Source organism: Pseudomonas sp. NPDC089534, assembly GCF_044749305.1.
GTDB lineage: Bacteria > Pseudomonadota > Gammaproteobacteria > Pseudomonadales > Pseudomonadaceae > Aquipseudomonas > Aquipseudomonas ekonensis.
Genome location: NZ_JBIVHR010000025.1, coordinates 20,272 through 66,640, shown reverse-complemented (window position 1 = coordinate 66,640; position 46,369 = coordinate 20,272). Strand labels below are relative to the sequence as shown.

The window sequence follows — 46,369 nt, the reverse complement described above, 5'->3', positions numbered from 1 at the left end:
CGTCAGCGGGAGGCGAATTCTACAGCGTTGCACGCTGCTGTCAACACCTCTTTATTCCGCTTTCGACCGGAAGGATCGAAACGCCGAAAGGGCCAAACAACACCACCCTCTTCGACTCCCTCCAGGCTTCGGTGAACTGAAGCGATCCGCTGCCGAAAACCTCTTAACTCATTGAATCTCAAGGAGTTTTCCGTTTCGACTGCGCCGGAAGTGGGGCGAATTATAGAGACCTGAGATCTGCCGTCAACACCTTTTTCATATTTCTGTCACATCAGTCAAAAACGCCCCGAAAAACAAGAAGGCCGGCCTCTTCGAGGCCGGCCTTCCTTTCCCTCTATTTACAAGCTAGGGAACGCAAACTGCGAGGCTTCATGGCTCGAGCGCTGCGGCCAGCGCTGGGTGATCGCCTTGCGCCGGGTGTAGAAGCGCACGCCATCCGGACCGTAGGCATGCAGGTCGCCGAACAGAGAACGCTTCCAGCCGCCGAAGCTGTGGTAAGCCACCGGCACCGGCAGCGGCACGTTGACGCCGACCATGCCGACTTCGATCTCGTCGCAGAACAGCCGCGCCGCTTCCCCGTCGCGGGTGAAGATGCAGGTGCCGTTGCCGTACTCATGATCGTTGATCAGTTGCATGGCTTCTTCCAGGCTGTTCACCCGGACGATGCACAGCACCGGGCCGAAGATCTCTTCTTTATAGATACGCATCTCGGGAGTGACGTTGTCGAACAGGCAGCCACCGAGGAAGAAGCCTTCTTCGTGCCCCGGTACGCTCAAGCCGCGACCGTCGACCACCAGGGTCGCCCCTGCCGCGACGCCGTCGTCGACATAACCGCTGACCTTGTCGCGGGCCTGGCCGGTCACCAACGGCCCCATGTCCAGGCCGCAGGAAGTGCCGGCGCCGATCTTCAGTGCCTTGATCTGCGGCACCAGTTTGGCCACCAGGGCATCCGCCACTTGGTCGCCGACGCACACCGCCACCGAAATCGCCATGCAGCGCTCGCCGCACGAACCGTAGGCCGCGCCCATCAGTGCGCTGACCGCGTTGTCCAGGTCGGCGTCCGGCATCAGCACCGCGTGGTTCTTCGCCCCGCCCAGGGCCTGGACGCGCTTGCCGCGCTTGGTGCCTTCGGCATAGATGTATTCGGCGATCGGGGTCGAACCCACGAAGCTCAGCGCCTTGACCTCCGGCGCCTCGATCAGCGCATCCACGGCCGCTTTGTCGCCATGCACGACGCTCAGCACGCCTTTAGGCAGGCCCGCCTCCAGCAGCAGCTGGGCGATCAGCAGGGTCGAGCTCGGGTCACGCTCGGAAGGCTTGAGGATGAAGCAGTTGCCGCAGACGATCGCCAGCGGATACATCCACAGCGGCACCATGGCCGGGAAGTTGAACGGCGTGATGCCGGCCACCACGCCCAGCGGCTGGAAGTCGGACCAGGCGTCGATGTTCGGGCCGACGTTGCGGCTGTACTCGCCCTTGAGGATTTCCGGGGCGGCGCAGGCGAACTCGACGTTCTCGATGCCGCGCTTGAGCTCGCCCACGGCGTCTTCCAGGGTCTTGCCGTGCTCTTCGCTGATCAGCTGGGCGATGCGCGATTCGTTCTGCTCCAACAGTTGCTTGAAGCGGAACATCACTTGGGCGCGCTTGGCCGGCGGCGTGTTGCGCCAGGCCGGGAACGCTGCCTTGGCCGCGTCGATGGCGTGCTGGATGGTTTCGCGGCTGGCCAGCGGCAGCTTGTGGATCGCCTGGCCGGTGGACGGGTTGAACACATCGACCGCGCGACCGTTCTCGGTCACCAGTTCGCCATTGATCAAATGCGGGATAACGCTCATCGGGAACTCCTGAATTTGTCCGCAGGCACCCGCATCGGGGCGCCTGTCGTTTGTAGGTATATAAAGAGGGAAAAGTCAGTCGAGCTTGTTCAGCACGTCGCCGACCGCGTCGAACAGGCGATCGAGGTCTTGCGGCTTGCTGTTGAAGGTTGGGCCGAACTGCAGGGTGTCGCCGCCGAAGCGCACGTAGAACCCGGCTTTCCACAGCGCCATGCCCGCCTCGAACGGACGCACGATGGCGTCGCCGTCACGGGCGGCGATCTGGATCGCGCCGGCCAGGCCGTAGTTGCGGATGTCGATGACGTTCTTCGAACCCTTCAGGCCGTGCAGCGCGTTCTCGAAGTGCGGCGCGACTTCGGCCACGCTCTGCACCAGGTTTTCCTTCTGCAGCAGGTCGAGGGCCGCGATGCCGGCCGCGCAGGCCACGGGGTGCGCCGAGTAGGTGTAGCCGTGGGGGAATTCCACCGCGTATTCCGGGGTCGGCTGGTTCATGAAGGTCTGGTAGATCTCGGAGCTGGCGATCACCGCGCCCATCGGGATGGCGCCGTTGGTGACTTGCTTGGCGATGCACATCAGGTCCGGGGTCACGCCGAACGTGGTGGCGCCGAACATGGTGCCGGTGCGGCCGAAGCCGGTGATCACTTCGTCGAACACCAGCAGGATGCCGTGCTGGTCGCAGATCTCGCGCAGGCGCTTGAGGTAACCCTGCGGCGGCACCAGCACGCCGGCGGAGCCGGCCAGCGGTTCAACGAAGACCGCCGCGATGTTCGAAGCATCGTGCAGTTCGATCAGCTTCAGCAGCTCATCGGCCAGGGCGATGCCGCCCTGCTCCGGCATGCCGCGGGAGAACGCATTGCCCGCCAGCAGGGTGTGCGGCAGATGGTCGACGTCCATCATCGCCTGGCCGAACAGTTTGCGGTTGCCGTTGACGCCGCCCAGGCTGGTGCCGGCGATGTTCACGCCATGATAGCCACGGGCGCGGCCGATCATTTTGGTCTTGGTCGGCTGGCCTTTCAGGCGCCAGTAGGCGCGCACCATTTTCACCGCGGTGTCGGCGCACTCGGAGCCGGAGTCGGTGAAGAACACGTGGTTCAGGTTGCCCGGGGTCAGCGCGGTGATTTTCTCCGCCAGCTGGAACGACAACGGATGGCCGTACTGGAAGCCCGGCGAATAGTCGAGGGTGCCCAACTGCTTGGTGACCGCCTCCTGGATTTCCTTGCGGGTGTGCCCGGCGCCGCAGGTCCACAGGCCGGACAGCGAGTCGTACACCTTGCGGCCCTTGTCGTCGATCAGCCAGCTGCCCTCGGCACCGACGATCAGGCGCGGATCGCGCTGAAAGTTACGGTTCGCGGTGTACGGCATCCAGTGCGCGTCCAGCTTCAGTTGGCTGGCCAGTGGCGACGACGCGTTTTCAGGCATGTTCATGGGCAAAACCTCGCAGGGCGATAAGCGGCAGGGAGATGAAAGTCGTTGTTGCAGCTACGTTGCCACGCCGATAAAGTCGGTGAAATTCAACTTTTCTAACCTTCAGTTAGATCGCCGCTAAACATTGAGCACTGAACATGAGCAGCCGCCGTCCCGATCCGCTGGCCCAGGTCAGCGACTTTGATATCCGCCTGCTGCGCATCTTTCGCAGCGTGGTCGAGTCCGGCGGATTTTCCGCGGCGGAGACCGTGCTCGGCATCGGCCGCTCGGCGATCAGCCAACAGATGAGCGACCTTGAGCAGCGCCTGGGCCTGCGTCTGTGCCAGCGCGGACGCGCCGGCTTTTCCCTGACCGAAGAAGGCCGGGAGGTCTATCAGTCGGCGTTGCAGCTGCTGAGTGCGCTGGAGAGTTTCCGCACCGAGGTCAACGGCCTGCACCAGCACTTGCGCGGCGAGCTGATCATCGGCCTGACCGACAACCTCGTCACCCTGCCCCACATGCGCATCACCCATGCCCTGGCGCAGTTGAAGGAACGCGGGCCGGACGTGCAGATCCAGATCCGCATGATCGCCCCCAACGAAGTGGAGCAAGGCGTGCTCGACGGCCGCCTGCACGTCGGCGTGGTGCCCCAGGCCAGCGCACTGTCGGGGCTGGAGTACCAGCCGCTGTACAGCGAACGTTCGTTGCTCTATTGCGCGGTCGGGCACCCGCTGTTCTATGTGGATGACAAACAACTGGACGACGAGCGCCTCAACAGCCAGGACGCCATCGCCCCGACCTTCCGTCTGCCGGCGGAGATCCAGGCGCACTACCAGGCGCTCAACTGCACCGCCAGCGCTTCGGACCGCGAAGGCATGGCGTTCCTGATCCTCACCGGGCGCTACATCGGTTACCTGCCGGATCACTACGCCAGCCTCTGGGTGCAGCAGGGGCGCCTGCGGGCGCTCAAGGCCGGCAGCCGCTTCTACGATTTGAGCCTGGCCTCGGTCACGCGCAAGGGCCGGCGACCGCACCTGGTGCTGGAGAGCTTTCTCGACAGCCTGGCCGCCACGCGCTGAGATCGGTGCGTCCCGGCGCCATCGCCAGCAGGGGCCGGGGTTTTATCGCGGCAGGTCTTGTCTGGGGCGTGCGGGTGCGCTATCAACGCAACTGGCTGCACCCCATCACCGACCCGGAAGCGCCCATGACCTTTGAAGTCCCAGCCCATGGCGGCAAGCCCGCCAGCCGCATTCGTCAGAAGAACGAGGAGACCATCATCAAAGCCGCCGAAGACGAGTTCGCCCGTCACGGGTACAAGGGCACCAGCATGAACACCATCGCCACCAAGGCCGGGTTGCCCAAGGCGAACCTGCACTATTACTTCACCAACAAGCTGGGGCTGTACGTGGCGGTGCTGAGCAACATCCTCCAGTTGTGGGACAGCACCTTCAACACCCTCACCGCCGAGGACGACCCGGCCGAAGCGCTGACCCGCTACATCCGCGCCAAGATGGAGTTCTCCCGGCGCCAGCCGCAGGCCTCGCGGATCTTTGCCATGGAAGTGATCAGCGGCGGCGAATGCCTGACCGAGTATTTCAACCAGGACTACCGCGCCTGGTTCCAGGGCCGGGCGGCGGTGTTCCAGGCGTGGATCGACGCCGGCAAGATGGATCCGGTGGATCCGGTGCACCTGATCTTCCTGCTGTGGGGCAGCACCCAGCATTACGCCGATTTCGCCACGCAGATCTGCCGGGTCAGCGGTCGCGCCAAGCTGACCAAGCAGGACATGGAAGACGCCGGCGACAACCTGATCCGCATCATCCTCAAGGGCTGCGGCCTCACTCCTTCCGTATAAGACGTTTATGCCATTCACCCTCAGCGGCCTTTGCGAATACCGCGAAGAGATTCGCAAAAGCCGTTTCATCACGTTCGCCGCCCCGATCGACAGCCCCGCCGAAGCGCAGGCGTTCATCGAGCGGCACAGCGACCTGAACGCCTCGCACAATTGCTGGGCCTGGAAACTGGGCGACCAGTACCGCAGCAACGACGACGGCGAACCCGGCGGCACCGCCGGACGGCCGATCCTGGCGGCCATCGAGGCGCAGGGCTGCGACCGGGTCGCGGTGCTGGTGATCCGCTGGTACGGCGGCATCCAGTTGGGCACCGGCGGCCTGGCCCGGGCCTACGGCGGCGGGGCCAACAAGTGCCTGCAGGCGGCGGCGAAAACCGAGCTGGTCAGCCGCGTGCCGTTGCGGTGCGCCTGTGCCTTCGGCGAACTGGCCCTTGTGAAACTGCGGGTGGCGGAACTCGGCGGACTGGTGGAGGAAGAACACTTCACCGCCAACGGCGTCGAACTGCGACTGGCCGTCGGCCCGGCGCAGATCGAGGCGCTGCAGACGCAGTTGGCCGACTTGAGCCGCGGGCGGATCGTGCTCCAGCGCTGAGCCCCGCCAGGGTGTCGCGCACCCTGACCGCTTATTCCGCACAGTTGCCCACATCGGCTGTGGGCCCGGCTGTGGATAACCTGAGCACATCCCGCTGTAACCCTTCTGTCATGGGGCTTTGCGGGTTTTGTTCACTTTTCGCCCAATTCGCCGATCGAAAAACAAATTCCACAATAAAACAATCAGTTAGCTCGGTTTATCACCTTTGGAAGAAAGCCGGGCAGCGCTTATGCCCGACGCTTGCGCTTGCGCACAAATACTGTGGAGCAACCTGTGGATAAGCCGTTCATGGCTGGCGCAGCCGCCGATTCCGCAAGGTTCCCACCGAGCTGATCGTTTTTTGATCAACCGACAATGCGCAAAACCTGTGCCCGATCAACGGCCTCGGCGCCAAGCGGTGTCTGTTTGCACAGCCTTTTGGGTTCGGGCGCTCTGCATCAATGGCCACCGGCACCTGCCGCGGCACGGCTCTGACCGGATGGCCAGGAAACAGCTTTATCCACAGGCAACGCCTGGGCGATGCCCCACGCCAGCTCAAACAGCAGGAATCCCACCAGCAACGCGCTGGCGCCGTGCAGCAAGGCATAGGCCTGCCAGGTCGCGAAGAGAAACCTGGCCACAGCGTCGTACCGTCCGTACACCGGCTGCGGATCACGGATCCGCAGCACCGCCCACACGCAAACCACCGAGCCCAACAGATTCGCCATGAGCACATGCTCAGGCGCAAACGCCGGCAGTCCGCCCGGCAGCCCCAGCGCCCGGCTGAGCGCCGCCAAGCCCCCGTGCAGCAGCGCGAAACTCCACGGCGTGGCAAACGCCGCCGTCACGATCAAGTCATACCAGGCACTGCCGCGCACCAGGCGCCGATACTGCGTTGAGGTCCACATCGTCCATGCTCCGAAAATTCAGGGAGCGCTCACGCTAAAGCCTGGAGTATGCTCCAGGGTCAAACACTTTCGGGACGCCCCAGATGCGCATCGGTGAGTTAGCCCAGGCCAGCGCCGTCAGCCGCGACACCTTGCGCTTCTACGAGCAGCGCGGGCTGATCGCCGCACAGCGCACCGCCAACGGTTACCGCGACTATCCGCCGGAGACGGTGCAACTGGTGCTCTACATCAAGACCGCCCAGCGCCTGGGGTTCACCCTCAACGAAATCGGCGGCAGCGTCGCCGCACTGTGGCAAGCGCCGGACCCGGACAGCGCCGTCGCCCAACTGCTGCGCGACAAGCTGCAACTGATCGAAACCCGCATCAACGAACTGGGTGCCCTGCGCACCGAGCTGCAGCAGCGGCTCGGCCAGGCGTGCCCGCTGAACCCACGAGCCTGAACATTCAAGGAAGCCCTTCATGTCCGCAAAAACCGCACTGATCATCGGCGCCTCCCGTGGCCTGGGCCTGGGCCTGGTGAAGACCCTGCTGGCCGACGGCTGGCAGGTCACCGCGACCGTCCGCGATCCGCACCTTGCCCAGGCGCTGAAAGCGCTGGGCAAGGTGCGGATCGAGAAACTCGACATGGACGACCAGCAAGCCGTGATCGCCCTCAGCCAGCAGCTCAAGGGCGAGACCTTCGACCTGCTGTTCGTCAACGCCGGGGTCAAGGGCCCCGAGGTGCAGACGCCCGGCGGCGCGACGCTGGCGGAAGTCGGCCAGCTGTTCTTCACCAACGCCGTGGCGCCGATCAACCTGGCCCAGCGCTTCGTCGGGCAGATCCGCGACGGCAGCGGCGTGCTGGCCTTCATGAGTTCGGTGCTGGGCAGCGTGACCATGCCCGACGCACCGGAACTGGCCCTCTACAAGGCCAGCAAGGCGGCGCTCAACTCGATGACCAACAGCTTCGTCACCCAGTTGGGCGAGCAGAAGCTCACCGTGCTGTCGCTGCACCCGGGTTGGGTGAAGACCGACATGGGCGGCGAAGGCGCCGACATCGACGTGGACACCAGCACCCGTGGCCTGGTGGATCAGGTGGACGCGTTCGCCGGCAAGGGCGGGCATCATTTCGTCAACTACAAGGGCGAGACCATTCCCTGGTGATCCCCTGCCTGCGATAGCGGCTTTGAAGGCACATTCCTGTCGAATGTGCCGCCGTCTTCGCGGGCAGCCCGCTCCCGCAGGGTTCTGCAGTCACCGCATTGGCGGCTGTCCGGTCGGATCCGGCTTGCCCGCGGCACGGTTTTGTCTGACACTGCGCACCTCGCCCCCGCGGCGACCCTGGATCAGCAGACAGGGCAACACTGAGCTGGCAACCCTGAACCCTACTTTCAGAGGAGCCGGCCACCATGCCTGCGACCCGTATCTGGCTACAGAATCCCCTCGCGATCTTCACCGCCAACCACCTCGACGCCCGTGGCGGCCTGGTGCTGCAGGACGGCCTGATCGCCGAAACGCTCGCCGCCGGCCAGCGACCGTCCGCGCCGTGCGATCAAGTGTTCGACGCCCGTGAGCACGTCATCCTGCCGGGCCTGATCAATACCCATCACCACTTCTACCAGACCCTGACCCGCGCCTGGGCGCCGGTGGTCAACCAGCCGTTGTTCCCTTGGCTGAAGACCCTGTACCCGGTGTGGGCGCGCCTGACCCCGGAGAAGCTCGCCCTGGCCACCAAGGTCGCCCTGGCCGAACTGCTGCTGTCGGGCTGCACCACCGCCGCCGATCACCATTACCTGTTTCCGGACGGCCTGGAAAACGCCATCGACGTGCAGGTGCAGAGCGTCCGCGAGCTGGGCATGCGGGCGATGCTCACCCGGGGCTCGATGAGCCTGGGCGAGAAGGACGGCGGCCTGCCGCCGCAGCAGACCGTGCAGGAAGGCCAGGTGATCCTCGACGACAGCCAGCGCCTGATCCGCGAATACCACGAGCGCGGCGCCGGCGCGCAGATCCAGATCGCCCTGGCGCCGTGCTCGCCGTTCTCGGTGACCCCGCAAATCATGTCCGCCAGCGCCGAACTCGCCGACAAGCTCGACGTGCGCCTGCACACCCACCTGGCCGAAACCCTCGACGAGGAAGACTTCTGCCTGCAACGCTTCGGCCTGCGCACCGTGGACTACCTGGACAGCGTCGGCTGGCTCGGTCCGCGCACCTGGCTGGCCCACGGCATCCATTTCAACCCGGACGAAATCGCCCGCCTCGGCGCCGCCGGCACCGGCATCTGCCATTGCCCGAGCTCGAACATGCGCCTGGCGTCCGGCATCTGCCCGAGCATCGAACTGACCGACGCCGGCGCGCCGCTGGGCCTGGGCGTGGACGGTTCGGCGTCCAACGACGCGTCGAACATGATCCTCGAAGCCCGCCAGGCCCTGTACATCCAGCGCCTGCGCTACGGCGCCGAAAAGATCACCCCGGAACGGGTGCTGGGCTGGGCGACCAAGGGCTCGGCGAGCCTTTTGGGGCGCACCGACATCGGCGAGCTGGCGGTGGGCAAGCAGGCCGACCTGGCGCTGTTCAAGCTCGATGAGCTGCGGTTCTCCGGCAGTCACGACCCGGTGTCGGCGCTGCTGCTGTGCGGCGCGGACCGGGCCGACCGGGTGATGGTCGGCGGCAAGTGGCGGGTGATCGACGGCCAGGTCGAAGGGCTGGACCTCAAAGGCCTGATCGCCGACCACAGCCAGGCGGCGCGGCAACTGATCGCCGGCGCCTGATCCGAGGGCATCCAGGGCGGGGGCGACTGTATTGCTCCTGCCTTGCGGTGCCTTGACCGACGCCATCGCCAGCAGGCGGGCTCCCACCGTTTTGTCCGAGCCGCGCGATGATCGCCCGGTCAGGTTTTGCCATCTGTTGCGGCGCACATCTGTAGAATGCCCGCCAACCGCACCTGATGAGAAAAGACCATGTACGACTGGCTGAACGCCCTGCCCAAGGCCGAGCTGCACCTGCACCTCGAAGGCTCGCTGGAGCCCGAGCTGCTGTTCGCCCTGGCCGAACGCAACAAGATCGCCCTGCCGTGGAGCGACGTCGACACCCTGCGCAAGGCCTACGCCTTCAACAACCTGCAGGAATTCCTCGACCTGTATTACCAGGGCGCCGATGTGCTGCGCACCTCCCAGGACTTCTACGACCTGACCTGGGCCTACCTCCTGCGCTGCAAGGCACAGAACGTGATCCATACCGAACCGTTCTTCGACCCGCAGACCCACACCGACCGGGGCATCCCGTTCGAGACCGTGCTCAACGGCATCGCCGCCGCCCTGAAGGACGGCGAACAGCAACTGGGCATCACCAGCGGCCTGATCCTGAGCTTCCTGCGCCACTTGAGCGAAGACGAAGCGCAGAAGACCCTCGACCAGGCGCTGCCGTTTCGCGATGCGTTCGTGGCCGTGGGCCTGGACAGCTCCGAGATGGGCCATCCGCCGAGCAAGTTCCGGCGGGTGTTCGACCGCGCCCGCAGCGAAGGCTTCCTGACCGTCGCCCACGCCGGCGAGGAAGGCCCGCCGGAGTACATCTGGGAAGCCATCGACCTGCTGAAGATCCAGCGCATCGACCACGGCGTGCGCGCCATCGAAGACGAGCGCCTGATGCAGCGGATCATCGACGAGCAGATCCCGCTGACCGTGTGCCCGCTGTCGAACACCAAACTCTGCGTGTTCGACCACATGTCCCAGCACAACATCCTCGACATGCTCGAACGCGGCGTGAAGGTCACGGTGAACTCGGACGACCCGGCGTACTTCGGCGGTTACGTCACCGAAAACTTCCACGCGCTGCACACCCACCTGGGCATGACCCAGGACCAGGCCAAACGCCTGGCGCAGAACAGCCTGGATGCACGGTTGGTCAAACCGTAACGTCCCTTTCGCCAGCAGGCCCGTTCCCACCCTGCGGGAGCCAGCCTGCTGGCGATGAGGCGTCGGTGTTCAGCCGACGCTCTGCGCCCCGCTCAGCTCCTCGAGCGTCCTGCCCCGGGTCTCCATCCCGAACAGCCAGACCACCCCCGCCGCCATGGCGAAGCACAGCGCCCCCAGCGCAAACACCCCGCCTTGCCCGGTGACCGGGAACACCAGGCCGGTGATCAACGGCCCGAGCAGCGAGCCGATGCGGCCGACCGCGGAGGCGAACCCCGATCCGGTGGCGCGCGCCGACGTCGGGTACAGCTCCGGGGTGTAGGTGTAAAGCACCGCCCACATGCCGAACAGGAAAAACTGCATCAACAGTCCCGTGCCGATCAGCAGCGTGACATTGCCGCCGAACACGGCGCTCTGCCCATAGAGAAACGCCATCACCCCGCCGCCGAGCAGCGTGACGATGCACACCGGCTTGCGTCCCCAGCGCTCCACCAGCCACGCCGCCATGAGGAATCCGGGAATCCCGCCGAGGGAGATCAGCACCGTGTAGTACACCGACTGGGTCACGGCGAAGCCCGACTGTTGCAGCAGCGCACTGAGCCAGGACGTCAGTCCGTAGAACCCGAGCAGGGCGAAGAACCACAGGCTCCAGATCATGGCCGTGCGCCGGCGGTACAAAGGCGACCAGATCTGCGCCAGGGCCGAAAAGAAATGCCCCGGTGCCGAGTCGGTGCGTGGCAGGCGCACCGGCGACGGCAGTTGCGCAACGCCCAGCGATGCCCGCACCCGGTCTTCGATGCCGCACAGCACCCGGTCGGCCGCCGCATGCCGGCCCGCCTGCTCCAGCCAGCGCGGCGACTCGGGTATCCAGAAGCGGATCGCCAGGACGAACACCGCCGGCACCGCCAGCACCAGGAAAATGTCGCGCCAGCCGATCAGCGGCAACAGGCAGTAGGACAGCACCCCGGCCGCAACGAACCCCAACGGCCAGAAACCATCCATCAAGGCGATGTAGCGCCCGCGGCTGCGGGCCGGGATCAGTTCGGAAAGCATCGACTGGGCAATCGGAAACTCCATGCCCATGCCGATCCCCAGGAGGATGCGGAACAGCGTCAGCGTCTCGACCGTCTGCGCCGTTGAGCACAGGTAGCTGGCCACTCCCCAGAGCACGATGCTCCACTGGAACACCGGTTTGCGCCCGAAGCGGTCGGCGAGCATGCCGGACAGCGACGCCCCCAGCACCATGCCGAAGAAGCTCGAACTGGCGAGCAACCCCGCCTCGGCGCTGCTCAGGCCGAATTCGGTTTTGATCGAGCCGAGCAGGAAGGTCATCATCGCCAGGTCCATGGAGTCGAAGAAGAACGCCAGGGCGATGATGATGAAAATGAGCCGGTGATAACCGCTCAGCGGCAACCGTTCCAACCGTTCTGCCGCACTGAAGCCTTGTGTGTCCATGCCGCTTCCCCTCTCCGGATATCCCCGGATCGAGTGTGCGCGATAGCGCACCGGCCTTAGTGCTGGATGCGACCTGCCGGCAGCCGTCAGCGACGCCGTGCCCGGCGACATGGGCGCCGGAACGCTCCGCTAGGCCATTTCCAGTTCGGTCTCCCGGGCGAAGCGATGGATTTCCCGCTGCCCCGCCGCCGTCAGCTGCAGCGCACGGGACTCGTTGAGCAGCGTCAGCCAGCCCGACTGCATGAACAGCTGCAGCAAGGCGGCGCCGAGCGATCCGCCCATGTGCGGACGGCGCTCGCTCCAGTCGGGGCAGGCGCAGGCCACCTGCACGTTGCGGTGGGCCAGGGCCTGGATGAACACGCCGCGTGCCGCCAGTTGCGTCGCGCCCTTGTGGGTGACCGCCACCCGCTGCTCGATCTGCTCGATCCAGCCGGCATCGAGCAGGCGCTGGTAGAGGTCGGCGGCCAGCGTGCCGCCCAAGTGGTCGTCGCAGAAGCGCGCACGCAAGAGCGGCGAAGGCGCAGGCTGCGGCCGCAGGATCGGCGCGGTGCGGGTGAGCGCCGCCGGGATGTTCCGTGGGGCGCTGGCGATCGAGGCGCTGGCCAATGCCTCGATCGCCGCACCGACCTCCGGGGCCGCCAGGCGGAAAAAGCGCTTGCGTCCGCGGTTCTCGACCTTCAACAGACCACCGGAGGACAACCGCGTCAGGTGCGCGCTGGCCGACGACGGCGAAAGCCCTGCCAGCAGTGCCAGCTCCTCGGTCTGGCGGGCCGAACCGTCCATCAGCGCCCACATCATCGCGCTGCGCTTGGGATCGGCCAGCAACGCGGCGATCTGGCTGATGCAAGGTGCATGTTCCATGTATTCACTCCCTGTTGAATCGTTTCGTCCACTGCCCGCGGGCATCTTGATCGGTCATGGGCCGACGGCCAAGTCGCGGCGACGGCCGCGGGCCGGGCAAGGCACGCACCGTGCCCGGCTGCGCCCGTGCAGGCTAGAGGCGAGCGCTAGTATAAGCGCGATGTCCGTCGCGTCCTGCGTCGGGACGGGCCTGAGAGGTGATTGATCCTGAGGGAAATTTCTCTTTTTGCCTGCGACTAATGATCAGACCCGCGCAAAGAGGGAAACCGGCCACTCAATTCAGCGCATCGGCTGGCAAGCATCGCCCGCAGAAGGTTCACCGGCTTACTCAACTGAGCGCGATGGGCGCACAGCAGATTCAGCGGAGCGCGCTCACACAGCAGCTCGGGCAGCAGCACCTTGAGACGTCCGGCCTCGACATCCGCCGCCACATCCAGCCAGGACTTGTAGGCAATGCCGGCCCCCGCCACCGCCCACAGGCGCACCACGTCGGCATCGTCGCTGAAGCGGTCGCCGCTGACGGTCAGGCCTATTTCCCGCTTGCCGTCATGAAAGGTCCAGTGGTCGTGAACACGGCCGCCAAGCATGTACAGCAGGCAGTTGTGCTGCGCCAGCTGCTCCAGCTGGCGCGGTTCCCCGCACCGCTTCAGGTAGGCCGGCGCTGCGCAGAGTACGCGCCGGTTGTCGGCGGCGACGGGCAGCGCCACCAGGCTTGAGTCTTCCGGTTCGCCGTAGCGCAGGGCGATGTCCACCGGTTGCCGGAACAGGTCGGCGATGCGGTCGCCCAGCAACAGGCGCACGGTGAGCCTGGGGTGTTCGCGCTGGAACTCGTCGAGCCACGGCAGCAGGAGGTTGCGGCCGAAGTCCGAGGGCGCGGACAACTGCAGGACACCGCTGACCTGATCCTGCCCGCTGGCCAGCAGGCGCCGGCCCTCGTCCAGGCTGCCCAGCGCCGCCCGGGCGTATTCGAGAAACCCTTCGCCCTCGGCGGTCAGGCGCAGGCTGCGGGTGGAGCGCGCCAGCAGACGCGCGCCCAACTGCCGTTCGATGCGCTTGAGCGCTGCGCTGGCCACTGCGGCGGACATGTCCATCACCCGCGCCGCCGCCGACAGGCTGCCCAGGTCCGCCGCCCGCACAAACAGCTGCAAGTCATCGAAACGCAGCATTCCGACCTCTATTATCAAAAAACCATTGAAAGAGACTGTTCTTTTAGCCGGTTTTATCGCGCACCGAAATAGCCAATGATCCACCCCACCGAAAACATCACGCTTGCGGAGCCGAACATGTCCCAGCCCTTCACCGCCATCGCCACCCTGATCGCTAAACCCGGACGGCAAGAGGCCCTCGAACAGCACCTGCGCGCCCTGATCGAGCCGACCCGCGCCGAGGCCGGCTGCAGCCAGTACGACCTGCACCAGGATCTGGCCAATCCATCGGCCTTCTACATGATCGAGCGCTGGGCCAGCGACGAAGCCCTCCAGGCCCACGACGCCAGCGCCCACATCCAGCATTTCCGGGCGCAGGCCGGCGAGTTCCTCGAACACTTCGAACTCAAGCGCCTGCGCGCCATCGCCTGATCCCCTACCCTTTTCCCGGAGTCCCTCATGAAAGCCATCGCCTATTACGCGTCCCTGCCGATCAGCGACGAAAAATCCCTGCAAGACATCGAGCTGCCGGAACCGGTCCCCGGCCCCCGCGACCTGCTGGTGGAGGTCAAGGCCATCTCGGTCAACCCGGTGGACACCAAGGTCCGCCAGAACGTGGCGCCGGAAGGCGGCGCGGCGAAAGTGCTGGGCTGGGACGTGGCCGGCACGGTCAAGGCGGTCGGCAACGAGGTGACCCTGTTCAAGGCCGGCGACAAGGTGTTCTACGCCGGTTCCATCGCCCGGGCCGGGGGCAACAGCGAACTGCATGTGGTGGATGAGCGGATCGTCGGCCACATGCCCAAGTCCCTGGGGTTTGCCGAAGCCGCCGCCCTGCCGCTGACGGCCATCACCGCCTGGGAACTGCTGTTCGAACGCCTGCAGATCCGCGAAGGCCAACAGGATGAAGGCCAGAGCCTGCTGATCGTCGGCGCGGCCGGCGGCGTCGGTTCGATCCTGACCCAACTGGCCAGCCGCCTGACCGGCCTGACGGTGATCGGCACCGCCTCCCGCCCGCAGACCCGCGACTGGGTGAGCGCACTGGGCGCCGACCACGTGATCGACCACAGCCAGCCGCTGAGCGAAGCGCTCAAGCGCGCCGGCATCGGCCACGTGACCCATGTCGCGAGCCTGACCCAGACCGACCAGCATCTGGACCAACTGGTCGAGGCCCTGGCGCCGCAGGGCAAACTGGCGCTGATCGATGACCCCAAGTCGTTGGACGTGACCAAGCTCAAGCGCAAGAGCCTGTCGCTGCACTGGGAGTTCATGTACACCCGCTCGCTGTTCGAGACCGCCGACATGCTCGAACAGCACAAGCTGCTCAACCGGGTGGCCGGGCTGATTGACGACGGCACGCTGAAGACCACGGTCGGCGAGTACTTCGGCCGCATCGACGCCGCCAACCTGCGCCGCGCCCACGCCCTGCTGGAAAGCGGCAAGGCCAAGGGCAAGATTGTGCTGGAAGGCTTCTGATCCGGACGTCTACCGGTGCCGTCCGACGGCGGGCGGCACCGTCAGTCCGAGAATTGACCCTTGTCACAAATGCGATCGCATTCGGGTCTACAATCGAGACCTCTGCGATGCAATCTTTTACGTACGGGAGGTCAGCAATGAAGATCCTGATAAAAGAAGTGGCAAAGTCCCAGTGGCAAGTCCGTCTTGACCAGCACGCCGTGACATTCCGCAGCGAGGCCGAAGCCTTGGCCTTCACCCGCACCCTCGAAGCGCGCCTTCACGCGCCCCACCGGATCCCCGACCCCGACCGGCAACGCGCCGCCGGCTGAAGCCTGCGCCTCAGGCCGCGGCCTGCGCCAGCGCACGGGCATTCTGCAAGCGACGGGTGAACACCGCCGCGCTCACCACCAGCAGTCCGCACAGGCTGATGACCAAAGCCATCGGCATCGCGCTGCCGTCGTGCAGCACGCCGACCAACGCCGCCGCACCGGACGCGACGCTGAACTGCAGGAATCCGAGCATCGCCGACGCGCTGCCGGCCCGGGCACCCTGGCCGTTCATCGCACAGGCCGACGCATTCGGCAGAATGCAGCCGAGGCTGGCGATGCAGATGAACAGCGGAATCAGCAGCGGCCACAGCGCAGCGGTATGCAGCGCACTGACCGCCAGCAGCGTCAGCCCGGCCGCCAAGTACACCCAGACCGCGCGCGCCAGCAGGAACGCCGGGCCGCGCTTGGCCAACAGCCGCGCATTGACCTGCGCCACCAGAATGAACCCCGCCGCGTTGGCGCCGAAGAACCAGCCGAAATGCTCGGCCGGCACGCCATACAGTTTGATCAGCACGAACGGTGAGCCGGCGATGTAGGAAAACATCCCGGCGATGGCGATGCCGCCGGTCAGGGCGTGGCCGAGATAGATCGGATCCTTGATCAGCCGACCGTACTGGCGCAGCGCGCCGGACAGCGGTTGACGCGGCACGTGGGCCGGCAGACTTTCCGGCAGGCCCAGCGCCACCGCCAGTCCGGCCAGCGCGCTGAAGCCGGTCAGCGCCAGGAAGATCGACTGCCACCCTGTGGTGTTGACCAGCAGGCCGCCGAGCATCGGCGCCAGGATCGGCGCCAGCCCCATCACCAGCATCAACTGCGAAAAGACCTTGGCCGCGCCCACCGCGTCGCACTTGTCGCTGACCACCGCCCGGGAAATCACCATCCCCGCGCAACCGCCGAGCGCCTGCACGAACCGCGCGCCGATCAGCCACTCAAGGCTCGGCGCATAGGCGCAGGCCAGGGACGCGACGGTGAACAGGCCGATGCCGGTGAGCAGCGGAATGCGCCGGCCGAAGCGGTCGGCCACCGGGCCGTACAGCAACTGCCCGAAGGACAGCCCGAGGAAATACGCCGCCAACGTCAGCTGAACGTGTTTCTCATCGGTGCCGAACGCCTGCGCCATCGACGGGAACGCCGGCAGATAGAAGTCGATCGCCAGCGGGCCGAAGGCGCTCAAGGCACCGAGAATCAGAATTGTACGCAGGTTCATCAGGCATCCAGATTGGGCAGAGTGTCGGGCATGGGACAGGCCCGACAGTCTAGCCGCGCCGGGACGCCTCGGACAATCCGGTAGCTCGCTATCTATTGAACCGGTCAGGCGACCTTGACGACGTAGCCTTCCTCGCTGATCGCGGCGATCACCTGTTCGGCGCTCAGCGCACTCTCGACGCCGACTTCCCTGGCCGCCAGATCGACCCGCACGCTGGCGGCGGGATCCTTGCTCTGCACCGCCTGGGTGATGGCCCGGACGCAGTGACCGCAGGACATGCCTTCAACCGTGAACACTTGCATGGAACGACTCCTTTTCGAGTGAGGTTGCCGGCAGTCTCAGGCTTGCCACCATGGCAAGGTCAAGTTCTGCGAACAACTGCCGGGCTGGCAATCGACGCTTCAGTCGGCCAAGCTGCGTGCATCAATGACTCGAATTCAGGAGATTCAGCCATGCGCTGGTCAGTTTTCAGCCTGTTTGGCTTCCTCAGCCTCTTTGCCGCGATCCCTTCGGCGCATGCCGCCGCCGAGGATTACGGGGTGCTGATCATTTCCCGCGAGCGCCTGGAAGTGTCGACCTCCTGCGAGATCGGCATCTACATCCAGGATCAACTGTCGGCGCGTCTGTTCCAAGAACAGAGCACCTCGTTCAACCTGCCGCCGGGCACCGTGTCGCTGCGCCTGAAACTGCTGCCGGGGCAGATGCCGGGCTGCAATCCGGGGATGCTGGCGCCGGGCTCGCAGGAGATCACGCTCAAGGCCGGCGACGTGCAGAAGTACCGGATCGCCATGACCCGGGAAGGCATGTACCTCAAGCGCACCGGTCTGGGTTACTGAGCCTTGGTTTCTGTCCTGCGGTGTCTGGACGGGCGCCATCGCCAGCAGGCTGGCTCCCGCAGGGGATCTCGCCTGAATGCAGCCTCTGCGTTCACCACAGAACACTTGTGGGAGCCAGCCTGCTGGCGATAGGGCCCCCAGCCCCCCTGCGACAACCTGGCGATTGGCGCTTGACCTTGCCCGCATGGCAAGGTTGATCCTTGTAGGCATCCACTACAGGGAGTACGACCGATGTCCGAATCCACCACCTTCGACCTGCCCATCGCGGGCATGACCTGCGCCAGCTGCGCCGGTCGGGTCGAGCGGGCCTTGAGCAAGGTCAGCGGCGCCAGCGCCGTGAGCGTCAACCTCGCCACCGAACAGGCCCGCGTGCAGGCGCCCGGCGACAGCCTGCCGGCGCTGATCGACGCCGTGACGCACGCCGGCTACAGCGTGCCGCAGCAAACGCTGGAGCTGAGCATCGACGGCATGACCTGCGCCTCCTGCGTCGGCCGCGTCGAGCGCGCCTTGGCCAAGGTCGCCGGGGTGAAGCGCGTCAGCGTCAACCTCGCCAACGAACGGGCCCACCTGGAGCTGCTCGGTGCCGTCGACCCGCAGAGCCTGATCGCCGCCGTGGGCAAGGCCGGCTATACGGCCAGCGTCTTCGAGCTTGAGCATCCCGGCGCCGACACCCAAGAACAACGCCTGAAGCATGAGCGCTGGGCGCTGTTCTGCGCCATCGCCCTGGCCTTGCCGCTGGTGCTGCCGATGCTGCTGCAACCGTTCGGCGTGCACTGGATGCTGCCGGCCTGGGCGCAGTTCGCCCTCGCCACCCCGGTGCAGTTCGTCTTCGGCGCGCGCTTCTACAAGGCGGCCTGGAAAGCCGTGCGCGCCGGGGCCGGCAACATGGACTTGCTGGTGGCCCTGGGCACCAGCGCCGGCTACGGCCTGAGCGTGTACGAATGGGCCACCGCCGCCGGGCGCATGCCGCACCTGTATTTCGAGGCGTCGGCGGTGGTGATCGCCCTGGTGCTGCTGGGCAAATACCTGGAAAGCCGCGCCAAGCGCCAGACCGCCAGCGCCATCCGCGCGCTGGAGGCACTGCGGCCCGAGCGCGCCGTCCAGGTCATCGACGGCCGCGAACAGGACGTGGCCATCAGCGCCCTGCGCCTTGACGACACCGTGCTGGTCAAGCCCGGCGAACGTTTCCCGGTGGACGGCGAAGTGCTCGAAGGCCAGAGCCATGCCGACGAGGCGCTGATCAGCGGCGAGAGCCTGCCGGTGCCCAAGCGGCCGGGGGACACGGTCACCGGCGGCGCCATCAACGGCGAGGGCCGCCTGCTGGTGCGCACCACCGCGCTCGGCGCCGAGAGCGTGCTGGCCCGCATCATCCGCCTGGTGGAGGACGCCCAGGCGGCCAAGGCGCCGATCCAGAAACTGGTGGATAAAGTCAGCCAGGTGTTCGTGCCCGCCGTGCTGGTGCTGGCGCTAGCCACGCTGGTCGGCTGGTGGCTGTACGGCGCACCGCTGGAGACCGCGCTGATCAACGCCGTCGCCGTGCTGGTGATCGCCTGCCCGTGCGCCCTCGGACTGGCCACGCCCACCGCGATCATGGCCGGCACCGGCGTGGCGGCGCGCCACGGGATCCTGATCAAGGACGCCGAGGCGCTGGAGCGGGCCCACGAAGTCAATGCCGTGGTCTTCGACAAGACCGGCACCCTGACGTCCGGCACCCCGCGCATCGCCCATTTCAGCGCGCTGGACGGCGACGAAGACACCCTGCTGAAACAGGCCGGCGCCCTGCAGCGCGGCAGCGAACACCCGTTGGCCAAAGCCGTGCTGGACGCCTGCGCCGAACGCCGGCTGAATGTGCCGGACGTCAGCGACAGCCAGTCCCTGACCGGCCGCGGCATCGCCGGCCACCTCGACGGGCGGCGCCTGGCCCTGGGCAACCGCCGTCTGCTGGAGGAAAGCGGACTGGGCGCCGGCACGCTGGCCGACGCCGCCAGCGCCTGGGAGGCCGAAGGCCGCACCCTGTCGTGGCTGATCGAGCAAGGCCCCGAACCCCGCGTGCTCGGCCTGTTCGCCTTCGGCGACACCCTCAAGCCCGGCGCCCTGCCCGCCGTGCAGCGACTGACCGCAGAAGGCATCCGCAGCCACCTGCTGACCGGCGACAACCGCGGCAGCGCACGGGCAGTCGCCGAGGCGCTGGGCATCGACAGCGTGCACGCCGAAGTGCTGCCGGCGGACAAGGCCGCCACGGTCGCCGACCTGAAGAAGTCCGGCGTGGTGGCGATGGTCGGCGACGGCATCAACGACGCCCCGGCCCTGGCCGCCGCCGACATCGGCATCGCCATGGGCGGCGGCACCGACGTGGCCATGCACGCGGCCGGCATCACCCTGATGCGCGGCGATCCGCGCATGGTGCCGGCGGCCCTGCAGATCAGCCGCAAGACCTACGCCAAGATCCGCCAGAACCTGTTCTGGGCCTTTGTCTACAACCTGATCGGCATCCCGCTGGCGGCGTTCGGCCTGCTCAACCCGGTGCTGGCCGGCGCCGCGATGGCACTGTCCAGCGTCAGCGTGGTGAGCAATGCGCTACTGTTGAAGACCTGGCAACCCGAGGATCCGGAGGACAACCGATGAACATCGGCCAAGCGGCCCGCCACAGCGGCCTGAGCGCGAAGATGATCCGCTACTACGAGTCGATCGGCCTGCTCCAGGCGGCCCACCGCACCGACAGCGGCTATCGGGTCTACGGCGACGGCGACCTGCACACCCTGGCGTTCATCAAGCGTTCGCGCGACCTGGGCTTTTCGCTGGAGGAGGTCGGCAAGCTGCTGACCCTATGGCAGGACCGCCAGCGCGCCAGCGCCGACGTGAAGGCCCTGGCCCGCCAGCACATCGACGAGCTGAACCAGAAAATCCGCGAACTGGGCGAACTGCGCGACACCCTGCAGGATCTGGTGGAGCACTGCCACGGCGACCACCGCCCGGACTGCCCGATCCTCAAGGAGCTGGCCTCGGGGTGCTGCGCGCAGCCGGCCCGCGCCTGAGATCCATCGCCGGCAGGCTGGCTCCCACATTGGCATCGTGATTCACACCAATCACTGTGGGAGCTGGCTTGCCAGCGATGGGGCCAGCACATTCAACATTGAGGGTGGCTGCCAGGCCGCTATCGCTGGCAAGCCAGCTCCCACAGGTAGGCGGATCTACTCAGGATCGGCGCTCATCCCAAACCATTGCGGGAGATTGACTGCAAGCGACAGGGCCGGCACAGCCAAATCTCGGGAGGCTGGCAGGCCGCTATCGCCAGCAGGATTTCAGTGTCCAGGGTCACGCGGTCATTGCATCCACGGTGGCGTCGGCGGCTCGTCGGACTTGCCCGGCGGCGCATCCTCCGCTTCGCGCATGGCCCGGCGGCGCTCCTCGTCGCGGCGCGCCGCTTCGATCTCGCGCATCACGCCGCCGACATCCGCCTGCTCCTCGGAATCGGCGAACTCGCCCGTCAGCACACTGCCCGGATGCAAGGCGCCGGCCTCGTAGAGCGCCCACATTTCCTTGGCGTAGCGGGTGTTCTTCAGTTCCGGGGCGAACCGGCCGAAGTACGACGCCATGTTGCCGACGTCCCGCTCCAGCATGCTGAACGCGTGGTTGTTGCCCGCCGCGTCCACCGCCTGCGGCAGGTCGATGATGACCGGCCCGGTCGGCGACAGCAGCACGTTGAACTCCGACAGGTCACCGTGCACCAGACCGGTACACAGCATCAGCACGATCTGCGAGATCAGGAACGCGTGATGCTCGCGGGCCTCGTCCGGCTCCAGCACCACGTCGTTGAGCCGCGGAGCCGCATCGCCGTGCTCGTCGGCCACCAGCTCCATCAGCAGCACGCCGTCCAGGAAGTCGTAGGGCTTGGGCACCCGCACCCCGGCGTTGGCCAGACGGAACAGCGCCGCGACCTCGGCGTTCTGCCACGCGTCCTCGGCCTCCTTGCGCCCGAACTTCGAGCCCTTGGCCATCGCCCGGGCCTGCCGGCTGTTGCGCACCTTGCGGCCTTCCTGGTACTCGGCCGCCTGACGGAAACTGCGTTTGTTCGCCTCCTTGTAGACCTTGGCGCAACGTAACTGATTGCCGCAGCGCACCACATAAACAGCTGCTTCTTTGCCGCTCATGAGCGGGCGCAGCACTTCGTCGACCAGACCGTCCTCGATCAGGGGTTCAATGCGTTTTGGAGTCTTCATCAGCTTTTATTGTGGGTCCTTTATAACCAAACACGCGAATGTCACTCGTTATACGGCAATCCTCGCGCCACGGGGAGGGGTTGCCGACCTGTGAACCTGTGAATGCACACACTGTGCCGAATCATAGCCGAGCCCGCCCCACCGTTTGGCGATGGATCCCGAAGGCATTTGCGACAGAATCTGACACGGGAAACCGCCGTCGAAGGATTTTTCCGCGCAGCCCTCAACTTCCCTCTCCGCCAGCCGAAGTCATCAGAGACAGAGGATTTTGTCCGACAATCGTTCCCCGAAAAAGAACGAAGCCGCCCCGAAGGATCCGGACGCTGCACAACGTTTTTCGGCTGCCAATAACCGCGAGTCATCTGCACTGCGTGGGCTAACAAGAAAATCTGGAGCGCGGATGAACATCAAACAGAAGTTGACCTGGGCGTTTGCGATCATCGCCTGCTTGCCGGTGGTGCTGGTCGCCACCCTGGTGGTACTGAACCTGCGCAGCGATGCCCGGGACGAATTTGTCGACGGCAGCGGACGCGAGATCCGTCAGGTCAACAACGCCATGCAGCTGTTCTTCGACGGCATCAGCCAGAACGTCGACTACCTGGCGACGCAACCGTTGATCAAGAACACCGACGACAGCCTCAAGACCTACATGAGCGCCAACGCCGAAAGCGTCCCCCAGGGCGAGATGGACAAAAAGGTGTTCGCCTTCCTGCAGGACCTGGGCAACAGCCACCCGGCCTACGCCTACGCCATCGTCGGCACCGCGGCCGGCGGCTACGTGTCGTGGCCCGACGACCCCAAGCTGAGCAACTACGACCCGCGCCAGCGCCCCTGGTACAAGGCCGCCCAGGCCAAGCCGGGCAAGCCGCTGCGCACCGCCGCCTACTACTGGGCGCAGGACGACGCGACCTACGTCAGCACCGTGCGCACCATCGACAACAAGCTGGGCGCCAACGGCGGCGTGGTCAGCATCGACGTGACGCTCAAGCAGCTCACCGAGATCGTCAAGCAGATCAAGCTCGGCGAGTCCGGCTACCTGATGCTGCTGGAAAACAGCGGCACGGTGCTGGTCGATCCGAAGCGCCCGGAACACAACTTCAAGGCCCTCGACAGCCTCGGCGACGGCTACGCGCAACTGGCCAAGGCCGGCAAGGGCCTGGTGGAGGTCGAGCTCGACGGCGAGCGCTACATGGCCAACGTCTGGCCGTCGGAGCAACTGGGCTGGACGTTCGTCGGCCTGATCAAGCGCAGCGACGTGATGAGTTCCGCGACCCAGCTGACTTGGCTGATCGCAATCATCGCCGCCGTGCTGGCGGTGGTGTTCGCGGGGGTCGGCGCCAGTTTCGCCAGCCTGATCGTGCGGCCGATCCGCAGCGTGGCCAGCGGCCTGGAAGGCATCGCCCAGGGCGAAGGCGACCTGACCAAGAACCTCGACATCCGCGGCAGCGACGAAACCGCGCAACTGGCCAACTGGTTCAACCAGTTCCTCACCGCGATCCGCAGCCTGATCCAGCACATCGGCGGCGCGGCGGGGAAAATCCTCGCCACCTCGCAGAGCTCCACCCGGGTCTCCGGCGACATGGCCGAAGCCGCCGGGCGCCAGCGCGAAGCGGTGGACATGGTGTCCACGGCGTTCCACGAAATGGTCGCCACCGCCAACGAGGTCGCCCGCTCGTGCAGCCAGGCCGCCGAGTCCGCCGACAGCGGCCAGCGCCAGGCGCGCCACGGCCAGCAGCAGATCGACGCGGCGGTGAACAGCGTCGACCAGTTGAGCCAGGAACTGGAGCAGTCGGCCCAGTCGATGCAGCAACTGGAGCGTGACAGCAACGACATCCAGTCGATCCTCGGCACCATCCGCTCCATCGCCGAACAGACCAACCTGCTGGCGCTCAACGCCGCCATCGAAGCGGCCCGGGCCGGCGAGCAGGGCCGCGGGTTCGCGGTGGTGGCCGACGAGGTGCGGGCGCTGGCCAAGCGCACGGCGGACTCGACGGCGGAAATCGACGGATTGCTGGGCAACCTCGCCCGCCGCACCAGCGAAGTCACCCAACAGATGCGCGCCAGCCTCGACGTGTCGCAGCAGTCGGTGGCGCGCATCGGCGAGGCGCGGGAAAGCTTCGGCCAGATCCGCGAGTCGGTGGACGTGATCCGCGACATGAACACCCAGATCGCCACGGCCGCCGAAGAGCAGCATCAGGTGGCCGAAGACATCAACCGCCACATCAGTCAGATCCACGGCGATGCGCAACTGGTGGCGGAACTGGCGAACTCGGCGCGGCTGGACTCCCAGAGCCTGGCGGGGCTGTCGAACGAGCTGGACGGGCTGGTCAGGCGCTTCCGCACCTGACTCGCCCAGTGGCGCCCTCACCGGCGCCATCGCCAGCAGGCTGGCTCCCACAAGGGGCGTGCGGTGACCACAGCTTTTGCATTCACCCCGAAACCCTGTGGGAGCCAGCCTGCTGGCGATGGCGGCCGAGCGGCCGCCGACAGACGCTCAGCGTTCGAGGATCGCGGTGACGCCCTGCCCGCCCGCCGCGCAGATCGAGATCAGGCCGCGCCCCTTGCCCGCCGCGTCCAGCAGCTTGGCCAGGTTGGCCACGATCCGCCCGCCGGTCGCGGCGAACGGATGCCCGGCCGCCAGCGAACTGCCCTTGACGTTCAGCCGGCTGCGGTCGATGGCGCCCAGCGGCGCGTCGAGCCCCAGGCGGGTCTTGCAGTAGTCCGCATCTTCCCAGGCCTTCAACGTGCACAGCACCTGCGCGGCGAAGGCCTCGTGGATTTCGTAGTAGTCGAAGTCCTGCAACGTCAGGCCGTTGCGCGCCAGCAGGCGCGGCACCGCGTAGACCGGCGCCATCAGCAGCCCTTCGGCGCCGTTGACGAAATCCACCGCCGCCGCTTCGCCGTCCCGCAGGTACGCCAGCACCGGCAACCCCCGCGCCTGCGCCCATTGCTCGCTGCCCAGCAGCACCACCGAGGCGCCATCAGTCAGCGGCGTGGAGTTGCCGGCGGTCAGCGTGCCCTTGGCGCTTTTCTCGAAGGCCGGCTTCAAGGTCGCCAGTTTCTCCAGGGTCAGGTCCGGGCGCAGGTTGTTGTCGCGGGTCAGGCCCAGGAACGGCGTCGTCAGATCGTTGTGCCAGCCTTCGCTGTAGGACGCCGCCAGTTTGTGGTGGCTGTCCAGCGCCAGCAGATCCTGGTCCTCGCGGGAGATGTTCCAGGTCTGCGCCATCAGCTCGCAGTGCTCGCCCATCGAAAGCCCGGTGCGCGGTTCGCCGTTGCGCGGGAACTCCGGGATCAGGTGCCGGGGGCGCAACTGCAGAAAGGTCTTGAGCTTGTCGCCCGTGGTCTTGGCCCGGTTGGCCTGCAGCAGGATCTTGCGCAGGCCTTCGCTGACGCTGATGGGGGCGTCCGACGTGGTGTCGACGCCGCCGGCCACGCCGCACTCGATCTGGCCGAGGGCGATCTTGTTGGCCACCAGCAGCGCCGCCTCAAGGCCGGTGCCGCAGGCCTGCTGGATGTCGTAGGCGGGCGTGGCCGGCGACAGCCGCGAGCCGAGCACGCATTCGCGGGTCAGGTTCATGTCCCGCGACAGCTTCAGCACCGCCCCCGCCGCCACTTCGCCCAGGCGCTGGCCGTGCAGGCCGTAGCGTTCGATCAGGCCTTCCAGCGCGGCGGTGAGCATCGCCTGGTTGCTGGCGGTGGCGTAAGGCCCGTTGGAGCGGGCGAACGGTATCCGGTTGCCGCCGATGATCGCGACGCGGCGCAGCTGAGTCATGAAAAGCTCCTTGTTGGATTTCAAGCCGTAAGGGGAATAGCTGTCTTGATTCAAATCCTGCGGCGCCGGGACCGTCGCCATCGCCAGCAGGCTGGCTCCCACAGGGATTTGGGGTGAAGGCAGAGTTCACGGTCACTGCAGAACAATGGGGGAGCCAGCCTGCTGGCGATGGCGTCAGCCCATGCGCCGACGGACAGGACCGTTGCCCCCACAAGATCCGCATTTCTGCGCAAGACCTGCTAAACCTCAGTGTTCAAGCGTAGGCCTTATTGCGCGGACCGAACGATTGTTTGCCTGCGGCAGTCCACACGCTGAACACCTTTTCCCGGAGAGCGCTCCATGTCCGACCGCTATATCGACTTCGCCAACTCATCCCTCGGCCGCCGCCTGGTCGGCGCCCTGGGCCTGCCGTCGCCGGTGCGGCTGGAGCGCTGGCAGGCCGGGCGGCTGCGGCCGGTCGAAGGCGCGCTGCTGATCGGCGGCGGGCCGTTGGCCGCGCGCGTGGGCGCCTTCGCCAACCGCCTGACCGACGCCATCTACCGCTACGGCGACGAACCGGCCTCCTTCACCGAGTGGATTCCCGGCGCCGGCCCGAAACTCAAGGCCGTGGTGTTCGACGCCAGCGACCTGCAGCGCACCGACCCGCTCAAGCGGCTGCGCGAATTCTTCCAGCCGTTGATCAAGAGCCTCGACCGCTGCGCCCACCTGGTGATCCTGGGCCGCGCTCCCGAATCGCTGGACGATCCGTTCGCCGCCAGCGCGCAACGGGCGCTCGAAGGGTTCTCCCGTTCGCTGGCCAAGGAACTGCGCAGCGGCGGCACCCTGCAACTGATCTACGTCGGCGACGGCGCCGAGGGTCAGCTGGAAGGCCCACTGCGGTTTTTCCTGTCGCCCAAGAGCGCCTTCGTGTCCGGGCAGGTGATCCGCCTCCAGGCCTGCAACACCCAGGTCGGCGACTGGACGCGGCCCCTGGCCGGGCGCAAGGCGCTGGTGACCGGCGCGGCGCGGGGCATCGGCGCGTCCATCGCCGAGACCCTGGCCCGCGACGGCGCCGACGTGATCCTGCTCGACGTGCCGCCGGCCAAGGCCGACCTCGAAGCCCTCGCCGCGCGGCTGGGCGGACGCGCCGTCACCCTCGACATCTGCGCCGGGGACGCCGCCGCGCAACTGACCGAACAGCTGCCCGACGGCCTAGACATCCTCGTGCACAACGCCGGCATCACCCGCGACAAGACCCTGGCCAACATGACGCCGGACTTCTGGGACGCGGTGCTGGCGGTCAACCTCAACGCCCCTCAGGTACTGACCCAGGCCCTGCTCGACAGCGGCGCCCTGCACGACCACGCACGGATCATCCTGCTGGCCTCGATCAGCGGCATCGCCGGCAACCGCGGGCAGACCAACTACGCAGCGAGCAAGGCCGGGCTGATCGGGCTGGCCCAGGCCTGGGCGCCGGCGCTGCACGCACGGGGCATCAGCATCAACGCCGTGGCGCCCGGCTTCATCGAGACCCAGATGACCGCGCACATTCCGTTCGGCCTGCGCGAGGCCGGCCGGCGCATGAGTTCCCTGGGCCAGGGCGGCCTGCCCCAGGACGTCGCCGAAGCGGTGGCGTGGCTGGCGCAGCCGGGCACCGGCGCATTCACCGGGCAGGCCTTGCGGGTCTGCGGGCAAAGCGTGCTGGGGGCCTAGGATGAGCAACGACTGGCAGACACTGGATCGCGAGCCGGGCCTGCCCGGCCTTTACCTGCGGGCCGCGACCCGCCGCAGGATTACCGGCACCACCCTGCCCGACCTGGGACTGCGCTGCTGGGTGGACGTCGATGGCCGGCGGCTGGCGGCCTACCGCAACGTCTGCGGCTTTGCCGACGACGGCCTGCTGCCGCCCACCTATCCGCACATTCTGGCGTTCGCCTTGCAGATGCGCCTGCTGACGGACAAGGCGTTTCCGTTCCCGCTGCTGGGGCTGATCCACCTGAGCAACCGGCTCCGCGTGCTGCGGCCGATGGGCGGAGTCGGCCGGGCGCTGGTCGGCGTGCAGGTGCGCAACCTGCAACCCCACCCCAAGGGCGCGACCTTCGACCTGCTGACCACCCTCGACGATCAGCTCGGGCCGTTGTGGGAAGCCGAAAGCCGGATGCTGTGCCGCGGCGTGAAGCTTGAGGGCGAGCCGCAGGCCCCGGCGTGGGAACCGTCGCTGCCCTTGACGGAAGTGGCGCAGTGGAGCGCCCCGACGGACATCGGCCGGCGATACGCCAAGGTGTCCGGCGACTGCAACCCGATCCACCTGAGCGGCCCCAGCGCGAAACTGTTCGGCTTCCCCAGCGCCATCGCCCACGGCCTGTGGAACAAGGCCCGCACCCTCGCTGCGCTGGCCGACCGGCTGCCCCGGGCCAACCTGGAGGTGACCGTGCACTTTCGCAAGCCGGTGCGGCTGCCCAGCGAGGTGACGCTGCTGGCCAGCGCAGCGGGCTCCAGCGGCGAACTGCGCCTGACCGGGGCCGCCGGGCTGGAGCACATGGTGGGCGACTGGCGGCCGGTCGCCTGATACGCCTCGCTCCGGGCAGGCAGGCCCGCTCACCGCCAAGGGGCCTGCCGACCTGTCAATTGTGTATATATCACCAAAGTCTCCACGCGCCGCACTGCCCGGGGCGCCTGGCGCCTGCCTTTGATTTTCAAGGCCTTTTTCTGCGCACCTATCACCACAGGATTAGTCCTTAGGCAGCATCCGAGCCCCCTTGCAGGAAGGCGTTAATACAAACTTGAGAATGGCGTGGATCCAACCGCTCGATTGAGATGGCCGCAACGGACGAAGGCATCGCCGGCGACAGAACCGGGGAGCCCTCGACAACAACGAACGTTGTGACAGGTGCAAGGACTCTCAATCATGAACAATCAAGCGTGGTGCAAGACAGCGACAGCTCTGGCATTGATCCTCTCCCTCTCCCTCGGCCTCGCCGGCTGCAGCAGCGGCGGTGGCGGCCATCACAGCAGCTCCGGCAGCTCTTCATCGGACGGAACCGCCGCCGGCACAAGCGGCACCGGTGGATCGACCGGCAGCGGCGACACGGCAGGCACCGGCGGCACCGGTGGCACAGGCGGAACCGGTGGGACCGGCGGCACTGACCCGACCAACCCGACCAACCCCACGGATCCGACCGACCCGACCAACCCCACCGGCCCTCAACCGCTGGTGACCACCAACCTGGTGCAGGACGCGGGCAACACCGTGGCCGGCGTCGGCGACGGCGTCGGCCAGGTCGGCGATGCGCTCAGCGGCGCGCCGGTGGTCGGCGGTGTCGTGCAGAGCTTCGCCAGGACCGCCGGCAACGTGGTGAGCACCTTGGGCAATGGCGTGGCCGACGGCCTCGGCAACCTGGCCACCACCGACAATGGCCTGGGCGTGACCGCCTCGGCGGTCGGCGGCGTGGTGCAGGATGTGGGCAACGGCGTGTCCGACCTGAGCGGCCAGCTGGCCACCGCCACCGGCAGCGTTCCGGTGGTCGGCGGCGTGGTCACCCGGGTCGCACCGACGCTCAACGCCGTGGGCGAACGGGTCACCATGCTCGGAGACACCCTCAGCACCGCGACCACCAGCGGCCCCCTCGGCTCGGCCACCCAGCAAGTGGGCGACCGGCTCGTGCCGGTGATCGCCATGGTCGAAAGCACCACCGACAATCTCGGTGCCGCCACGGGCCTGGGCGCGCCGCTCAACGGCGTGCTGCAAAGAGTCGGCGGCGCCGTCGATGGCGTGGGCGACAATGTCACCGGCGCCGGCAACGGCAATGCGCTGACCAGCACCGTAGGCGGCGCCCTGAGCAACGTCGGCACCACGGTCGCCAAGGCCGGCGGGCTGACCGACAACGGCACCGGCAGCGCAACCGGCGGCCTGGGCGGCACCGGCCTGCTGCAGACCGTCGGCGGCGCAGCGGTCAACGTCGGCGGCGGCGCGGCCTCCGGCAACGGCAGCCTGACGGCCCCCGGCGGCATCCTGGCATCGGCCGGCAACGTGGTGGCTTCGGTCAACACCGTGCTGGGCGGTTCGGGCACCCCGATCACCAGCCCCACCACGCCGCTGGCGACCCTGGGCACCAACGTGGGCAGCGGATTGGCGCCGGTCACCACTGCGGTCTCCAGCCTGACCCAGAACGTCGGCGCCGCCACCGGCGTCGGCAGCCCGGTGGCCGGCCTCACCGGCCAGGTGGGCGGCACCGTCGCCAACGTGGGCGGCGCCATCGCCGGCACCGGCAGCAACCCTGTCGTCACTGCCGTCGGCAACACCGTGACCGCCGTGGGCGGCACCGTTTCCGCCGTCGGCGGCCTGGTCAACGGCGGCAGCACCGCCAGCACCGGCGGCGGACTGGGCGGCGCGCTCGGCGGACTGACCGGCGCACTGGGCGGCACCAATCGCTGAATTGCACCTGGCCGATTCGACGGCCATACCTACAGCGCCTACGCTTGGTTGAGAGCGGAAGATTCCGACGGGACTTCCGCTTTTTTCTTGGGAAAGAATCAGCCAAGTGCTGCGGTCTGAACATGGAGTGTCCTATGCGCATCATGGCGTCCCTGCTGTTTTTCGGTCTCAGCTGCACCGCCCTCGCCGACACCCTGCCCAGCTTCCTCAACAGCAACGAAACCATCCGCAACCTGCCGGTGCCCAACCTGCCGGCCGACGCCTACCGCCCGAACGCCGCGCCGCTGCAGGTTCCGGAGCCCGGCGCCACGGCTTCGCAGCCGCTGATGATGAGCACGAAAGTCAATTTGAAGACCGTGCAGATCGAGGGCGGCACGCTCTACCCGCTGAACGAGCTGGCGGCCGTCTACCAACCCCTGATCGGCCATGAATCCAGCCTCGCCGACCTGATCGAAGCGACCCGCAGCATCACCCGCCGCTACCAGCAGGACGGCTACCTGCTGTCCTACGCCTTCCTGCCGCAGCAGTCCTTCGACGAGGGCACGGCGCGGGTGGTGCTGGTGGAGGGTTACGTGCGCGACGTACAGGTGCAGGGCGACATCGGACGGGTCAAGGGACTGCTCGACCGGCTGGCGGCCAAGATCCAGGCCGAACGCCCGCTGACCCGCAAGACCTTCGAACGCTACACCACGTTGATGACCCGCATCCCCGGCGTCACCCTGCAGGCCCAGGTGCCGCCGCCCGGCACCACCGACGGCGCCACGACGCTGCTCGCCCAGGCCAGCCGCAAGCCGTTCACCAGCACCCTGAGCACCACCGAAGACAACCGCAACGGTACCCAGGCGCTGCTCGGCGTCAGCAGCAATTCACAGACGTCGATGGGCGAACAGCTGACCCTCAGCGGGCTGTTTCCGCCGGGGGATGACCACGAGCATTACTACCGCGCGGACTACAGCCAGTTCATCGACGACGAAGGCTCGCAACTGAACCTGTCCGCCTCGCGCTACCGCGCCGACCCCGGCACCAACGTGCTGCTGGCCAACGGTCTGCAACTCAAGCCGCACCGCGAGAACGACCGCTACTCCTTCGGCTTCAGCCTGCCGCTGATCGCCGCGCCCAACGAACTGCTGACCGCCGGCTCGCGCCTGTACGCGGTCAACGACAAGACCCGCTACAAGGTCATCGGCTATCCGCTGAGCGTCGAGGAGCGCACCGACATCCGCGCCCTCGCCTTCGAAAGCGACTGGCGCAAGGCCGACGCCCGGCAACTGCGGATCCTCAGCGGCGGCGTCTACCAGGGTTTCGACAGCATGGGCGCCCACACCAACAACGACGCCATCGACCTGAGCTTCTTCCGCCTGCGGCTGTCCGGGGTGCAGAGCGACAAGTTCTTCGACAATTGGCAAGGGGTGGCGTCGGCGGCGCTGTACTGGAGCGACGACACCCTGCCCGACAGCGAGCGGGCGGTGTTCGGCGGCCAGAACTTCGGCCGCGGCTACCCCGACGACCAGGCCTCCGGCGACAAAGGCTGGGGCGTGGCCTACGAGATCAACTACAGCTTCAACCGCGACGGCAACTGGGTGCGCATCCTGCAGCCCTACGTGGTGCTGGACCGCTCACGCAGCTGGTTCAACCGCTTGCCGGTGCAGGCCAACAGCCTGTCGTCGGCAGCGGTCGGGCTCAGGTTCGGCGATGCGAAGTACTACAACATCGCGCTGGAGGCGGCCAAGCCGATGTCGGACGAGGCGCTGGACACCTTCAACCGACGGACGCGCTACAGCATCAGTTTCAGCTATCAACTGTAGGCCGCCATCGCCGGCCGGCGGGCGCCCGCAGGTTTTGCGCATGTCCGCCAACCTTGCGGGAGCGAGCCTGCCCGCGATGACGCCGGCACCTCCGGCACCGAGGCGTCAGAAGGCGTAACGCACCTTCGCCGTGAAACCGTCGGCGTCGAAACCGCTGGCGGTCACGTAGTTGTAGGAACCGCCCACGCTCCACGCCCCCATCCGGTAGTTGGCGCCCAGGCCCAGTTCGTAGCTGTCGCGCACCGGCGTGGTGCCACGGCTGGCGAACGACTCGCCGCCCAGCGCAAACGACGAAGTGGTGCCGGTCTTGTCGCCGATCACGTCATGCCAGGCCATCAGCTTCGCTTCAGGCTCAAGACTGCCGGCGCCCGCCGCGAACGCGCCGGCCAGACGCGCACCGACGCCCATCTCGCCCACTTCGTAGCGCTGGCTGCCGACGTTCAGCGACGCCGAACTGCCCTTCTCGCGGTAGCTGTCCATCGACACATTCGCATAGCGCGCGCCGACCTGCGGCTCAAGCACCAGCGCCGGCGACAGCCGCACGCTGTAGCCCGCCAGCGCGCTCACGCCGAACACGTCACTGTCGTAATCGCCCTTGGCGCGGGTGCCGGCGATGTAGCGCCGGGATTCGTTGTCGTTCCAGCCGTACATCACCGAGGCGTCCACGAACCAGTTGTCGTGCACCCAGTTGCCGTAGGCCGTCAAGGCATGGCCGGTGACCTGGGTCTTGTTGCCGCGGTCGGTTTTCACATCGGTGTCGAGGTAGCTGTAGGCCAGGCCGACCGTGGTGTCGGCGTTCAACTGGCCGTCCGCGCCCACCGCGATACCGTGGCTGTCGGCGTCATAGCCGCTCACGCCACGGCGCTCGTCCTGGTTGGCGTCGCTGCTCAAGGCTTGCAGCCAGACACCCTTGTCGGTTCCTGCCTGACCGCTGCGGGCACGGCTGGAACGCTCATTGATCGCCCCGGACACCAGCGTCTGACTGTTGGTGGCCGCATGAAGCACGCCACGGCTGACGTCAGGGCTCAGGGTCTCGGAAAGCCTGGTCAGCTGCGCATCGGTGCCGGCATTGGCGAACGCCTGGAACACCGGATCCTGCTCGCTCATCCGGGACATCACCGCCGACAGGCGCCCCACCGCCGTCGCCGCGTTGCGGCTGCCGCCCACCGCGAGGGTGTTGCGAGTCAGCTCTTCGTCCGACTTGGCCGTGACCACGGTCATCACATCATTGCCTTCGATGCCGAAGGTCTTCACGTCCAGCAGCGCCGAAGACGAGGTCACCGTCAGGTTGTTGCCGCCGACCAGGTTGCCCGAGCTGATCAGCGTGTAGCGCTGGCCGCCGGGGGTGACGCTGAAGTCGCTGGTGCGGGCCAGCAGGCGCAGTTGCGCACCCGGCGCGATGTCGGTGGTGCCGGTGACCTTCAGCACGGGCAACGCCGGATTGGTGTCGTTGCCCAGGTACATTTCCAGCACCGAATCGGCCTCTTCCATGTCGAAGTCGCCGATGATCGTGGTGTGCGGCTTCTTCAGGGTGAGCGTGCCGTCCTCGATGGTGACGTAGCCTGAGCGGATGGTCGAACCGTCGAAGGTGGCGTCGCCGTCGATGATCACGCCGGAAAGCCCCAGCAGGTCGCCTTTGACTTCACCGCCATAGAAGTGGAAAAAGCTGTCGCCGTCGTCCACCTGGATCGCGGCGTCGCCGCCTTCGATCAGGCCCTGCTGCTGAAAGATCACAAAGGGCAGGCCGCCGACCGGCTGGTCGCTGACGCGGACACCGATGGACTCACCGGAAATCGTGCCGGAGTTGAACAGCATAAACCCGCCGGTGCCCACCGAATGGTTGAAGACCACACCTTCGAAGCTGGCCGCCTCGGCGTTCGCCCCTTTGGCGCGGATGGTGCCGGTGTTATTGATGATCCCCGTGAGCTTGGCGCCGTCGAGAAACAGGCCCAGGGAGTCGGCGCCGCTGACATCGATCGTCCCGTTGTTGCTGATTCCGCTCATGGCGGTGTGCACCAGCGCGACACCCGCCGGCCGCTCTCCGCTGACCTCGATCAGCCCGTTGTTGATCACCGAACCGCCCAGCGTGCTGCCGATGTCGGAGATCCCGTCGTTGCTGCCGGAACCCGTCAGGCCATGAACCTTGATCGAGCCCTCGTTGCGCAGGTTGTAGACGATATGACTGGGCACGGCCCCGGAGTAGCCGAGCATGATGCCGGTGCCGTGATTGGCGCCGTCGATCTGGATGGCACCGTTGTTCACCACCTCCCGCGACGCCGTCAGCCCCAAGAACTGGGCGCCGTAGGTCAGGCTCGACGACGGGCCGGGCGGGATGACGCCGGTGCCGTTCAGCGTGATCTGGTCCCAGGACTGCAGGCTGCTGCTCAACGGCCCGCCGCTGAGGTTGTGGTTGAGATCGGCGGCGATCAGGGGGGTGGCGTGCAAGGAGGCGGCAGCGACGGACAGCGCCAGCAAAGAACGGCGCAGACGAGAGGTGTTCAAACCAGATTCCCTTCCAAAACGTGAAAATGTTCCAGCAGGGTTCATCGTTCTGATCAGGTATCCCTACCGACCCGTCAGCGTCTCTGGATCGGGCGCGGGGAATGTACACGAGCCATCATTTAGACACCATCTAAAAGTCAAATGGATGGCGTCAATTTTTGTTGTGGGATTCATCGGGGGGAACTGAGGGAAGGGCTGGTGGGCCGGAGGTTGAAGCATGGCAGTGGAGCGGGATGAGGCAGGGAGGAATTGGGTTGGCGGTCAGGTCGCTGTCGCCAGCAGGCTGGCTCCCACAGTTGGGTCGGGTGCAGTCAGGTAGAGGTTGGTCGGCTGTCAGGCCGTCATCGCCAGCAGGCTGGCTCCCACAGGGGATTGAGGTGGTCTGGGAGGAATTGGTCGGCTGTCTGGCCGCCATCGCCAGCAGGCTGGCTCCCACAGGGGATTGAGGTGGTCTGGGAGAGATTGGTCGGCTGGTAGGCCGCCATCGCTGGCAAGCCAGCTCCCACAGGGTCTGAGGTGGTCTGGGAGGAGCTGGTCGGCTGTCAGGCCGCCACCGCGTGCTTCTCAAAAGGCCGAGTGTCAGCTCGCCTCGCTTTTGATCTTGATCTTGATCTGCCGGCCCCTTCGGAAGGCTGAGCGGAGGGGTTCATCCGGGGGTGGGCGCGCAGCGCCGTTTGGCGAAGCCAAACACATCGGAAGGAGGTGCAGCGAAGCAAACCGTAGCCGATGCCCCCGGATGAATCCCGGAGCGAAGGGACCCCGAGCCTCAGCGAGGGGCCGTACGCCGGGGCCAGCCTTTTTGGTTACTTTTTTGGCGTTTGAAAAAAGTGACCCGCCGTAAGGGCGGAACCGCCAGCCGCCTCACCCGAAGAAACGGATATGCCCCCAAAACACCCCACAGCCTGGTCGGTCCAAAGGCCGCCAAGGCCAACAAACCAAGCGGCCAAACACTCAAGACACATTCACCTTAGGCCTGGGAAACAAATTATCCAGCGTCTCCAACAGCCTCACGTGATAGATCGGCTTGCGAAACAGATCCAGCACCTGCAACCGCAGCATGTCGCTGACGTCCTCCATGTCCGCATGGCCCGACGTCACGATCACCGGCAAATGCTCACGGGACGTATGCTCGCGCAGCCGCCGGATCAGCGACATGCCGCTCTCCTCCGGCATCCGCAGGTCGGTGATCACCAGGGCGATGTCGGGATGCCGAGTCAGGTGGTGCAGGGCCAGTTTCACCGACGTCGCCGTGTGGCAGACAAACCCCTCGCCCTCCAGCAGTTCCGCCAGCTCCAGCAACGCGTCCTCCTCATCGTCAACCAGAAGCAACTGTTGGCGCGGCAAAGAGGAGGCAGTCATGGGCAATCCCTGAAAGGCAAAAGGTGGAACCGAGTGTAGCGGGGCTTTCGCCGCAGGCGACCGGCCCGGCTAAGGCATCTGCGCCGGAGCGGTCTGCGCCGAGCCGCCCAGCGCCACCAGGATGTTGTTGAAGATCGCCAGCACCCTGCCCCCCACGGGGGTCACGAACACCACGACCACCACCGCCACCATCGCCACGACAATGGCGTACTCGATGGCCGACGCCGCATCGGTGCGGGCCAGAAACAGACGCACACGCATCATCAGGTAATCAAGGAACATGATCGTTCTCCTTCCGACACCGGGGATCCGGTCGCTAGGGCAATGCCTGCACGCACCCGCTCAAGGGCCGCGGGCAGGCACCGACGAGAACAGGGGGGAATTCGCTCAAGGGATCACCGGACGGGTCACCGTTGTCCCGCCGAGGGAGGTCAGGATGGCGTTGAAGATGTTCAGCACCCTGGCGCCGACCGGGGTCACGAACACCACGACGACGACAGCCACCATCGCCACCACAATGGCGTATTCGATCGCCGACGCGCCGTCATCCTTCTTGAAGAACAGCAGGGCCCGGGCCACCAGATAATCAATGATCATGCGAAGCATACGTCCACTCCTTTGCGCGCCTGGCGCCGATTCACGCAACGGCGGCAAAGCCTCCACCGTGCCATTTGAGCATTGCCAACAAAGCCCGGCGCAACAACTGTAAGAACGGATTAATCACAAAGGATTAATCCGTTCGTGACGCCGCGGTTTGCGTCTGCTAATTGGCCGCCGCCCCTACTTTCGTAGGTTATTTTCCGGGCAGTAATGGCGTTTTGGCTCGGATCAGCTAGCGTGGAAATAGCCAAATCGTTGCATGTTCATAGCTGCCTGATTGCGAAGTTCCCTTGTTCAGGAAAGTGCGGGCCAGAGGTGCAGCAGGAAAGGGAGAGCCGTCATGAACAGTCGCGTCACCTTGGGCCTTGCGGCCCTGCTTATGCTCGGGGCAATCGTGGTGGGCTACTGGGGCCTGGTGCTCAGCCGCCAGCCGGCCCCCGTCGCCGAAGCCCCTGCCGCCCCCGCCGCGCCGGCGGCCACCGTCGAGAAAACCGTCGCCGCCGCCGAAGACCAGACCCGTCAACCGGTGGTGGTGCTGCTGCATGACGTTCCCCCCTTCACACCGCTGACCGCCGCCGACCTTGCCATCGAAAAGCTGCGCAGCGCGCCGGCCGGCAGCCTGGGCACCCTGGAGCAGGCGGTGGGCCGCATGCCCTGGCGCCACCTGGGCGCCGGCACCTGGCTCAACGAAGACAGCTTCACCGCCGGCGGCACGCTGGCGCGCATGATCCGCCGCGACGAGCGCGCCCTGGCGGTGGCGGTCGACGAAGTGATCGGCGCCGCCGGGCAACTGATCCCCGGCGACTACGTCGATGTGCTGCTGTACCTGCGCCAGGACGCCAGCAACCCGCAGCAGTCGGCGCAGACCGTCGTGCCGGCCCTGCGCGTGCTGGGCGTCGGCGAGCAGTACGGCCTGACCAACGACGGCCAACCCGCCTCGCCGGCCCTGGGCGCCGACGAAAAGCTCAAGCAGGACCAGCGCCGGATCGCCGCGCGCACCGTGGTGCTGGCGGTGCCCGAACCCCTGCTGAGCCGGCTGATGCTCGCCACCCAGGTCGGCACCCTGCGCCTGGCGGTGCGCAGCAGCGAAGAACAGCGCCTGGCCAGGTACTGGGCCGGCGAGCACGAGGCGCCGAAGCACCTCGACGCCGCCGACAGCCAACTCTTCCAGTTCACCCAACTGGCCCTGGGCAGCGCACCGAAACCGCCGGCAGCCGAACGCAGCGCGGGCAGCCCGCGGACGGCGGTGGAAATCATCCGCGGCAACCAGATCACCCAACAGACCCCATGACTGAGCAAGGATCCAAGTGCATGCAGAGTCGCTTCCGGCCGACGTTCAAAAACGCGCTCATGGCCTTGCTGCTGACCGGGCTGTCGATGGACGCCGCCCTGGCGGCCACCGGCAACTGTGCGAGCCTGGGCCGGCTGCCGCCGGTGATCGAGATCGGTGAGGGCCTGCAGCAGGACATGCAGTCGCCGGTGGCGATCACGCGCCTGGCCGTCGGCGACCCGAAGATCGCCGACGTGCACGCCAACGGCAGTTCCTCGTTCCTGCTCACCGGCATGGCCCCCGGCGCCACCAGCCTGATGGTCTGGACCGCCTGCGCCAAGGAGCCGCGCCAGAGCATGGTGTTCGTCCAGGGCGCCGCTACCGCCGCCCTGACCAGCGCCGGCGCGCTGCCGTCGGACGACCCGCAGCTGCCGTCGCAGGTGCAGACCGACATCCGCTTCGTCGAAGTCAGCCGCACCAAGCTCAAGCAGGCCACCGCCTCGCTGATCGGCACCCGCGGCAACTTCCTCTTCGGCTCCCCCGGCACCCTGCCGCCGGTGGACGGCGTGCCGACGCCGAAGCTGCCGGTGGACAACACGCTGTTCAACTTCTCGTGGATCGGCGGCAAGACCATGGCGATCATCAACGCGCTGGAAGGCAGCGGCTTCGCCTACACCCTGGCGCGGCCCAGCCTGGTGGCCCTGAGCGGGCAGAGCGCGAGCTTCCTGGCCGGCGGCGAGATTCCCATCCCGGTGCCCAGCTCCGGCAGCGACAGCGTGTCCATCGAATACAAGGAATTCGGCATCCGCCTGACCCTGACCCCGACCATCATCGGCCATGACCGCATCGCCCTGAAGGTCGCGCCGGAGGTCAGCGAACTGGACTTCAGCAACGCCGTGAACATCGCCGGCACCACCGTGCCGGCCCTCACCATCCGCCGCACCGACACCAGCATTTCCCTGGCCGACGGCGAAAGCTTCGTCATCAGCGGCCTGATCAGCACCACCAACTCCTCCCAGGTCGACAAGTTTCCGGGCCTGGGCGACATCCCGGTGCTGGGGGCGTTCTTCAAGAGCTCGCAGATCAAGCGCGAAGAGCGCGAACTGCTGATGATCGTCACCCCGCACCTGGTGCAGCCGCTGTCGGCGCAGGCGCAGTTGCCGGCGCTGCCGGGAGAGAAACTGCGCAACTACGACCCGAACTTCTACCGCATGTTCTTCCTGGAAAACGGCAACTTCGACAAGCGCAGCGGGTTATCCCAATGAGCCAGAGCCTGAGCCAGACGTTCCTCGCCATCACCCGCAACAGCACCGACCTGGAATGGCTGCAGAACGCCCTCGCGCCGCTGGGGCAGGTGGTGAGCGCCGGCGGCGGCAGCCTCGACGAACTGCTGGCGCTGGTGGACGTCACGTTCGCAAGCCTCGTGTTCGTCGGCCTCGACCGCGACCACGTCGTGGCCCAGTGCGCCCTGATCGAAGGGGCGCTGGAGGCCAAGCCGATGCTGGCCATCGTCGCCCTCGGCGACGGCATGGACAACCAACTGGTGCTCAACGCCATGCGCGCCGGCGCCCGGGATTTCGTCGCCTACGGCTCGCGTTCCAGTGAAGTCGCCGGGCTGGTGCGGCGCCTGAGCAAGCGCCTGCCGCCGGTGGCGCCGAACACGCAACTGGGCGGCCTGACGGTGATGTACGGCGTGCAGGGCGGCTCGGACGGCGCGCTGCTGGCCAACCACATGGCGCTGGTGGTGCAGAAGAGCGGGCAGCAGACGCTGCTGCTGGACCTGGGCCTGCCCCGGGGCGACAGCCTGGCGCTGCTGGGCCTGGAGAGTTCCTTCCACTTCGGCGACGCCCTGCGCCATCTGCGCCGGCTCGACGCCACCCTGATCGACAGCGCCTTCACCAGCGCCGAAGCGGGCCTGCGCATCCTGGCCTACGCCGACAACGACGAACCGCTGGAAAGCACCAGCGCCGCCGAGCTGTACATGCTGCTCAGCGCCCTGCGCCAGCACTTCCAGCACATCGTGGTGAACCTCACCGGCCAGCCCGACAGCGAAGCCCTGCGCACCTTCGTCAGCCACTGCGACAAACTGCTGTGGTACACCGACCAGAACGTCCTCGACTGCCGGCGCAACCTGGCGGTGTACAACCTGTGGCGGGAAAAGGGCATGAAGCTCGACCACGGACGCCTGCTGATCGACCGTTACCTGAACAACGTCGCGCCGGACTCGGACACCCTCGGCAAGACCTTCAACCTGGAAGTCATCGCCGTGCTGGCCCTGAGCCCGGAACTGCGCCTGAACGCCAAGAACCAGGGCGTCAGCCTGTTCGAGCTGGCTCCCCGGGAGAAGCTCACCCAGAGCCTGCGCACACTCGGCGAGCGGCTGGCCAAGCGCTCCGAAGGCCTTTCCAAACCGAAGGTCACCTGGTTCGACCGCCTGCGAGGCACCTCATGACCCCGGAAAAACTGTTCGGCGCCCCCGCACGCAGCCCCACCGGCAACGCCGACCACGAAGGCCTGAAGCTGGTGCTGCACCGCTACATCATCGACGCCATCGAGGAGTCCGGGAAAAACCTGCTCGAAGGCTCGCGCCAGCAATTGGCGCAGTTCGTCATCGACAAGGTCGCCGAGTACATCGCCCGCCTGCACCTGGCCATTTCCCGCTACGAGATGGAGCGCCTGGCCGAAGAGATCGTCGACGAGCTCACCGGCTTCGGCCCCCTCGAAGTGCTGCTGCGCGACAGCGCCGTCACCGAAATCCTGGTCAACGGCCCGCACCGGGTGTTCATCGAGCGCGACGGCGTGCTGCACCAGAGCGACCTGCGCTTCATCGACGCGCACCACGTCGAGCGGGTCATGCAACGGATCCTCGCGCCCCTCGGACGGCGGCTGGACGAGTCGTCGCCGATGGTCGACGCGCGCCTGCCGGACGGCAGCCGGGTCAACGCGATCATCCCGCCCATCGCCCTCGACGGGCCGTGCCTGTCGATCCGCAAGTTCCGCAAGGACATGCTCAAGAGCAGCGACCTGATCGCCATGCAGACCATCGACCTGCCGATCTTCGAATGCTTCCAGGAGGCCGTGGGCCGGCGCTGCAACATCCTCATCAGCGGCGGCACCGGCACCGGCAAGACCACGCTGCTGAACATCCTCAGCCAGCTGATCAACCCCCACGAACGGCTGGTGACCATCGAGGACGTCGCCGAACTGCAACTGGGCCACCCCCACGTGGTGCGCCTGGAGACCCGTCCGCCGAACGCCGAAGGCCACGGCGAGGTGAAGGCCAGCGACCTGATCCGCAACGCCCTGCGGATGCGCCCGGACCGGATCATCCTCGGCGAGATCCGCGGCGTCGAAGTGCTCGACGTGCTGACGGCGATGAACACCGGCCACGACGGCTCCATGAGCACCGTGCACGCCAACAACGCCCAGGACGCGCTGCTGCGCCTGGAGACCCTGGTGGGCCTGACCGGCCGCAGCGTGGCCGAGCGCACCCTGCGCCAGATGATCTGCGCGGCGCTGGATCTCATCATCCAGCTGACCCGCATGCCCGACGGCCGCCGCTGCGTCAGCGAGGTGGTGGAAGTGGTGGGCGTGCGCGAAGACGTCTACGTCACCAACACCCTGTTCCGCCTGGACCGGCGCACCGGGTTCGGCTTCCTGCGCGAGGCGGTCAACCCGGCCGGCGACAAGCTGCGCCACGAAACGGGCCTGGGCCGCTCGGAGCTTTCATGATGATGGGGCCGGTGATCCTGATCGCCATTTGCCTGCTGTTGCTGGGGCTGTCGATCCGTCTGTTCCTGCACGGCGTGCAGAAGACCGCCAACGAACGGGTGCTCAACCGCCTCGCGGCGGGCCAGCCGCAGACCGCCGTGGCCAAACCCGCCTGGGCGCCGCTGGAGCGGATGTTCCTGCAGGCCGGGCTGGGCCGGCCGAGCGAGCGTTTCGGGCTGTGGCTGACCCTGTGGATCGTGGCCATGCTGCTGGGCTTCCTGCTGGCCGACTGGTTCGGCCTGCTGACCGCGTTGCTGGCGCCGCCGTTGGCCCTGCGGCTGTACATCGCCTGGCTGTACCGCAGCCGCCTCAAGCGCATGATCGAGCAACTGCCGCAGCTGCTCGACCACACGGTGCGCAGTCTCAAGTCCGGGCGCACCCTGAGCGACGCGGTGCTGGGCGGCATCGAGAGCAGCGAGGATCCGCTCAAGAGCGCCATGGGCCGGGTGCAGCGCAACGTGCAGCTGGGGGTCAACCTGCCGGACGCCGTGAGCGACTTCGCCGAACTCTACGAACAGGATGAGTTGCGCATGTTCGCCCTGGGCCTGAAGGTCAACCACCGCTACGGCGGCAACGCCAGCGAACTGCTGGAGAACCTGATCAAGCTGATCCGCGAACGCGACCAGGGTGCCCGCCAACTGCGCGCCCTGACCGGCGAAACGCGGATGACCGCCTGGGTGCTGGGCTCGCTGCCGGTGCTGCTGGTCAGCTACTTCATGCTCACCAACCCCGGCTACATGCTGAGCATGTGGAACGACCCGTCGGGCCACACCATGCTGATCGTCGCGGTGCTGCTGCAGGTGGCGGGCAGCCTGCTGCTGTGGCGCATGCTGAGGAGCGTCTGAGATGGTGATCCTGGCCGCCCTCATGCTGTTGCTCGGCGCCCTGCTGCTGGTGGCCAACCACCTGCTGACCGAACGGCGCCGGGTGCGCCAGGTCAATCAGCGCCTGCAAGGGCACCTGGTGCGCGAGAACCGCGTCGGCCAGTGGCTGCGGGCCTTGGGCAGCAGCCGCTTCGGCCAGCGTTCGGTGAGCATCGACAGCGAAACCCAGACCCTGCTCGCCCGCCTCGGCTGGCGCCGGGCCAGCGAACGCTCGCTGTACGCCGCCTGCCAGATCGGCACCCCGCTGCTGACCCTGGGGCTGGGCCTGTTCCTGCGCGAAGTGTTCTTCCCCCAGGCGGCCAACGGCTGGCTGGTGCCGATGCTCGCCACCGGCGGCGGCTACCTGCTGCCCAAACGCCTGCTCGCCTTCGCCGCCGCCCGCCGGCAGAAGACCATCGCGGTGGAAGTGTCCACCTTCATTCCGCTGCTGCGCATCCTGTTCGAATCCGGCATGGCCGTCGAGCAGGCCCTGCGCGTGCTCAGCCTCGAAGGGCAAAAGCTGTTGCCGGAGCTGACCCGCGAACTGCGCCTGATCCTCGGCCGCGTCGATTCGGGCCTTGAGCTCGGCCAGGAACTGAACAAGGCCGCCGCCGTGCTGGCGGTGGATGAATTCACCGACACCTGCGTGATCCTGCAACAGCTGATCCAGCAGGGCGGCGGCGCGATGAAATCGCTGCTGGCGCTCAAGCAGTTGCTGGACGACCGACGCCTGACGCGCCTGCAGGAATACATCTCGAAGATGTCGGCGAAGATGTCGGTGGTGATGATGCTGTTTCTGTTCCCGGCCCTGCTGATCGTGCTGGCCGGCCCCGGTTTCACTGCGATTACCCGGGCGTTCGCGTCCTGAACCTGGCTAGGGAGAGCGTTTGATGAAAGCACTGATGGTCATGGCGACCCTGTTGATGCTCGGCGGCTGCGCCACCGACGGCCAGGCGCCATGGACGGCGATCCTCGCGCCGGCCGGCTGCAGCAAGCTGAGCTCCGAACAGGAACTGGCCCTGAACCTGGCCGACGACCTGGCCAACGACGGCAAGCTGCACGCCAGCCTGGCCAACCTGCAAAGCCTGCCCGACAACCTTGGCGAGGTGCGCCTGCGCAAGGCCAAGGTCTATCGCCTGCTCGGGCGCAGCGAGGCCGAACCCCTGTACCGCAGCCTGCTGGGCTCGTGCCTGAACGCCGACGCCGAACACGGCCTCGGCCAGCTCTACGCGGCCCGGGGCGACAACGGCCAGGCCCAGGCCCACCTGCAACGGGCCGCCCGCCTGGCCCCGACCAACGAGAAGATCCGCAACGACCTGGGCGTGGTGTACCTCAATCAACTGCGCCTGGAAGACGCCCGCTTCGAATTCCTCACCGCCATCGAGCTTCAGCAGAACAACCCGCTGGCGACCCTGAACCTGGTCACCCTGCTGCTGTACCAGGACAACTGGCAGCAGGCCGCCGAAATCGTCAGCCGCGCCCACCTGACCCCGGAACAGTTCACCGAAGCCCAGCAGCGCGCAGAACGGCTCAAGGCCCCGGCCCCCACCCGGCCCGCCGCCGGCAACCAGGTCGCCGTCGTCGCCGACCCGCAGCCGTCGACACTCAAATGAACCCCAAGGAGGCCGCCATGAACACCCTCAAAGGCCTGTGCTGCCTGACCCTGCTCAGCCTGCCCCTCGGCGCCCACGCCATCGACGCCGGCCCGGCCTCGGCCCAGCAACAGGAAACCGAAGGCTGGCTGCTGCTGCAAAGCCGCAACAAGGCCGCCTCCCCCACCCCGCAGACCGCCACGGCCACCGAACGGGAACTGGCGATGCAGCGGTGGCTGAAGAAATACAAATACGAAATCCCCGACTTCTACGACCCGGATGCGGGCGGGAAGATCGAGACCAAGAACTGACGGGACATCCGTTGGGCCTTCATCGCCAGCAGGCTGGCTCCCACAGTGGATCTGCGTCGTGCGCAACCTCTGTGGGAGCCAGCCTGCTGGCAATGGCGATGTACCCGGCACCGAAGATGCCCGCACCGAACGGTTACACGATGCCCAGCCCGTTGGGCTTGACCCGATCCAGCGCCCGGTTCACCGACAGCTCGGCCAGCATGACGATCTGCTGGATCGCCAGCGCCGTGCTGCGCTGCGGGCCGTTGAGCTCGTTGGCGAAATTGCCCGACATGACATTGGCCGAGGCCAGGGACTCGCAGGCATGGGCCAGCAGGCTTTCGGAATCGATGTTGGGGTGCACCATGAACATCTCGCTGGGCTGACGCGGGTTGGCGGGCTCCGGATTGAGATAGAAATCGAGGGCGCGGCGGGAGGCGTTGCGGTCCTTGACGAGGTCTTCGGCACGGTTGTCGGCGGCGAAGGGGGTGGTGATGTTGTAGGGGGGATCGGGGATGACTTTGCTCATGAGAAGCTCCTACTTGGCAATGGGAGCCATCCGATTGCCGTTTCCACACGACAAAAGGGTGGCAGCTGTACGCAGGGTGGAAAACCGATAAGTAGGCAACCGGCCAGACCTGAGTCTGCCCACGCACAGCCGCCGTGACGCAGTTTGCAGACGAAAGAAGACGCCGGCAACGCTTACGGTGGTAATGCATTGCATCTACTTGGATTCGGGTTTCCACACCCGATCGCTGAGTTGTCAGCGACAGCCCAAGACTAGAGAGCGGGCTTCCGACGGACAACCTGAAAACCTTGTGGGAGGGTTCGGCAAATCTGCAACAGCCTTTAAACATTTCGGCGCTGAACTGAAGCCAGATTCCACCGGGGATTGGGGTGGTCAGGTAAAGGTTGGTCGGCAGACAGGCTGGCGAAAGCGGCATATCAGGCGCCGAAGGGCCGGCCTGTCTGCACCGAACGGTTACACGATGCCCAGCCCGTTGGGCTTGACCCGATCCAGCGCCCGGTTCACCGACAGCTCGGCGAGCATGACGATCTGCTGGATCGCCAGCGCCGTGCTGCGCTGCGGGCCGTTGAGTTCGTTGGCGAAATTGCCGGACATGACATTGGCCGAGGCCAGGGACTCGCAGGCATGGACCAGCAGGCTTTCGGAATCGATGTTGGGATGCACCATGAACATCTCGCTGGGCTGAGGCGGGTTGGCGGGCTCCGGATTGAGATAGAAATCGAGGGCGTGGCGGGAGGCGTTGCGGTCCTTGACGAGGTCTTCGGCACGGTTGTCGGCGGCGAAGGGGGTGGTGATGTTGTAGGGGGGATCGGGGATGACTTTGCTCATCAATACCTCTGCTCGTTATCGAGGCACCTCCAACCGCCGTTTCTCACGCGACGAAAAGAGGTGGCAACCATGTGCGGAGTGAGAAACCGGTGAGCAGAAAACCGGCCAGACCGAAGTCTGCCCGCACACAGCCGCCATAGAGCATTGCGACAGCCGATCAGCTGGCGGCAATTATGGTGGTACTGGCGCTAGTTTCAAGCTCATGCGGGTTCTCACACCCGGCCGCTGAGGTGTCAGCGACAACCCAAGACTAGAGAGCGGGCTTCCGACGGACAACCTGAAAACCTTGTGGGAGGGTTCGGCAAATCTGCAACAGCCTTTAAACATTTCGGTTCTGAAGTGCAGTCAGGTTCTATGGGGGATTGGGGTGGTCTGGTGGAGATTGGTTGGCTGTCAGGCCGCCATCGCCAGCAGGCTGGCTCCCACAGTTGGATTGGGGGCAGTCAGGTGGGAATTGGTCGGCTGTCAGGCCGTCATCGCTGGCAAGCCAGCTCCCACAGGGATTGGGGTGGTCTGGGAGAGATTGGTCGGCTGTCAGGCCGCCATCGCCAGCAGGCTGGCTCCCACAGTTGGATTGGGGGCAGTCAGGTGGGAATTGGTCGGCTGTCAGGACGTCATCGCTGGCAAGCCAGCTCCCACAGGGATTGGGGTGGTCTGGGAGAGATTGGTTGGCTGGCAGGCCGCCATCGCCAGCAGGCTGGCTCCCACAGTTGGATTGGGGGCAGTCAGGTGGGGATTGGTCGGCTGGCAGGCCGCCATCGCTGGCAAGCCAGCTCCCACAGGGATTGGGGTGGTCTGGGAGAGATTGGTTG

General features: G+C 66.5%; 42 protein-coding genes and 1 pseudogene. 27 read left to right on the top strand and 16 right to left on the bottom strand.

Features of this window, described 5'->3' with window-relative positions; all coding sequences use genetic code 11:
- Positions 1–338: 338 nt before the first annotated feature.
- A complete protein-coding gene (locus ACIP0B_RS10630) occupies positions 339–1,832 on the bottom strand; it encodes a CoA-acylating methylmalonate-semialdehyde dehydrogenase (protein WP_085640943.1) in 1,494 nt (497 codons plus the stop codon).
- Between the two features lie 75 nt (positions 1,833–1,907).
- Positions 1,908–3,257, bottom strand: coding sequence for an aspartate aminotransferase family protein (locus tag ACIP0B_RS10625; RefSeq protein WP_400831750.1), 1,350 nt, complete (start codon positions 3,255–3,257; stop codon positions 1,908–1,910).
- A 137-nt stretch (positions 3,258–3,394) separates the two neighbouring features.
- Between ACIP0B_RS10625 and ACIP0B_RS10620 the strand changes: the two genes are divergently transcribed.
- The 3 genes from ACIP0B_RS10620 to ACIP0B_RS10610 all read left to right on the top strand — a co-directional run bounded on the left by ACIP0B_RS10620 (position 3,395) and on the right by ACIP0B_RS10610 (position 5,680).
- Entirely contained in the window at positions 3,395–4,315 is a 921-nt protein-coding gene (locus ACIP0B_RS10620; RefSeq protein WP_400831748.1) for a LysR family transcriptional regulator, read from the top strand.
- Between the two features lie 125 nt (positions 4,316–4,440).
- Positions 4,441–5,091 carry a TetR/AcrR family transcriptional regulator gene (locus ACIP0B_RS10615; protein WP_400831747.1) on the top strand — a complete coding sequence of 217 codons (651 nt, stop codon included), beginning with the start codon at positions 4,441–4,443 and terminating at the stop codon, positions 5,089–5,091.
- Positions 5,092–5,098: 7 nt separating this feature from the next.
- Positions 5,099–5,680, top strand: coding sequence for an IMPACT family protein (locus ACIP0B_RS10610; RefSeq protein WP_400831745.1), 582 nt, complete (start codon positions 5,099–5,101; stop codon positions 5,678–5,680).
- 437 nt (positions 5,681–6,117) lie between these two features.
- Here ACIP0B_RS10610 and ACIP0B_RS10605 read toward each other — a convergent pair whose 3' ends face one another.
- Positions 6,118–6,567, bottom strand: a complete 450-nt coding sequence (locus ACIP0B_RS10605) for a hypothetical protein (RefSeq protein ID WP_400831744.1) — start codon at positions 6,565–6,567, stop codon at positions 6,118–6,120.
- 83 nt (positions 6,568–6,650) lie between these two features.
- Here ACIP0B_RS10605 and ACIP0B_RS10600 point away from each other — a divergent pair, with 83 nt between their 5' ends.
- The 4 genes from ACIP0B_RS10600 to ACIP0B_RS10585 all read left to right on the top strand — a co-directional run bounded on the left by ACIP0B_RS10600 (position 6,651) and on the right by ACIP0B_RS10585 (position 10,457).
- On the top strand, positions 6,651–7,007 hold the full coding sequence (locus ACIP0B_RS10600; protein WP_400831743.1) for a MerR family transcriptional regulator: 357 nt from the start codon (positions 6,651–6,653) through the stop codon (positions 7,005–7,007).
- Positions 7,008–7,026: 19 nt separating this feature from the next.
- Positions 7,027–7,710, top strand: a complete 684-nt coding sequence (locus ACIP0B_RS10595) for an SDR family oxidoreductase (protein WP_400831741.1) — start codon at positions 7,027–7,029, stop codon at positions 7,708–7,710.
- Positions 7,711–7,955: 245 nt separating this feature from the next.
- Positions 7,956–9,314: an 8-oxoguanine deaminase gene (locus ACIP0B_RS10590; protein ID WP_400831740.1), complete on the top strand. Its 1,359-nt coding sequence runs from the start codon at positions 7,956–7,958 to the stop codon at positions 9,312–9,314.
- A 189-nt stretch (positions 9,315–9,503) separates the two neighbouring features.
- Positions 9,504–10,457 carry an adenosine deaminase gene (locus ACIP0B_RS10585; protein ID WP_085582608.1) on the top strand — a complete coding sequence of 318 codons (954 nt, stop codon included), beginning with the start codon at positions 9,504–9,506 and terminating at the stop codon, positions 10,455–10,457.
- A 69-nt stretch (positions 10,458–10,526) separates the two neighbouring features.
- On the opposite strand, the gene ACIP0B_RS10580 is transcribed toward ACIP0B_RS10585, so the two are convergent.
- The 3 genes from ACIP0B_RS10580 to ACIP0B_RS10570 form a co-directional block, all read right to left on the bottom strand.
- Positions 10,527–11,909, bottom strand: coding sequence for an MFS transporter (locus ACIP0B_RS10580; protein WP_400831738.1), 1,383 nt, complete (start codon positions 11,907–11,909; stop codon positions 10,527–10,529).
- A gap of 129 nt (positions 11,910–12,038) precedes the next feature.
- Positions 12,039–12,770, bottom strand: coding sequence for an ArsR/SmtB family transcription factor (locus ACIP0B_RS10575; protein WP_400831736.1), 732 nt, complete (start codon positions 12,768–12,770; stop codon positions 12,039–12,041).
- Between the two features lie 236 nt (positions 12,771–13,006).
- Complete coding sequence (locus tag ACIP0B_RS10570) at positions 13,007–13,936, bottom strand: LysR family transcriptional regulator (RefSeq protein ID WP_400831734.1); 930 nt, start codon at positions 13,934–13,936, stop codon at positions 13,007–13,009.
- 117 nt (positions 13,937–14,053) lie between these two features.
- On the opposite strand from ACIP0B_RS10570, the gene ACIP0B_RS10565 reads away from it, so the two are divergent.
- The 3 genes from ACIP0B_RS10565 (at position 14,054) to ACIP0B_RS10555 (ending at position 15,699) form a co-directional block, all read left to right on the top strand.
- Positions 14,054–14,347 carry a putative quinol monooxygenase gene (locus tag ACIP0B_RS10565; RefSeq protein ID WP_400831733.1) on the top strand — a complete coding sequence of 98 codons (294 nt, stop codon included), beginning with the start codon at positions 14,054–14,056 and terminating at the stop codon, positions 14,345–14,347.
- Between the two features lie 27 nt (positions 14,348–14,374).
- Entirely contained in the window at positions 14,375–15,388 is a 1,014-nt protein-coding gene (locus ACIP0B_RS10560; RefSeq protein WP_400831731.1) for a zinc-binding alcohol dehydrogenase family protein, read from the top strand.
- A gap of 137 nt (positions 15,389–15,525) precedes the next feature.
- Positions 15,526–15,699 carry a hypothetical protein gene (locus ACIP0B_RS10555; protein WP_400831730.1) on the top strand — a complete coding sequence of 58 codons (174 nt, stop codon included), beginning with the start codon at positions 15,526–15,528 and terminating at the stop codon, positions 15,697–15,699.
- Positions 15,700–15,709: 10 nt separating this feature from the next.
- On the opposite strand, the gene ACIP0B_RS10550 is transcribed toward ACIP0B_RS10555, so the two are convergent.
- Both ACIP0B_RS10550 and ACIP0B_RS10545 read right to left on the bottom strand, forming a co-directional pair.
- Entirely contained in the window at positions 15,710–16,906 is a 1,197-nt protein-coding gene (locus ACIP0B_RS10550) for a multidrug effflux MFS transporter (protein WP_400831729.1), read from the bottom strand.
- Positions 16,907–17,010: 104 nt separating this feature from the next.
- Positions 17,011–17,208 carry a heavy-metal-associated domain-containing protein gene (locus tag ACIP0B_RS10545; protein WP_400831728.1) on the bottom strand — a complete coding sequence of 66 codons (198 nt, stop codon included), beginning with the start codon at positions 17,206–17,208 and terminating at the stop codon, positions 17,011–17,013.
- Positions 17,209–17,358: 150 nt separating this feature from the next.
- Here ACIP0B_RS10545 and ACIP0B_RS10540 point away from each other — a divergent pair, with 150 nt between their 5' ends.
- From ACIP0B_RS10540 to cueR, 3 genes are all read left to right on the top strand, one after another.
- Positions 17,359–17,742 (top strand): hypothetical protein, encoded by a 384-nt coding sequence (locus tag ACIP0B_RS10540; RefSeq protein WP_400831726.1) that lies wholly within the window; start codon positions 17,359–17,361, stop codon positions 17,740–17,742.
- A gap of 231 nt (positions 17,743–17,973) precedes the next feature.
- A complete protein-coding gene (locus ACIP0B_RS10535) occupies positions 17,974–20,367 on the top strand; it encodes a heavy metal translocating P-type ATPase (protein ID WP_400831725.1) in 2,394 nt (797 codons plus the stop codon).
- Positions 20,364–20,777 (top strand): Cu(I)-responsive transcriptional regulator, encoded by a 414-nt coding sequence (gene cueR, locus ACIP0B_RS10530; protein ID WP_217893789.1) that lies wholly within the window; start codon positions 20,364–20,366, stop codon positions 20,775–20,777. The genes ACIP0B_RS10535 and cueR overlap by 4 nt, the downstream gene beginning before the upstream one ends.
- 288 nt (positions 20,778–21,065) lie before the next feature.
- Here cueR and ACIP0B_RS10525 read toward each other — a convergent pair whose 3' ends face one another.
- The gene (locus tag ACIP0B_RS10525) at positions 21,066–21,962 is read right to left on the bottom strand and encodes a PA4780 family RIO1-like protein kinase (protein WP_400831723.1); all 897 of its coding nucleotides are present in this window, start codon (positions 21,960–21,962) and stop codon (positions 21,066–21,068) included.
- 400 nt (positions 21,963–22,362) lie between these two features.
- On the opposite strand from ACIP0B_RS10525, the pseudogene ACIP0B_RS10520 reads away from it, so the two are divergent.
- Positions 22,363–23,451, top strand: a pseudogene (locus ACIP0B_RS10520) (sensor histidine kinase); the annotation flags it as partial.
- A gap of 90 nt (positions 23,452–23,541) precedes the next feature.
- Positions 23,542–24,309 carry a methyl-accepting chemotaxis protein gene (locus ACIP0B_RS10515; RefSeq protein WP_371857102.1) on the top strand — a complete coding sequence of 256 codons (768 nt, stop codon included), beginning with the start codon at positions 23,542–23,544 and terminating at the stop codon, positions 24,307–24,309.
- A 147-nt stretch (positions 24,310–24,456) separates the two neighbouring features.
- Here ACIP0B_RS10515 and ACIP0B_RS10510 read toward each other — a convergent pair whose 3' ends face one another.
- Entirely contained in the window at positions 24,457–25,734 is a 1,278-nt protein-coding gene (locus ACIP0B_RS10510) for an acetyl-CoA C-acetyltransferase (protein ID WP_400831722.1), read from the bottom strand.
- A 339-nt stretch (positions 25,735–26,073) separates the two neighbouring features.
- Between ACIP0B_RS10510 and ACIP0B_RS10505 the strand changes: the two genes are divergently transcribed.
- The 4 genes from ACIP0B_RS10505 (at position 26,074) to ACIP0B_RS10490 (ending at position 31,953) form a co-directional block, all read left to right on the top strand.
- Positions 26,074–27,426 carry a 3-oxoacyl-ACP reductase gene (locus ACIP0B_RS10505; RefSeq protein WP_400831720.1) on the top strand — a complete coding sequence of 451 codons (1,353 nt, stop codon included), beginning with the start codon at positions 26,074–26,076 and terminating at the stop codon, positions 27,424–27,426.
- A 1-nt stretch (position 27,427) separates the two neighbouring features.
- Positions 27,428–28,282 carry a MaoC/PaaZ C-terminal domain-containing protein gene (locus ACIP0B_RS10500; RefSeq protein ID WP_400831718.1) on the top strand — a complete coding sequence of 285 codons (855 nt, stop codon included), beginning with the start codon at positions 27,428–27,430 and terminating at the stop codon, positions 28,280–28,282.
- Between the two features lie 339 nt (positions 28,283–28,621).
- The gene (locus ACIP0B_RS10495) at positions 28,622–30,148 is read left to right on the top strand and encodes a collagen-like triple helix repeat-containing protein (protein WP_400831716.1); all 1,527 of its coding nucleotides are present in this window, start codon (positions 28,622–28,624) and stop codon (positions 30,146–30,148) included.
- Positions 30,149–30,282: 134 nt separating this feature from the next.
- Positions 30,283–31,953 (top strand): ShlB/FhaC/HecB family hemolysin secretion/activation protein, encoded by a 1,671-nt coding sequence (locus ACIP0B_RS10490; RefSeq protein WP_400831714.1) that lies wholly within the window; start codon positions 30,283–30,285, stop codon positions 31,951–31,953.
- Positions 31,954–32,058: 105 nt separating this feature from the next.
- Here ACIP0B_RS10490 and ACIP0B_RS10485 read toward each other — a convergent pair whose 3' ends face one another.
- The 4 genes from ACIP0B_RS10485 to ACIP0B_RS10470 all read right to left on the bottom strand — a co-directional run bounded on the left by ACIP0B_RS10485 (position 32,059) and on the right by ACIP0B_RS10470 (position 36,411).
- Positions 32,059–34,455 carry an autotransporter domain-containing protein gene (locus ACIP0B_RS10485; protein WP_400831712.1) on the bottom strand — a complete coding sequence of 799 codons (2,397 nt, stop codon included), beginning with the start codon at positions 34,453–34,455 and terminating at the stop codon, positions 32,059–32,061.
- A 951-nt stretch (positions 34,456–35,406) separates the two neighbouring features.
- Positions 35,407–35,814 (bottom strand): response regulator, encoded by a 408-nt coding sequence (locus ACIP0B_RS10480; RefSeq protein WP_400831711.1) that lies wholly within the window; start codon positions 35,812–35,814, stop codon positions 35,407–35,409.
- 69 nt (positions 35,815–35,883) lie between these two features.
- Positions 35,884–36,096, bottom strand: coding sequence for a Flp family type IVb pilin (locus ACIP0B_RS10475; RefSeq protein WP_400831710.1), 213 nt, complete (start codon positions 36,094–36,096; stop codon positions 35,884–35,886).
- A gap of 105 nt (positions 36,097–36,201) precedes the next feature.
- Positions 36,202–36,411, bottom strand: coding sequence for a Flp family type IVb pilin (locus ACIP0B_RS10470; protein WP_085582961.1), 210 nt, complete (start codon positions 36,409–36,411; stop codon positions 36,202–36,204).
- 343 nt (positions 36,412–36,754) lie between these two features.
- Between ACIP0B_RS10470 and cpaB the strand changes: the two genes are divergently transcribed.
- From cpaB to ACIP0B_RS10430, 8 genes are read left to right on the top strand one after another with little or no spacing between them, the layout of a single operon-like run.
- On the top strand, positions 36,755–37,705 hold the full coding sequence (gene cpaB / locus ACIP0B_RS10465) for a Flp pilus assembly protein CpaB (RefSeq protein ID WP_400831708.1): 951 nt from the start codon (positions 36,755–36,757) through the stop codon (positions 37,703–37,705).
- A gap of 20 nt (positions 37,706–37,725) precedes the next feature.
- On the top strand, positions 37,726–38,949 hold the full coding sequence (locus ACIP0B_RS10460; RefSeq protein ID WP_400831707.1) for a type II and III secretion system protein family protein: 1,224 nt from the start codon (positions 37,726–37,728) through the stop codon (positions 38,947–38,949).
- On the top strand, positions 38,946–40,136 hold the full coding sequence (locus ACIP0B_RS10455) for a CpaE family protein (RefSeq protein ID WP_400831705.1): 1,191 nt from the start codon (positions 38,946–38,948) through the stop codon (positions 40,134–40,136). The genes ACIP0B_RS10460 and ACIP0B_RS10455 overlap by 4 nt, the downstream gene beginning before the upstream one ends.
- On the top strand, positions 40,133–41,416 hold the full coding sequence (locus ACIP0B_RS10450) for a CpaF family protein (protein ID WP_400831703.1): 1,284 nt from the start codon (positions 40,133–40,135) through the stop codon (positions 41,414–41,416). Before ACIP0B_RS10455 ends, ACIP0B_RS10450 begins: the two co-directional genes overlap by 4 nt.
- Positions 41,416–42,300: a type II secretion system F family protein gene (locus ACIP0B_RS10445; RefSeq protein ID WP_400831751.1), complete on the top strand. Its 885-nt coding sequence runs from the start codon at positions 41,416–41,418 to the stop codon at positions 42,298–42,300. Before ACIP0B_RS10450 ends, ACIP0B_RS10445 begins: the two co-directional genes overlap by 1 nt.
- A 1-nt stretch (position 42,301) precedes the next feature.
- The gene (locus ACIP0B_RS10440; protein ID WP_400831702.1) at positions 42,302–43,186 is read left to right on the top strand and encodes a type II secretion system F family protein; all 885 of its coding nucleotides are present in this window, start codon (positions 42,302–42,304) and stop codon (positions 43,184–43,186) included.
- A 22-nt stretch (positions 43,187–43,208) separates the two neighbouring features.
- A complete protein-coding gene (locus ACIP0B_RS10435) occupies positions 43,209–43,931 on the top strand; it encodes a tetratricopeptide repeat protein (RefSeq protein ID WP_400831700.1) in 723 nt (240 codons plus the stop codon).
- 17 nt (positions 43,932–43,948) lie between these two features.
- On the top strand, positions 43,949–44,221 hold the full coding sequence (locus tag ACIP0B_RS10430) for a DUF3613 domain-containing protein (protein ID WP_400831699.1): 273 nt from the start codon (positions 43,949–43,951) through the stop codon (positions 44,219–44,221).
- 133 nt (positions 44,222–44,354) lie between these two features.
- Here the strand turns inward: ACIP0B_RS10430 and ACIP0B_RS10425 are convergent, their stop codons facing one another.
- Positions 44,355–44,729, bottom strand: coding sequence for a DUF6124 family protein (locus ACIP0B_RS10425; RefSeq protein WP_400831697.1), 375 nt, complete (start codon positions 44,727–44,729; stop codon positions 44,355–44,357).
- 453 nt (positions 44,730–45,182) lie between these two features.
- Positions 45,183–45,557 carry a DUF6124 family protein gene (locus tag ACIP0B_RS10420; RefSeq protein WP_400831695.1) on the bottom strand — a complete coding sequence of 125 codons (375 nt, stop codon included), beginning with the start codon at positions 45,555–45,557 and terminating at the stop codon, positions 45,183–45,185.
- Positions 45,558–46,369: the final 812 nt, after the last annotated feature.

Coding starts and splice junctions, on each gene's coding strand:
- cpaB (WP_400831708.1), top strand. CDS start 36,755: ATGAACAGTCGCGTCACCTTGGGCCTTGCGGCCCTGCTTATGCTCGGG.
- cueR (WP_217893789.1), top strand. CDS start 20,364: ATGAACATCGGCCAAGCGGCCCGCCACAGCGGCCTGAGCGCGAAGATG.
- ACIP0B_RS10565 (WP_400831733.1), top strand. CDS start 14,054: ATGTCCCAGCCCTTCACCGCCATCGCCACCCTGATCGCTAAACCCGGA.
- ACIP0B_RS10560 (WP_400831731.1), top strand. CDS start 14,375: ATGAAAGCCATCGCCTATTACGCGTCCCTGCCGATCAGCGACGAAAAA.
- ACIP0B_RS10625 (WP_400831750.1), bottom strand. CDS start 3,257: ATGAACATGCCTGAAAACGCGTCGTCGCCACTGGCCAGCCAACTGAAG.
- ACIP0B_RS10525 (WP_400831723.1), bottom strand. CDS start 21,962: ATGAAGACTCCAAAACGCATTGAACCCCTGATCGAGGACGGTCTGGTC.
- ACIP0B_RS10550 (WP_400831729.1), bottom strand. CDS start 16,906: ATGAACCTGCGTACAATTCTGATTCTCGGTGCCTTGAGCGCCTTCGGC.
- ACIP0B_RS10470 (WP_085582961.1), bottom strand. CDS start 36,411: ATGATCATTGATTATCTGGTGGCCCGGGCCCTGCTGTTCTTCAAGAAG.
- ACIP0B_RS10605 (WP_400831744.1), bottom strand. CDS start 6,567: ATGTGGACCTCAACGCAGTATCGGCGCCTGGTGCGCGGCAGTGCCTGG.
- ACIP0B_RS10495 (WP_400831716.1), top strand. CDS start 28,622: ATGAACAATCAAGCGTGGTGCAAGACAGCGACAGCTCTGGCATTGATC.
- ACIP0B_RS10430 (WP_400831699.1), top strand. CDS start 43,949: ATGAACACCCTCAAAGGCCTGTGCTGCCTGACCCTGCTCAGCCTGCCC.
- ACIP0B_RS10620 (WP_400831748.1), top strand. CDS start 3,395: ATGAGCAGCCGCCGTCCCGATCCGCTGGCCCAGGTCAGCGACTTTGAT.
- ACIP0B_RS10540 (WP_400831726.1), top strand. CDS start 17,359: ATGCGCTGGTCAGTTTTCAGCCTGTTTGGCTTCCTCAGCCTCTTTGCC.
- ACIP0B_RS10420 (WP_400831695.1), bottom strand. CDS start 45,557: ATGAGCAAAGTCATCCCCGATCCCCCCTACAACATCACCACCCCCTTC.
- ACIP0B_RS10555 (WP_400831730.1), top strand. CDS start 15,526: ATGAAGATCCTGATAAAAGAAGTGGCAAAGTCCCAGTGGCAAGTCCGT.
- ACIP0B_RS10580 (WP_400831738.1), bottom strand. CDS start 11,909: ATGGACACACAAGGCTTCAGTGCGGCAGAACGGTTGGAACGGTTGCCG.
- ACIP0B_RS10490 (WP_400831714.1), top strand. CDS start 30,283: ATGCGCATCATGGCGTCCCTGCTGTTTTTCGGTCTCAGCTGCACCGCC.
- ACIP0B_RS10500 (WP_400831718.1), top strand. CDS start 27,428: ATGAGCAACGACTGGCAGACACTGGATCGCGAGCCGGGCCTGCCCGGC.
- ACIP0B_RS10445 (WP_400831751.1), top strand. CDS start 41,416: ATGATGGGGCCGGTGATCCTGATCGCCATTTGCCTGCTGTTGCTGGGG.
- ACIP0B_RS10450 (WP_400831703.1), top strand. CDS start 40,133: ATGACCCCGGAAAAACTGTTCGGCGCCCCCGCACGCAGCCCCACCGGC.
- ACIP0B_RS10515 (WP_371857102.1), top strand. CDS start 23,542: ATGGCCGAAGCCGCCGGGCGCCAGCGCGAAGCGGTGGACATGGTGTCC.
- ACIP0B_RS10545 (WP_400831728.1), bottom strand. CDS start 17,208: ATGCAAGTGTTCACGGTTGAAGGCATGTCCTGCGGTCACTGCGTCCGG.
- ACIP0B_RS10505 (WP_400831720.1), top strand. CDS start 26,074: ATGTCCGACCGCTATATCGACTTCGCCAACTCATCCCTCGGCCGCCGC.
- ACIP0B_RS10615 (WP_400831747.1), top strand. CDS start 4,441: ATGACCTTTGAAGTCCCAGCCCATGGCGGCAAGCCCGCCAGCCGCATT.
- ACIP0B_RS10610 (WP_400831745.1), top strand. CDS start 5,099: ATGCCATTCACCCTCAGCGGCCTTTGCGAATACCGCGAAGAGATTCGC.
- ACIP0B_RS10455 (WP_400831705.1), top strand. CDS start 38,946: ATGAGCCAGAGCCTGAGCCAGACGTTCCTCGCCATCACCCGCAACAGC.
- ACIP0B_RS10535 (WP_400831725.1), top strand. CDS start 17,974: ATGTCCGAATCCACCACCTTCGACCTGCCCATCGCGGGCATGACCTGC.
- ACIP0B_RS10435 (WP_400831700.1), top strand. CDS start 43,209: ATGAAAGCACTGATGGTCATGGCGACCCTGTTGATGCTCGGCGGCTGC.
- ACIP0B_RS10440 (WP_400831702.1), top strand. CDS start 42,302: ATGGTGATCCTGGCCGCCCTCATGCTGTTGCTCGGCGCCCTGCTGCTG.
- ACIP0B_RS10425 (WP_400831697.1), bottom strand. CDS start 44,729: ATGAGCAAAGTCATCCCCGATCCCCCCTACAACATCACCACCCCCTTC.
- ACIP0B_RS10600 (WP_400831743.1), top strand. CDS start 6,651: ATGCGCATCGGTGAGTTAGCCCAGGCCAGCGCCGTCAGCCGCGACACC.
- ACIP0B_RS10480 (WP_400831711.1), bottom strand. CDS start 35,814: ATGACTGCCTCCTCTTTGCCGCGCCAACAGTTGCTTCTGGTTGACGAT.
- ACIP0B_RS10475 (WP_400831710.1), bottom strand. CDS start 36,096: ATGTTCCTTGATTACCTGATGATGCGTGTGCGTCTGTTTCTGGCCCGC.
- ACIP0B_RS10585 (WP_085582608.1), top strand. CDS start 9,504: ATGTACGACTGGCTGAACGCCCTGCCCAAGGCCGAGCTGCACCTGCAC.
- ACIP0B_RS10595 (WP_400831741.1), top strand. CDS start 7,027: ATGTCCGCAAAAACCGCACTGATCATCGGCGCCTCCCGTGGCCTGGGC.
- ACIP0B_RS10570 (WP_400831734.1), bottom strand. CDS start 13,936: ATGCTGCGTTTCGATGACTTGCAGCTGTTTGTGCGGGCGGCGGACCTG.
- ACIP0B_RS10575 (WP_400831736.1), bottom strand. CDS start 12,770: ATGGAACATGCACCTTGCATCAGCCAGATCGCCGCGTTGCTGGCCGAT.
- ACIP0B_RS10630 (WP_085640943.1), bottom strand. CDS start 1,832: ATGAGCGTTATCCCGCATTTGATCAATGGCGAACTGGTGACCGAGAAC.
- ACIP0B_RS10460 (WP_400831707.1), top strand. CDS start 37,726: ATGCAGAGTCGCTTCCGGCCGACGTTCAAAAACGCGCTCATGGCCTTG.
- ACIP0B_RS10590 (WP_400831740.1), top strand. CDS start 7,956: ATGCCTGCGACCCGTATCTGGCTACAGAATCCCCTCGCGATCTTCACC.
- ACIP0B_RS10510 (WP_400831722.1), bottom strand. CDS start 25,734: ATGACTCAGCTGCGCCGCGTCGCGATCATCGGCGGCAACCGGATACCG.